The 56185-nt window shown below is 72.6% G+C and carries 51 protein-coding genes (1 of these 51 cut by a window edge); 21 read left to right on the top strand and 30 right to left on the bottom strand.

The window, feature by feature from the left end:
* The first annotated feature begins 103 nt into the window (after positions 1–103).
* On the top strand, positions 104–1618 hold the full coding sequence (locus tag ACFYU9_RS20255; protein WP_389207687.1) for an amino acid permease: 1515 nt from the start codon (positions 104–106) through the stop codon (positions 1616–1618).
* Positions 1619–1706: 88 nt separating this feature from the next.
* Here ACFYU9_RS20255 and ACFYU9_RS20250 read toward each other — a convergent pair whose 3' ends face one another.
* Positions 1707–2783, bottom strand: a complete 1077-nt coding sequence (locus tag ACFYU9_RS20250; RefSeq protein ID WP_389207685.1) for an LCP family protein — start codon at positions 2781–2783, stop codon at positions 1707–1709.
* A 235-nt stretch (positions 2784–3018) separates the two neighbouring features.
* On the opposite strand from ACFYU9_RS20250, the gene ACFYU9_RS20245 reads away from it, so the two are divergent.
* Positions 3019–4119: a hypothetical protein gene (locus tag ACFYU9_RS20245; RefSeq protein ID WP_389345588.1), complete on the top strand. Its 1101-nt coding sequence runs from the start codon at positions 3019–3021 to the stop codon at positions 4117–4119.
* On the opposite strand, the gene ACFYU9_RS20240 is transcribed toward ACFYU9_RS20245, so the two are convergent.
* From ACFYU9_RS20240 to ACFYU9_RS20205, 8 genes are all read right to left on the bottom strand, one after another.
* Positions 4096–5700, bottom strand: coding sequence for a glycosyltransferase (locus tag ACFYU9_RS20240; protein ID WP_389345587.1), 1605 nt, complete (start codon positions 5698–5700; stop codon positions 4096–4098). The two genes, ACFYU9_RS20245 and ACFYU9_RS20240, sit on opposite strands and share 24 nt — an antisense overlap.
* Before the next feature lie 9 nt (positions 5701–5709).
* Positions 5710–6522, bottom strand: a complete 813-nt coding sequence (locus ACFYU9_RS20235; protein ID WP_389207679.1) for an Ig-like domain-containing protein — start codon at positions 6520–6522, stop codon at positions 5710–5712.
* A gap of 9 nt (positions 6523–6531) precedes the next feature.
* The gene (locus ACFYU9_RS20230) at positions 6532–7350 is read right to left on the bottom strand and encodes a rhamnogalacturonan acetylesterase (protein ID WP_389345586.1); all 819 of its coding nucleotides are present in this window, start codon (positions 7348–7350) and stop codon (positions 6532–6534) included.
* Positions 7351–7387: 37 nt separating this feature from the next.
* Complete coding sequence (locus ACFYU9_RS20225; protein ID WP_389207675.1) at positions 7388–8890, bottom strand: SDR family NAD(P)-dependent oxidoreductase; 1503 nt, start codon at positions 8888–8890, stop codon at positions 7388–7390.
* Between the two features lie 82 nt (positions 8891–8972).
* Positions 8973–10967, bottom strand: coding sequence for a hypothetical protein (locus tag ACFYU9_RS20220; protein ID WP_389207673.1), 1995 nt, complete (start codon positions 10965–10967; stop codon positions 8973–8975).
* A gap of 252 nt (positions 10968–11219) precedes the next feature.
* Complete coding sequence (locus ACFYU9_RS20215) at positions 11220–12296, bottom strand: signaling protein (RefSeq protein ID WP_389345585.1); 1077 nt, start codon at positions 12294–12296, stop codon at positions 11220–11222.
* Between the two features lie 192 nt (positions 12297–12488).
* Positions 12489–14627: a 3-hydroxyacyl-CoA dehydrogenase NAD-binding domain-containing protein gene (locus ACFYU9_RS20210; protein ID WP_389207669.1), complete on the bottom strand. Its 2139-nt coding sequence runs from the start codon at positions 14625–14627 to the stop codon at positions 12489–12491.
* Positions 14624–15838: a thiolase family protein gene (locus ACFYU9_RS20205; protein WP_389345584.1), complete on the bottom strand. Its 1215-nt coding sequence runs from the start codon at positions 15836–15838 to the stop codon at positions 14624–14626. The genes ACFYU9_RS20210 and ACFYU9_RS20205 overlap by 4 nt, the downstream gene beginning before the upstream one ends.
* Positions 15839–16142: 304 nt before the next feature.
* Here ACFYU9_RS20205 and ACFYU9_RS20200 point away from each other — a divergent pair, with 304 nt between their 5' ends.
* A complete protein-coding gene (locus ACFYU9_RS20200) occupies positions 16143–17351 on the top strand; it encodes an alpha/beta fold hydrolase (RefSeq protein ID WP_389345583.1) in 1209 nt (402 codons plus the stop codon).
* Positions 17352–17400: 49 nt separating this feature from the next.
* On the opposite strand, the gene ACFYU9_RS20195 is transcribed toward ACFYU9_RS20200, so the two are convergent.
* The 3 genes from ACFYU9_RS20195 to ACFYU9_RS20185 all read right to left on the bottom strand — a co-directional run bounded on the left by ACFYU9_RS20195 (position 17401) and on the right by ACFYU9_RS20185 (position 20474).
* The gene (locus tag ACFYU9_RS20195; protein WP_389345582.1) at positions 17401–18684 is read right to left on the bottom strand and encodes an HRDC domain-containing protein; all 1284 of its coding nucleotides are present in this window, start codon (positions 18682–18684) and stop codon (positions 17401–17403) included.
* 144 nt (positions 18685–18828) lie between these two features.
* Positions 18829–19494: a response regulator transcription factor gene (locus ACFYU9_RS20190; RefSeq protein WP_017242457.1), complete on the bottom strand. Its 666-nt coding sequence runs from the start codon at positions 19492–19494 to the stop codon at positions 18829–18831.
* A 263-nt stretch (positions 19495–19757) separates the two neighbouring features.
* Entirely contained in the window at positions 19758–20474 is a 717-nt protein-coding gene (locus ACFYU9_RS20185) for a DUF3000 domain-containing protein (protein ID WP_389345581.1), read from the bottom strand.
* Positions 20475–20565: 91 nt separating this feature from the next.
* Here ACFYU9_RS20185 and hemE point away from each other — a divergent pair, with 91 nt between their 5' ends.
* Positions 20566–21645, top strand: coding sequence for a uroporphyrinogen decarboxylase (hemE, locus tag ACFYU9_RS20180; RefSeq protein ID WP_389207659.1), 1080 nt, complete (start codon positions 20566–20568; stop codon positions 21643–21645).
* Positions 21646–21681: 36 nt separating this feature from the next.
* Here hemE and ACFYU9_RS20175 read toward each other — a convergent pair whose 3' ends face one another.
* The 3 genes from ACFYU9_RS20175 to ACFYU9_RS20165 form a co-directional block, all read right to left on the bottom strand.
* The gene (locus ACFYU9_RS20175) at positions 21682–22173 is read right to left on the bottom strand and encodes a hypothetical protein (protein WP_389207657.1); all 492 of its coding nucleotides are present in this window, start codon (positions 22171–22173) and stop codon (positions 21682–21684) included.
* 66 nt (positions 22174–22239) lie between these two features.
* Entirely contained in the window at positions 22240–23613 is a 1374-nt protein-coding gene (locus tag ACFYU9_RS20170; RefSeq protein WP_389207655.1) for an FAD-dependent oxidoreductase, read from the bottom strand.
* 40 nt (positions 23614–23653) lie between these two features.
* Positions 23654–24673 carry a DUF4349 domain-containing protein gene (locus ACFYU9_RS20165; protein ID WP_389207653.1) on the bottom strand — a complete coding sequence of 340 codons (1020 nt, stop codon included), beginning with the start codon at positions 24671–24673 and terminating at the stop codon, positions 23654–23656.
* A gap of 155 nt (positions 24674–24828) precedes the next feature.
* Between ACFYU9_RS20165 and hemG the strand changes: the two genes are divergently transcribed.
* Complete coding sequence (hemG, locus tag ACFYU9_RS20160; protein ID WP_389345580.1) at positions 24829–26310, top strand: protoporphyrinogen oxidase; 1482 nt, start codon at positions 24829–24831, stop codon at positions 26308–26310.
* 17 nt (positions 26311–26327) lie between these two features.
* Entirely contained in the window at positions 26328–27041 is a 714-nt protein-coding gene (hemQ, locus tag ACFYU9_RS20155; RefSeq protein WP_389345579.1) for a hydrogen peroxide-dependent heme synthase, read from the top strand.
* Between the two features lie 25 nt (positions 27042–27066).
* Here hemQ and ACFYU9_RS20150 read toward each other — a convergent pair whose 3' ends face one another.
* The 5 genes from ACFYU9_RS20150 to ACFYU9_RS20130 form a co-directional block, all read right to left on the bottom strand.
* Positions 27067–28815 (bottom strand): alpha/beta hydrolase, encoded by a 1749-nt coding sequence (locus ACFYU9_RS20150; protein ID WP_389345578.1) that lies wholly within the window; start codon positions 28813–28815, stop codon positions 27067–27069.
* 39 nt (positions 28816–28854) lie between these two features.
* Positions 28855–29601 (bottom strand): TIGR04222 domain-containing membrane protein, encoded by a 747-nt coding sequence (locus ACFYU9_RS20145; RefSeq protein WP_389207648.1) that lies wholly within the window; start codon positions 29599–29601, stop codon positions 28855–28857.
* Positions 29602–29650: 49 nt separating this feature from the next.
* Positions 29651–30694, bottom strand: a complete 1044-nt coding sequence (locus ACFYU9_RS20140; RefSeq protein WP_389345577.1) for a TIGR04222 domain-containing membrane protein — start codon at positions 30692–30694, stop codon at positions 29651–29653.
* Positions 30691–32247 (bottom strand): DUF692 family multinuclear iron-containing protein, encoded by a 1557-nt coding sequence (locus ACFYU9_RS20135; protein ID WP_389345576.1) that lies wholly within the window; start codon positions 32245–32247, stop codon positions 30691–30693. Before ACFYU9_RS20135 ends, ACFYU9_RS20140 begins: the two co-directional genes overlap by 4 nt.
* Before the next feature lie 181 nt (positions 32248–32428).
* Entirely contained in the window at positions 32429–33139 is a 711-nt protein-coding gene (locus ACFYU9_RS20130) for a peptidyl-tRNA hydrolase (protein WP_389207642.1), read from the bottom strand.
* Positions 33140–33220: 81 nt separating this feature from the next.
* On the opposite strand from ACFYU9_RS20130, the gene ACFYU9_RS20125 reads away from it, so the two are divergent.
* The 5 genes from ACFYU9_RS20125 (at position 33221) to ACFYU9_RS20105 (ending at position 38911) form a co-directional block, all read left to right on the top strand.
* Positions 33221–33895 (top strand): AIM24 family protein, encoded by a 675-nt coding sequence (locus ACFYU9_RS20125; protein ID WP_389207640.1) that lies wholly within the window; start codon positions 33221–33223, stop codon positions 33893–33895.
* Positions 33896–33899: 4 nt separating this feature from the next.
* On the top strand, positions 33900–34724 hold the full coding sequence (locus ACFYU9_RS20120) for an ATP-binding cassette domain-containing protein (RefSeq protein WP_389345575.1): 825 nt from the start codon (positions 33900–33902) through the stop codon (positions 34722–34724).
* Positions 34725–34729: 5 nt separating this feature from the next.
* A complete protein-coding gene (locus ACFYU9_RS20115) occupies positions 34730–35368 on the top strand; it encodes an ABC transporter (RefSeq protein WP_389345663.1) in 639 nt (212 codons plus the stop codon).
* Between the two features lie 131 nt (positions 35369–35499).
* Positions 35500–37140, top strand: a complete 1641-nt coding sequence (locus ACFYU9_RS20110) for a glycosyltransferase family 2 protein (RefSeq protein WP_389345574.1) — start codon at positions 35500–35502, stop codon at positions 37138–37140.
* 166 nt (positions 37141–37306) lie between these two features.
* Complete coding sequence (locus ACFYU9_RS20105) at positions 37307–38911, top strand: hypothetical protein (protein WP_389345573.1); 1605 nt, start codon at positions 37307–37309, stop codon at positions 38909–38911.
* Between the two features lie 12 nt (positions 38912–38923).
* Here the strand turns inward: ACFYU9_RS20105 and ACFYU9_RS20100 are convergent, their stop codons facing one another.
* A complete protein-coding gene (locus ACFYU9_RS20100) occupies positions 38924–39802 on the bottom strand; it encodes a polysaccharide deacetylase family protein (protein WP_389345572.1) in 879 nt (292 codons plus the stop codon).
* Between the two features lie 27 nt (positions 39803–39829).
* The gene (locus tag ACFYU9_RS20095) at positions 39830–40027 is read right to left on the bottom strand and encodes a hypothetical protein (protein WP_389207631.1); all 198 of its coding nucleotides are present in this window, start codon (positions 40025–40027) and stop codon (positions 39830–39832) included.
* 86 nt (positions 40028–40113) lie between these two features.
* Here ACFYU9_RS20095 and ACFYU9_RS20090 point away from each other — a divergent pair, with 86 nt between their 5' ends.
* Positions 40114–41613, top strand: a complete 1500-nt coding sequence (locus tag ACFYU9_RS20090; protein ID WP_389345571.1) for a helix-turn-helix domain-containing protein — start codon at positions 40114–40116, stop codon at positions 41611–41613.
* Here the strand turns inward: ACFYU9_RS20090 and ACFYU9_RS20085 are convergent.
* Together ACFYU9_RS20085 and ACFYU9_RS20080 are read right to left on the bottom strand one after the other, a co-directional pair.
* Positions 41599–42489, bottom strand: a complete 891-nt coding sequence (locus ACFYU9_RS20085) for a PPK2 family polyphosphate kinase (protein ID WP_389345570.1) — start codon at positions 42487–42489, stop codon at positions 41599–41601. The two genes, ACFYU9_RS20090 and ACFYU9_RS20085, sit on opposite strands and share 15 nt — an antisense overlap.
* 28 nt (positions 42490–42517) lie before the next feature.
* Positions 42518–43138, bottom strand: a complete 621-nt coding sequence (locus ACFYU9_RS20080) for a TetR family transcriptional regulator (protein ID WP_389207625.1) — start codon at positions 43136–43138, stop codon at positions 42518–42520.
* A 76-nt stretch (positions 43139–43214) separates the two neighbouring features.
* Here ACFYU9_RS20080 and ACFYU9_RS20075 point away from each other — a divergent pair, with 76 nt between their 5' ends.
* Complete coding sequence (locus ACFYU9_RS20075; RefSeq protein WP_389207623.1) at positions 43215–44150, top strand: oxidoreductase; 936 nt, start codon at positions 43215–43217, stop codon at positions 44148–44150.
* A 65-nt stretch (positions 44151–44215) separates the two neighbouring features.
* On the opposite strand, the gene ACFYU9_RS20070 is transcribed toward ACFYU9_RS20075, so the two are convergent.
* Both ACFYU9_RS20070 and zapE read right to left on the bottom strand, forming a co-directional pair.
* The gene (locus tag ACFYU9_RS20070; protein ID WP_389207621.1) at positions 44216–44641 is read right to left on the bottom strand and encodes an OsmC family protein; all 426 of its coding nucleotides are present in this window, start codon (positions 44639–44641) and stop codon (positions 44216–44218) included.
* Positions 44642–44683: 42 nt separating this feature from the next.
* Positions 44684–45790, bottom strand: coding sequence for a cell division protein ZapE (gene zapE / locus ACFYU9_RS20065; RefSeq protein WP_389345569.1), 1107 nt, complete (start codon positions 45788–45790; stop codon positions 44684–44686).
* A 36-nt stretch (positions 45791–45826) separates the two neighbouring features.
* On the opposite strand from zapE, the gene ACFYU9_RS20060 reads away from it, so the two are divergent.
* From ACFYU9_RS20060 to msrB, 4 genes are all read left to right on the top strand, one after another.
* Positions 45827–46597, top strand: coding sequence for a pyrimidine reductase family protein (locus tag ACFYU9_RS20060; protein WP_389345568.1), 771 nt, complete (start codon positions 45827–45829; stop codon positions 46595–46597).
* A 126-nt stretch (positions 46598–46723) separates the two neighbouring features.
* Positions 46724–47194, top strand: a complete 471-nt coding sequence (locus tag ACFYU9_RS20055; protein WP_389207615.1) for an indole-3-glycerol phosphate synthase — start codon at positions 46724–46726, stop codon at positions 47192–47194.
* A gap of 104 nt (positions 47195–47298) precedes the next feature.
* Positions 47299–48690 (top strand): UDP-N-acetylmuramate--L-alanine ligase, encoded by a 1392-nt coding sequence (gene murC, locus ACFYU9_RS20050; protein WP_389345567.1) that lies wholly within the window; start codon positions 47299–47301, stop codon positions 48688–48690.
* 11 nt (positions 48691–48701) lie between these two features.
* Positions 48702–49109 (top strand): peptide-methionine (R)-S-oxide reductase MsrB, encoded by a 408-nt coding sequence (gene msrB, locus ACFYU9_RS20045; protein WP_389207611.1) that lies wholly within the window; start codon positions 48702–48704, stop codon positions 49107–49109.
* 65 nt (positions 49110–49174) lie between these two features.
* On the opposite strand, the gene ACFYU9_RS20040 is transcribed toward msrB, so the two are convergent.
* Positions 49175–49624, bottom strand: a complete 450-nt coding sequence (locus tag ACFYU9_RS20040) for a Fur family transcriptional regulator (protein WP_389207609.1) — start codon at positions 49622–49624, stop codon at positions 49175–49177.
* A 131-nt stretch (positions 49625–49755) separates the two neighbouring features.
* On the opposite strand from ACFYU9_RS20040, the gene katG reads away from it, so the two are divergent.
* Positions 49756–51954, top strand: a complete 2199-nt coding sequence (gene katG, locus ACFYU9_RS20035; RefSeq protein ID WP_389207607.1) for a catalase/peroxidase HPI — start codon at positions 49756–49758, stop codon at positions 51952–51954.
* A gap of 144 nt (positions 51955–52098) precedes the next feature.
* Here katG and ACFYU9_RS20030 read toward each other — a convergent pair whose 3' ends face one another.
* Positions 52099–53022 carry an NADP-dependent oxidoreductase gene (locus ACFYU9_RS20030; protein ID WP_389345566.1) on the bottom strand — a complete coding sequence of 308 codons (924 nt, stop codon included), beginning with the start codon at positions 53020–53022 and terminating at the stop codon, positions 52099–52101.
* 146 nt (positions 53023–53168) lie between these two features.
* Here ACFYU9_RS20030 and ACFYU9_RS20025 point away from each other — a divergent pair, with 146 nt between their 5' ends.
* From ACFYU9_RS20025 to ACFYU9_RS20015, 3 genes are all read left to right on the top strand, one after another.
* Entirely contained in the window at positions 53169–54176 is a 1008-nt protein-coding gene (locus tag ACFYU9_RS20025) for a GlxA family transcriptional regulator (RefSeq protein WP_389345565.1), read from the top strand.
* Positions 54177–54351: 175 nt separating this feature from the next.
* Positions 54352–55113 carry a hyaluronoglucosaminidase gene (locus tag ACFYU9_RS20020; RefSeq protein WP_389345564.1) on the top strand — a complete coding sequence of 254 codons (762 nt, stop codon included), beginning with the start codon at positions 54352–54354 and terminating at the stop codon, positions 55111–55113.
* Positions 55114–55128: 15 nt separating this feature from the next.
* Positions 55129–55305, top strand: coding sequence for a hypothetical protein (locus ACFYU9_RS20015; RefSeq protein WP_389345563.1), 177 nt, complete (start codon positions 55129–55131; stop codon positions 55303–55305).
* 77 nt (positions 55306–55382) lie between these two features.
* Here ACFYU9_RS20015 and ACFYU9_RS20010 read toward each other — a convergent pair whose 3' ends face one another.
* Both ACFYU9_RS20010 and ACFYU9_RS20005 read right to left on the bottom strand, forming a co-directional pair.
* Entirely contained in the window at positions 55383–56159 is a 777-nt protein-coding gene (locus ACFYU9_RS20010; RefSeq protein ID WP_389345562.1) for an SDR family NAD(P)-dependent oxidoreductase, read from the bottom strand.
* Positions 56159–56185: the 3' portion of a DUF397 domain-containing protein gene (locus tag ACFYU9_RS20005; protein ID WP_389207595.1), read on the bottom strand. It continues 219 nt past the right edge of the window; 27 of the gene's 246 nt are visible here — the last part of the coding sequence; its start codon lies off the right edge, out of view — the gene reads right to left on this strand; the stop codon is at positions 56159–56161. The genes ACFYU9_RS20010 and ACFYU9_RS20005 overlap by 1 nt, the downstream gene beginning before the upstream one ends.

Here is a 56185-nt window from a genome sequence, read left to right as displayed (position 1 = left end):
CCTTGGGCCGGTCGGCTCACTCCTCGGAGTGCCGACCGGCCCTTCCGCGTGCATGCTGGCCTCAAGGCGGGCAGCCCTCAAGGGCGAGCCAGGGAGGTAGACCGTGACCACGGACCAGCAATCCCCGCGGAACTCGGGCCTGTTCCGGACCAAGTCGGTGGAACAGTCCATCCGCGACACCGAGGAACCCGAGCACGCCCTGAAGAAGTCCCTCTCCGCCTGGGACCTCACCGTGTTCGGCGTCGGCGTCATCATCGGCACCGGCATCTTCGTCCTCACCGGCAAGGTCGCCAAGGAGAACGCTGGCCCGGCCACCGCACTCGCGTTCGTCGCCGCCGGCATCGTCTGCGCGCTGGCCGCCCTGTGCTACGCGGAGTTCGCCTCCACGGTCCCGGTCGCCGGTTCGGCCTACACCTTCGCGTACGCCTCCATCGGCGAACTGCCCGCCTGGATCATCGGCTGGGACCTCGTCCTGGAGTTCGCGCTCGGCACCGCCGTCGTCGCCGTCGGCTGGTCCGGCTACGTCCGCTCGCTCATGGACAACATCGGCTGGCACCTGCCGGCCGCGCTCGAAGGCCCCGACGTGCCCGGCGGCACGTTCGACATCCTGGCCTTCCTGCTCGTCCTGGTGCTCACCGCGGTCCTCGTGCTCGGCATGAAGCTGTCCGCGCGGATCACCGCCGTGGTCGTGGCCATCAAGGTGACCGTCGTGATGATCGTGATCATCGCGGGCCTGTTCTTCATCGTCGGCGACAACTACCACCCGTTCATCCCGCCGGCCGTCACCCCGCCCGGCGGCGGCAGCGACTGGACCGCGCCGCTGGTCCAGCTGATGTTCGGCTACCAGCCGACCAACTTCGGCGTCATGGGCATCTTCACCGCCGCCTCCGTCGTCTTCTTCGCCTTCATCGGCTTCGACGTGGTCGCCACCGCCGCCGAGGAGACCAGGCTGCCGCAGCGCGACATGCCCCGGGGCATCCTCGGCTCGCTGCTCATCTGCACGGTGCTCTACGTGGCGGTCGCCCTCGTCGTCACCGGCATGCAGCACTACACCGAACTCTCCGTCAGCGCCCCGCTCGCCGACGCCTTCAAGGCCGTCGGCCACCCGTTCTACGCGGGCGTCATCAGCTTCGGCGCCGCCATCGGCCTCACCACGGTCTGCCTCATCCTGCTGCTCGGCCAGACCCGCGTCTTCTTCGCGATGAGCCGCGACGGACTGCTGCCGCGCTTCTTCTCCATCACCCACCCGCGCTTCAGGACCCCGTACCGGCCGACCATCCTGCTCGGCGGCATCATCTCCATCGTCGCGGGCTTCACCAGCATCAACGAGCTCGCGACCCTGGTGAACATCGGCACGCTCTTCGCCTTCGTCGTGGTCGCCGTCGGCGTCATGGTCCTGCGCCGCACCCGCCCCGACCTCCACCGCGCCTTCCGCACCCCGTGGGTGCCGGTGCTCCCGATCGTCTCGATCGCGGCCTCGCTCTGGCTGATGCTCAACCTGCCCGCCGAGACCTGGTTCCGCTTCGCGGTCTGGATGGTGATCGGCTTCGTCGTCTACGCCCTGTACGGGCGCAAGCACAGCCGGCTGGGGAAGGTGGGGCGGGAGGCGGAGTACTGACGGACCGGCGGAGTGCCGGCGGAGTCACGCAGAGGGCGCGCGGTGCCACGCACCGGGCGCCCTCGTGATGTCGGTGGTGCCGCCGGGCTCAGCCGCCGGTCGCCGGCGACTTCTTCGCCGACTCCGGGATGTCGGTGTCCTCGCGTATCGCCGTCCACAGCTTCTTGGCGTTCGGCTCGTACGCGACGACCCGGTTCTTGTCGATCTTGTCGTAGGCCACCGGCAGCATGATCGTCTCCATGTCGGCCGGGTCCACGCCGTTGAGGCTGCGGGCGTAGTCGCTGAGCGAGGTCAGCGAGGCCAGGTCGGAGTCGGTGGTGAGGGCCTTGGTCGCGGAGTCCGCGATCTTGTAGGTCTTGCTGGGGCTGCCGAGCAGGTCCTGCTTCTTCACCTCGGTGAGCAGCGCGTTGAGGAACTTCTGCTGGTTGCCGATGCGGCCCAGGTCGCTGCCGTCACCGACGGCGTACCGGGTGCGCACGAAGGCGAGCGACTGCGTGCCGTCCAGGCGCTGCGGGCCCGCGGCGAGGTCCAGGCCCGTGTGCTTGTCCTTGATCGGCTTGTCGACGTCGACGGTCACGCCGCCGATCGCGTCGACCAGGTCCTTGAACCCGGCGAAGTCGATCTCCATGTAGTGGTCGAGCCGGACACCGGACATCTTCTCGACCGTCTTGACCACGCACGCCGGGCCGAAGCCCGAGTACACCGAGTTGAACATGACCCGCTTCGCCTCGGGCGCCGTCCCGCCGCCGCGCCGCGTGCACTCCGGGCGCGTCACCAGCGTGTCGCGGGGGATGCTCACCGCCACCGCCTTCTGCCGCCCCTCCGGCACGTGCACCACGAGCGCCGTGTCCGACCGCGCCCCGCTCACCGACGCGCCGTCGAGCGCCGCGTTGGCCCCGGCCCGCGAGTCCGAGCCGAGCACCAGCAGGTTCTGGCCGGACGTCGGCAGCTTCGGCGGCCGGTTGTCGCCGAGTTCCTTGGTGATGTCGACGGCCTTGATGTTCCCGTCGATGCTCGAGTACATCCAGTACACGGTCCCGCCGGCGGCGAGGACGAGCACGAGCAGGGTCAGCAGGACGATGCGGCCGGTCCTGCGCTTGCGGGGGCGTCCCTGGGACGCGCCCCGGCGGCGCGAGCCGCCCGCCGTCGTGTTGTGGTCGGTCATGGCTGGGTCGAGTCTCTTCCTATGTGACGAAACAGAGCGAAGTGCGTGGATGGCGTTATGTCGGGGATCGGGCGTCGCCGACCGCCCGTGAACGCGCGGTGAAGCGTGTGACAAACTTCGGGGCGACGGACAGGCGGAGAGACGGATGGTGATCGTGATCCGTGGCAGGAACAGGGGCCGGAACACGGATTCCGGAGTGGTCACCCACCCCGATACCGACGCTCCGGGGCCGCAGATGGTTCAGCCGCCCGCCGGCCGCTGGCTCTTCACCGGCGGCGACGGCCGGCTGACGGCGTACGCGGCCACCGCCACCGGCCTGCTCCGCTGGACCGAGACCGCGCACGGCGCCTTCGAGGGTCCCCGGCCGATCGAGGTCCCGGGCTGGGCGGGTGGGCTGAGCCTCGCGAGGAGCAGTCAGGGATACGTCTGCTTCGCCGGTCTGCGCCGCGCGCCGCAGGGCGACGCCCTGCACGTGATCGTCAGCACCCAGTACCAGACCGGCCGTCCGCTGATCGACTGGTCCGACCTCGGGGTCCCGGTGGGCGCGGGCGGCGGGGGCGACGACCCGGTCGTCGCCGGACCCCTGGTCGTGGTCAACCAGAACTCCGGGTCGGTGCACGTCCTGGTCTCCCTGCGGCACGGCGGGATCGTGCGGCGCAGCCGCACGCCCGAGGGCCGCTGGGGCCAGTGGAAGAACGTCACCGACCGGCCGTACGCCGGGGAGTTCACCGCCGCCATGGCCGCGGGCGGCCCGCTGGAGGTGCTGGCGGTGAGCGCCGACGGCTCCGTGGACCGCTGGGCGGGTGCGGGCGGCGGCCGCTTCGAGCTGCGGGATCGTTTCGGCATCGCTGTGGCCGACGGCACGCTGACCGTCCTGGAGACGGGCAAGAAGCGCAGCACGTATCTGTGGCGCTACCCCGGGGACGACTCGCTGGTCGCCTGGCGCGCCGCGACGGGCACCGCCCAGTCCGCCGGCGTCATGGCGCTGGGCGGCCCGGGCGGCCGGGGCCGACCCGGCGCGGTGCGCACCGTCATCGGCGAGTACGACTGCACCGTGCTCGCCCAGTGCGGCGCCCACGGCGGGATCGAGGTCACCGCCTACGTCACCGAGAACGAGGGTTACGGCACCTGGTGGGCGCCCATCGGCGATCCCGCGGTCGCCGCGACGGCCCCGCAGCCCGGCGTCGACGGCGCCGGCCGGCTGGTCGTCGCCGCGCTCGACCGGACGGGCGCCCTGCTGCTGTCCCGTCAGGACCTGACGCAGGACGGCCTCGTCTTCGGACCGTGGGAGCGGATGGGTGACCATGCGCCCTCAGTTGCTGCCGGGCAGCGGTAGCCGCTCGGACACCTCGAGGGAGAGGTCGCCCTCCGGGGTGTAGAACGGCGCCGCCGCCAGCTCGTGCCCGGGCGTCGTCGCCGAGGGCGCGAAGACCACCGGCGCCCGGCCGGTGACGTCGACCTCGGCGGAACGCTTGCGGCCGAGCCGGACCTCCTGCGTGACGCCCTCGAAGCTCACCGCCAGGTGGACGTCCCAGACCCCGGTGCGCAGCGGCCAGCCGTCGGACATCTGGCGCAGGTTGATCCGGGTGGAGAAACGGCCCATGGCCCGGGTCTTGCCCTTGGAGTTCAGCAGCGTGTCATCGCGCCGGGCGGTCACCGAGAAGCGCTCCTCCGCCCCGGTGAGCCGGTGCCGCAGCACGACCTTGGTGTTCCGTTCGCGGGTGCTGAGCTGCTCGAAGAACGCGTGGCCGTCGAGCAGCAGCAGCGGACCGTTCCACTTCATGCCCGTCAGCTGCTGGTTGACCGTCATCTGGCCGGTGATGTCGAAGAGCGCGTCGGGAAGGTTCACCGCCGGGTCGCGGAAGTACGGCAGCAGCGAGTAGACCCGGCCGTTCTCGACCGTCTTCTTCGGCGCCGGACGGGTCTTGTCCGCCTCGTACGCGGCCATCTGCTGGGCCTCCTGGTGGAAGCCGGCCGCGATCAGCGCGAACCGCACGGCGAGGGGACGCGGCAGCAGCGCGAAGGCGCTCGCCGGGACCTGGCCGCGCAGCAGCTCGGCCGCCGCCCACAGGGTGCGCTCGCGTTCGGCGGGCTGGTCCGAGGCGAGCAGCAGGGGCCCGGTCGCCTTGCCCAGGTCCGCCTCCAGATGGCGGGAGATCAGCAGGTCCTGCCGTGGCCCGGGCGGCAGCATCGCGGTGAGCAGCGCGATCATCCGCGAGACCATGGTGATCCGCTGGGACAGCGGCACCTGGCCGTTCCCGGACGGGCCCTTGACCACGCACGGCTCGTCGGCGACCACCGCGATGTCGTCCGCGCGGACGAGCGCGGCGGCCGTGAACGCCTGGTCGTCGCCGATGGCCATGTCCGTGGGGAACTCCAGGCCGCAGCGCCGCACCAGGCTCGTCCGGAACAGCTTGTCCGGGGTCAGCGACCAGTAGACGCGCGACGCGTAGAGGTCCACCGACCCCTGGGTCTTGCGGAACATCGACGTCGCGACCGTGTGCTTGCCGGAGCTCTCCAGCTTGCCCAGCACCACGTCGGCCTCGTTGGCGTCGGCCGAACCGACCATCAGCTCCAGCGCCTTCGGCGTGAGCCGGTCGGCGCCGGTCAGGAAGAGGACGTAGCGGCCGGTGGCCTGGCTCATGCCCCAGTTGCGGGCCTCGGCGGGGGACAGGCCGCGCCGGAACTGCCCTGCGCGCAGCCAGCCGGCGTAGTGCCGCTCGGCCTCGGCGAGCAGCGAGGCGCTGCTGTCGGTGGAGCCGTCGTCGACGGCGATGACCTCGACGCGCTCGGCGCCGATCGTCTGGCCGAGCAGGGAGTCGAGGCAGGCGCGCAGCGTACGGGCGTGGTCCTGGACGTACAGGACCACGGTGACGTCCCGGATGTCGCCGGGGTACACGGGTGTGGAGGTGGTCATGGCCGACGGCTATCCGTTCTGCGGGGTGGCGGTCCGGTGCGGCCACGGCATCTCGCCGGTGAGCTCCGGCCACTGCCAGGACCGGAAGTCGGTGGTGAGCGGCTGCTCGGGGAAGGCCCCCGGGCGGTCCTCCAGGCTGCCGACGAACACGTTCACGGGTGCGGTGACCTTCTCGCCGTCCGGGGTCGCGACGGTGTACTCGAAGCGGTCGTAGCCGCTGAACCCCTGGTGCGGGAGGTAGCCGAGCCGGCCGTCCGGGCCGAGCCGGGCGGCGCCGGAGCGGGGCTGGGACACCGCGACGGGCGCGCTGCCCGGCGGGACGGCGGCGAGCACGTCGAGCGAGGCCTCCGCGCCGGGGGCGGTGACCAGGCGCAGCCCGGGGGCGAACATGGTGCGGATGAGGAGGGAGCGGTCGCGCAGCGAAGCGGTGCGGACGACCTTGCGGGAGTCCCGGCCGGGCACGGCGACCGCGATCTGCGGGCGCAGCCGCGGCTCCTGCTTCTTCGGCCGCTTCACCCGGACGGAGAAGAAGCCGACGCCGTTGCGGCCGGGTTCGGCCCGCACCCGGTAGGAGCGCTGTTGCGGGAAGTACTCCACGTCCTGGACGGCCAGGATCTCCGCCGCGTCGGCGAAGTACTTCTCCTGGAGATAGGCGTACCCGAACGGCGCGTTCTCCACGGCGACGGAGAGCGCGAACTGGACGACGTCCCCGGGGGCCACACCGCTGAAGGGCGGTACGGAGGAGTAGAGCGCGGCGTGCGCCACACCGGGGGATTCCGCTTCGGTGCCGACGGCCTTGCCGGCGCACAGCAGGTGGTTCATGGACCGGCCTTACAGATCGCGGGCGGGAGTGACACGGGACTTCGTGCGGTGCTGGAACGTGGCGTCGTCGAGCCAGCCCATCTCCTCGTACGAGAACGTCCGCCGGTCGAGGTCCTTCACCCAGTGGGCCGGGATCACCTGCTGCGTCAGCAGGGCGCGGGCCGTGAACCGGGCCACCTCGATGGCACCCTCCGGGCGCACGTGCACGTTGTCGGCGTCCTGCACGACGGGCAGCAGGGGCTCCCCGGGCCGCAGATAGGTGAAGACGTGCTTGGTGTCCTCGGGCCCCAGCTCCTCCCACCACTGCAGGCTCTGCCCGTACATGTCGACGAGCGGTACGAACTCCTCCTGGGCCAGCTGCCGCATGGCCACCGGGTAGTCCCCGAGGAAGCGGCTCACGTTGCCGTGGCGGTCGATGCGGCGCCGCTCGAACGGGATCATGAGGATGGGGTGCCCGCCGCGTTCGCGGGCACCGGTGACGTACGCCCGCAGGTGCTCGATGAAGTCCTCGAACGGCTCGGTGTGCAGGCCCGGGTCGGGCTTCCAGTCGATCTGGCCCCACGCGACGACCAGGTAGTCACCGGGCGCCATGGCGTCGAGGATCCACTGGAGCCGGCCGCGCTCGCGGAAGCTCTTGCTGCTCGCCCGCCCGCGGGCGCAGTTGACGACCTCCACGTCGTCGGTGAGGAACAGGTCGAGCGCCTGTCCCCACCCCATCATCGGCAGATGGCTCGCCGGCCGGCTGACCGTGCCCGAGCCGCCGGCCAGGAAGATCCTGGTCCGGTGCCGCTCCTGCCCCTGCCCGGGCGCTTCGTGCGTGTACGTCATGTCCCCTCCCACGTCCCCCTTCGGGCGGACCGGTCCCTCAGAGCTCCTGGACTTCCTGGCTGCTGAGCACCGAGGCGATCGCCCGCTCGAAGCCGGACTGCGCCGCGGAGCCGCCGGTCGGGTCCTGCTGGCGCACGTCGACGACATGGCCCGTCATCCGGGACACCAGGACGTCGAGCGCGCTGCGGGCCACCGTCTCGGAGGAGAGCAGGGTGCCGGCGGGCTCCTGGCCGAACGCCTTGGTGCGCATCGGGGTCGCGGTGCGCTCGGGGTTCACGCAGTTGACGCGGATGCCGTCCTCGGCCCACTCCTCGGCGAGCGCCTGGGTCAGGTTGACCACGGCGGCCTTGGTGGAGGAGTAGAGGCTGTACTCGGAGCGGCCGCGGGTGTAGCTGCTGGAGGTGAAGAGCAGCAGCTGGCCGTGGGTCTCCGCCAGGTACTTGTAGGAGAAGCGGGCGATGTTCACCGGGGCGAGGTAGTTGACCTCGGTCGCCTCGCGGATGGTGTCGCTGTCGGTGTCGGCGAGCCGGCCGGTGCGCAGCACACCGGCGGTGTTCACCACGTAGTCGACGCGGCCGGTCTCGGCGTACGCCTTCGCCAGCGCCTCCTCGACGTGCTGCGGGTTCTCCACGTGCGTGCCGGTGCTGGACCGGCCCAGGGCGTAGACCGTCGCGCCGTACCCCTCGGCGAGCGCGGCGATGTCCGCGCCGATGCCGTACGAGCCGCCGAAGACCAGCATGGTGCGGCCGTGCAGCGCCTCACGGTAGGAGTCCTCGCCGGCGGCGGCGGGCGCCGCCGAGGAGGCCAGCTGGAACAGCTTGTCGGCGATGAAGACGTCGACCGGCTGGGTGACCTTCATGTTGTACTCGTCGCCCATGACGACGTGGACCGGGACGTCCGGCAGGTACTTGATGACGACCGAGCAGTCGTCGGTGGCCTCGAAGGACGGGTCCGCGAGCGCCAGCTCGTAGGCCCGCCGGATGGTCGACAGGTGGAAGCCCTGCGGGGTCTGGCCGCGGCGCAGCCGCGAGCGGTCCGGGACCTCGGTGATGAACTCGCCGTCGTCGCCGTGGGTGCGGGTCACGATGATGGTGTCCGAGGACGGGATCGCCACGTCCACGGCCTGGTAGCGCTCCAGCGCCTCGACGCACTCCCGGACCACGCGCTCAGAGAGCAGCGGGCGCACGGCGTCGTGGAACAGCAGGCTCGCGTCCTCGCCCTCGCCCAGGCCCGCGGTGACGTGGCTGATGGCGATGCTCGTGGTCTCGCTGCGGGTCGATCCGCCCGGCAGCACCCGCGAGACCTTGGTCAGACCGGCCTTGGCGACGATCTTCTCCGCCTCCGCCGTGTGGTCGGCGGCCATCAGGACGATGATCTCGTCGATGTCGGCGGAGTTCTCGAAGACGCACAGGGTGTGCTCGAGTATCGACTTCCCCGCGATCTTCAGGAGCTGCTTGGGGATCGACAGTCCGACACGCTGGCCCGTGCCGCCGGCGAGGACGACAGCGACAGTTCGACGACGGGTGGCGGGGCTGGTCACGGTCTTTCGGTCTCCTGGGTGAAGGGGTGGGGCCGACTGCGAAACGAGAAGGGGGGAATCCCGGACGGGGCCGGGGGCCGGGCTACGCGTGGATGTGGGACGGGTCCGGATACTCGATCGGGAAATCCGCGAGGCCGCGGGCGTAGAGGTCGTTCGCCGCCGCGCCGAAGCGGACGACGGACGGCGGATAGTCCGGGCCGAGCAGGTAGTCCTTCAGCTGCTCGCGGTACGCCGCCATCTTGTCCCGCTCGGGATTGAGCATCGCGTCCAGCGCCTCGTCCAGACCGTTGCAGTCCAGATCCAGCAGATAGGACGCGTACGCCGTCCGCTGCTCGTTGCGGAACTGGTGGTCCGGCAGACCCTCCAGATTGAAGATCGCGTACGGCTTGCGGGTCGCGACGAAGTCCGAGACCACACTGGACATGTCGCCGATGAGCAGGTCCGAGTGGTTGAAGCAGTCGTTGAGCGCCGGAATGCGGTCGAGGACGACATGGTGCGCCGCGTCCGGCACGGCGCTCCAGTAGAGCTCGCCGGCCTGGTTGCGGCTGCGCCGGATGCGGGCGGTGCGCTCGGCCTCGGTGAGGTCGGGGAACGGGGAGCGGACGCCGCGCTCGGACAGCTCGGCGATGCGCTTGTCGATCCGCGCGAGCTTCTTCGCCGCGCTCTTGGAGTCGGTCATCCTGCGGCCGAAGCGGCGGGCGTTGTCCTCCTGCAGGAGGGCGATGATCCGCCGGTGGGCGGCGCCGGCCGCGGCGGACCGGGAGCCGGTGAGGGGGTGCGGCTTGTAGATGACGCGCAGTTCCCGCTCGTGCGAGAGCAGCGCCTTGATGAGCTTCTCGCCGGCCGGGATCACCGAGGTGTAGCAGGCGTCGTCGGTCCAGCCCTCCCACGTCGGCGCGTAGACGACGGTCGGGACGGGCTGGCTGACCTGGCCGGTCCAGCGGTGCAGCGACATCAGCTGGGGGCGGCCGACCTCGACGATCTGTTCGGGGCGGACGGCGTGCTTGATGCGCTCGTAGCGGTCGCGGCCGGCCCGGCCGGCCACCCAGATCTCGTCGAAGACCTTGCTGACGCGGTTGCTGCTGGCGGCCTTGTCGCTGTCGCCGTGGCCGATGAAGACGTGCTTGACGTCGTGGCGCTGGAGCATGTGCACGTTCTTGCCGGCGTTGCCGGGATAGAGGCACACGCGCAGTTCGGCCATCTCGACCCGGGCCAGGTACTCGGCCTTGGGGACGCAGACGACGGGCACGGCGGTGGCGTCCAGGTAGCGCAGGGTGGCCCGCTCGCGCAGCACGATGATCGGCCGCAGCTCCATCGCCTCCAGCGACTCCAGCCACATGTTCACCTGGTACATGAAGTCCTTGGAGATCGCCGCGAACGTGAAGTACAGGGCGACCTGGGGACGGTACCGGGCCAGTTCCTCGTTGAGGAGGTCGATGGCCTCGTCGGTGTCGGGCAGGAGCAGCGCGTTGCGGGCGCCGGGCAGCAGCACGAGCAGGGCCAGATAGGCGACGGAGACGGAGAGGATGCCGCCGTAGGTGACGTACCGCCAGTTGTCGGTGGCCATGGTGCCGAGCGCGCCGGCGAAGAGCGGGATGTCCAGGTGCAGCGTCTTGCGGACGTGCTTGTTCATCAGGAACGGGTGCGGCATGCGCCGGATGCCCAGGACCTCCATGTCGAGGCCGCGGGTGGTGTACGGCAGTTCCGCGCGCTTCTTGCGGACGTGCTTGAGCACCGCGCCGTAGGCGAGCTGGAGCACGAAGAGCAGGAGCAGCCCGACCGAGGTCATCTGGACGACGAAGGAGTCGATGTCCGCGATGGCGCCGCACAGGGCGAGCAGCAGGAACTGGCGGATGATGAAGCGGATCGTCAGGCCGAAGCGGGAGTCGCGCAGCCGGTCCAGGGTGGTGGACTGGGCGCTGTGCAGCAGCAGGTCGGCGAGGTAGCTGACGGCGGCGGAGGCGGCGAAGACCTTGAGGGAGGGAATCACCACCGCGGCCATCATGCCGAGGAAGCCCAGCACCAGTGCGCTCGATATGAGGACACCGAGCAGAGCTTGACGTCGCTGCTTGTTCATGGCCGTGCGGCCCCTCCTGCCGTTGCCGTGACGCGTGTCACCTCGCGTCGGAACCGCGCCACGGTGGGGGCGTGACCTCGGGTTGTGAAGACGCCATAAAAGCGTTCGCAAAGTATAGGCAGCGGTGGCCGGGGAACGTACGCGGGATGGCCGTCAGGTGAAGTCGGTGTAGTCGTTCACCGAATAGTTATCGGAGCATGACGCAAGCGTGTCCTTCAGGGGTACAACCGCTGACTCAAAGTGCTCGCACGGTCACGTGTGGCGACGGCCGGTGGCCGGCTCGAACCCGAAGAGGGCGATGTTCCTGCGGCCCGTCGTCTTCACCGAGAAGCCCATGCAGAGAAGGGGGTCGGGGGCCATGCGCACGGCAATTCCCTCCGGCTCCCGGAAACGCAGCGAAGGAGCGACCGAAACGTGCTGATGGCCCGCGGCCTGGCCCGTACGGATATCGATCGCGGAAACGAAGGTGTTTCCCCCGGAATCCCGGGGATTCCGGCCGTCCGATGTGCTGTACGGATTTCCGGTGAGCTGGTAGATGAAATCGCCGTGCAGCGCGCACCCCTGGAAGGTCTCGCTCTCCAGGAAAGCGGCGCTGTCGATTCGGTGGAGCGGCGTGCCGTCACCGGCGACGACCTTCTTCAGCGAATGCACGGAATAGCCGTGCTTTCCGTCGGTGCCCACATAGCTGACCAGAAGCCGTTCGGTCGTCATGTCCACGGCCGGATGGACCCGGGTGCTGCCCCGGGGCGCGATCCGGTGGTGCCGCACCGCGCGGTCGTGGCTGTCGAGCACCGCGCCGTCCTCGAAGCGGATCCGGGCGACCGCCCGGCCGAAGCCGTTCCTCGGATGCGCCTCGGACTCCATCCACAGCCACACCGCGTCGCTCCGGGGCTCCACGCCCATCGAGATGCCGTGCCCGAAACCCCGCAGGTACATCCGGCCCAGCTGCTCCCCGGAGCGGGAGAATCGGGTGACGCACAGGTCGCCGGCCCGCTTCCGCCCCGCCGCGCCCACCGGGCCGTCCTCGCCGTCCAGCCGCAGCCCGCCCTGGGCCAGCTGGACCACGTACACATGCCGGTTGACGTCGTCGAAGGCCAGCGACTGCGGGCCGGTGACGTTGCCCAGCGGGGTCGGCTGCCACAGCCGGGTCGACCGGGCGATGTCGAACGCGCCCGCTATCGCGGGGCCCGCCGGGGCCTTCCCGTCCCTGCTTTTGCCGGTCCCGTCGTCCCCCCACAGCGCGATCCCCGCGAGGCCGCCCACGGCCAGGGCGGCGGTGCCCGCCACCAGGAGCGTGCGGCGGCCGGGGCCGGGACCGTGGTTCGACATGGTGCGAAAGCCGTTCTGCCGAGGACAAGACGCGCCATTCTGCCACCCGGTGATCGCTTCTCGAACGGAGGGGCGAACGCCGGGTGAAGCGGGGATGGCGCGTCGTGTCCTGGTGCGTCGTGTCCTCGGCGGAACGGACGGATGCCCGCCCCTCACCGAGGGACGGGCATCCGCCTGGAGAACACCGCTCCGTTACGCCGGGACGCTCGCCACGCCCTGCGCCAGGAAACGCTTGCCGTTGACGCGCTCGGAGACGCCCTCGCGGTCCAGGTACGGCGTGATGCCGCCCAGGTGGAAGGGCCAGCCCGCGCCGGTGATGAGGCAGAGGTCGATGTCCTGCGCCTCGGCGACGACACCCTCCTCCAGCATCAGGCCGATCTCCTGGGCCACCGCGTCCAGGACGCGGTCGCGGACCTGCTCCTCCGTCAGGACGACGTCGCCCTGCTTGAGGAGCGCGGCGACCTCGGGGTCGAGCTCCGGCTTGAAGCCGTTCTCCGCGTTGTAGACGTAGAAGCCGCGCTTGCCGGCCTCGACGACGGCCTTCAGGTTGGGGGAGACCTTGAAGCGCTCCGGGAAGGCGCGGTTCAGGGTCTCGGAGACGTGCAGACCGATCGCCGGGCCGACGAGCTCGAGCAGCACCAGCGGGGACATCGGCAGGCCGAGCGGCTCGACGCCCTTCTCGGCGACGGCGACCGGGGTGCCCTCGTCGATGACGTTCTGGATCTCGCCCATGAAGCGGGTCAGGATGCGGTTCACGACGAACGCCGGGGCGTCCTTCGTCAGGACCGCGGTCTTCTTCAGCTTCTTCGCCACGCCGAAGGCGGTGGCGAGCGAGGCGTCGTCCGTCTGCTCGCCGCGCACGATCTCCAGGAGCGGGAGGATCGCGACCGGGTTGAAGAAGTGGAAGCCGACCACGCGCTCGGGGTGCTTCAGCTTCGACGCCATCTCGCTGACGGACAGCGAGGAGGTGTTCGTGGCGAGGATCGCGTGCGCCGGGGCGACGGCCTCGACCTCGGCGAACACCGTCTGCTTGACCGACATCTCCTCGAACACGGCCTCGATGATGAAGTCCGCGTCCGCGAAGCCCTCGGCCTTGTCCAGGACACCGGAGACCAGGCCCTTGAGGCGGTTGGCCTTGTCCTGGTTGATCCGGCCCTTGCCGAGCAGCTTCTCGATCTCGCCGTGGACGTAGCCCACGCCCTTGTCGACGCGCTCCTGGTCGATGTCGGTCAGGACGACCGGCACCTCCAGGCGGCGCAGGAAGAGCAGGGCCAGCTGGGAGGCCATCAGACCGGCGCCGACGACACCGACCTTGGTGACCGGGCGGGCCAGCGACTTGTCCGGCGCGCCGGCCGGGCGCTTGCCGCGCTTCTGCACCAGGTTGAAGGCGTAGATGCCGGAGCGCAGCTCGCCGCCCATGATCAGGTCCGCGAGGGCCTGGTCCTCGGCGTCGAAGCCCTTCTGCAGGTCGCCGTCCTTGGCGGCCTCGATGATGTCGAGGGCGCGGTAGGCGGCCGGGGCGGCGCCGTGCACCTTGGAGTCGGCGATCGCGCGGCCCTTGGCGACGGCCTGGTCCCAGCCCTCGCCGCGGTCGATCTCCGGGCGCTCGACGGCGACCGAGCCGTTGAGGACGCCGGCGGTCCAGACGAGGGACTGCTCCAGGAAGTCGGCGCCCTCGAAGATCGCGTCGGCGATGCCGAGCTCGAAGACCTGCTTGCCCTTGAGCTGACGGTTCTGGTTGAGGCTGTTCTCGATGACGACCGAGACGGCCTTCTCCGCGCCGATCAGGTTCGGCAGGATCGTGCAGCCGCCCCAGCCGGGCACCAGACCGAGGAAGACCTCGGGCAGCGAGAAGGCCGGCAGGGCCTTCGAGACGGTGCGGTAGGTGCAGTGCAGACCGACCTCGACGCCGCCGCCCATGGCCGCGCCGTTGTAGTACGCGAAGGTCGGCACGGCGAGGCCCGAAAGACGCTTGAAGACGTCGTGGCCGCCCTTGCCGATGGCGAGCGCGTCGGAGTGCTGCTTGAGCAGCTCGACGCCCTTGAGGTCGGCGCCGACGGCGAAGATGAACGGCTTGCCGGTGATGCCGACGCCGACGATCTCACCGTTCGCGGCCTCGGCCTCGACCTGGTCGATGGCCGTGTTCAGGTTGGCCAGCGACTGCGGGCCGAACGTGGTCGGCTTGGTGTGGTCGAAGCCGTTGTCCAGCGTGATCAGCGCGAACCGGCCCGCACCCGCGGGGAGTTCGAAGTGACGCACGTGGGCCGAGGTGACGACCTCGTCCGGGAAGAGCTCGGCGGCGCCCTTCAGAAGCTCAGCGGTGGTGCTCACTTGCCCTCCCAGTGGGGGTTCTCCCAGATGACCGTCGCGCCCATGCCGAAGCCGACGCACATCGTGTTGAGGCCGTAACGGACCTGCGGGTTCTCCTCGAACTGGCGGGCCAGCTGCGTCATCAGACGGACGCCGGAGGAGGCGAGCGGGTGGCCGTAGGCGATGGCGCCGCCGTACTGGTTGACGCGCGCGTCGTCGTCGGCGATGCCGTAGTGCTCCAGGAACGCGAGGACCTGGACGGCGAACGCCTCGTTGATCTCGAAGAGACCGATGTCCGAGATGGACAGGCCGGCCTGGGCCAGCGCCTTCTCGGTGGCCGGGATCGGGCCGTAGCCCATCACCTCGGGCTCGACGCCGGCGAAGGCGTACGAGACCAGGCGCATCTTCACCGGGAGGTTGTTCTCGCGGGCGAAGTCCTCGGAGGCGATGATCGAGGCGGTGGCGCCGTCGTTCAGGCCGGCCGCGTTGCCCGCGGTGACGTTGCCGTGGACGCGGAACGGCGTCTTCAGGTTCGCCAGCGACTCGAGCGTGGTGCCCGGGCGCATCGGCTCGTCGGCGGTGACCAGGCCCCAGCCCGTCTCGCCGCCGGCCGGGTCGGTGCGGCGGACCGAGATCGGCACCAGGTCCTGCTGGATCTTGCCGTCGGCGTACGCCTTGGCGGCCTTCTCCTGCGAACGCACGGCGTACTCGTCGGCGCGCAGCTTGGTGATCGTCGGGTAGCGGTCGTGCAGGTTCTCGGCGGTCATGCCCATGAAGAGGGCGGACTCGTCGACCAGCTTCTCGCTGACGAAGCGCGGGTTCGGGTCCACGCCCTCGCCCATGGGGTGGCGGCCCATGTGCTCGACGCCACCGGCGATGACGGCGTCGTACGCGCCGAAGGCGATCGAACCGGCCGTCGACGTCACCGCGGTCAGCGCGCCGGCGCACATGCGGTCGATCGAGTAGCCGGGCACGGACTGCGGCAGACCGGCCAGGATGCCGGCGGTGCGGCCGAGGGTCAGGCCCTGGTCGCCGATCTGCGTGGTCGCGGCGATGGCGACCTCGTCGATCTTCGCCGGGTCGAGGGCCGGGTTGCGGCGCAGCAGCTCCCGGATGGCCTTGACGACGAGGTCGTCGGCGCGGGTCTCGTGGTAGATGCCCTTCGGGCCCGCCTTGCCGAACGGGGTACGGACGCCGTCGACGAAGACGACGTCCCTGACGGTACGAGGCACGATGGCTCTCCTCCAGGTGCGGGATGGCACTGCTGCTGCGTGGGCGCGCGGCGCCCGGCACGCGGCTAAGCGCGCGCTTGCTACCCCCATGCTACTTACGAGTAACCAAGCTGCCCAGTCCCCGGGCCGGGAGCGGCGAACGTCACACCCGGCACGAGCCCGCGCGCCCCCTCCGTACGCCCGTCCGATCGGGTCGAACTGCCGTCCGTCCCGGTCGTGTCGTCGGAGCCGACGCCCTCCTCGTGCCGACGCTGGACATCGCCCCGACGAGCGGGCCCACCCGACACGGAAACGGAGCAGCACCATGACATCGACCCTCACCACCCACGCCGCCCCCGTGGTCACCGACCACTACGTGGACCACACCTCCACCATCCCGGCCAACTACGGAGAGCCGGTCAAGCTCTTCGTCCGGGAACGCGACGGCACCAAGAACGGCCCGCGCCGACCCGTCCTCATGCTGCACGGCCGCAGCGTGCCCGCCCTGGCCGGCTTCGACCTCCAGTACAACAACAAGAAGTACAGCTGGGCCGAGGAGCTCGCGCAGGCCCAATTCGACGTGTTCGTGATGGAGCTGCAGGGCTCCGGCCTGTCCACTCGGCCCACGATGGGCGACCACCGCAACGTCAGCCCCGCGCCCAGCCAGCGGGCGCTGCTCAGCCCGAACCCGAACGCGTCGCCGTACACCGGCCCGGTGGACTACCCGCACCAGCTGAACCACTCCCAGAGCGACTGGGACGAGGTCGGCAGGGTCGTCGACTGGATCATCGCCCGCACCGGCGTCTCCGAGATCGACCTCGTCGGCTGGTCCGCGGCGGCCCAGCAGCTCGGCCCCTACACCATCCAGAACCCGGGCAAGGTGCGCAGCCTGTTCCTGGTCGCGCCGATCTTCCCGCCCGAGGGCCGCCAGAGCGCGCCCGGGACCGATTTCGGCGCCCCCGTGGCGCTGCCGGTGTCCACGCCGGCGGGTGCCTTCGGCTACCCGATGACCGTCGGCACCAAGAACGGGCTCGACCTCGCGTGGCGCAAGGACCTGAGCTGTCCGGACCAGCGCGAGGACGGGATGGTCGACATCGTCTGGAAGGCGATGATGGACGCCGATCCGGTCGGCGCCTCCTGGGGAGGCACGACGCCCGGCTCCCCGGAGGGACTCAACCGGATCAGGAACTCGTACTGGTGGGGCTGGAACAAGACCACCGTGAAGCTCCACAACGTCCTCGGCCACCAGGTGCCCGTGTGCATCGTGTACGGCGAGAACGACAGCATCGTCAACACCGCCTCGGACCTCGGCCTGCTGTACTTCTCCACCCCCGAGCTCTACCGGGGTATTCCCGGCCACCAGAAGCTGATGTTCCGCGTCTCCTGCGCGGGCCACCAGATCGTCTGGGAGAAGAAGGCGAAGCTGCTGCACACCATGTCCAAGCAGTGGCTCAAGGACGGCAAGGTCGAGGGCGCGGAGACCGGCAGCTACGACCGGGACGAGGACGGGGCCCTCACCCTCCTGGAGGAATGAGGACCCCGTGAGCCGGTGAGCCCGTGCCGCGCCGGTGAGCCCGCGGGCCTCAGCCGTTCGCGGCCAGCGCCCCCACGAGCAGCGGCGCCACCAGGCGCACCTGCCAGGCCCGCGCGCCGTAGCCCGCCAGGGCCGCCGCGACCGTGTCCGGGTTCACCGTGGCCGGCGGCTCCCAGCAGACCCGGCGCACCGTGTCGGGCGTGATCAGGTTCTCCTGCGGCAGGTGCAGCTCGTCCGCGAGCGCCGACACCGCCGCGCGGGCCGCGGCGAGCCGGGCGGCCGCGGCCGGGTCCTTGTCGGCCCAGGCGCGCGGCGGGGGCGGCCCCGCCACGGGCTGGCCCGGCTGCGGCAGCTCGGCGTCCGGCAGGGCCTTCGCCCGGTCCACGGCCGCCTGCCACTGCTCCAGCTGGCGCCGGCCCATCCGCTGCCCGAAGCCGGGCAGCGCCGACAGCGCGCCCACGTTCGGCGGCAGCGCGAGCGCCGCCTCCACGATCGCCGCGTCGCTCAGCACCTTGCCGGGGGAGACGTCGCGGCGCTGGGCCACCCGGTCACGGGCCGTCCACAGCTCCCGGACCACGGCCATCTGGCGGCGCCGGCGCACCTTGTGCATCCCGGACGTACGGCGCCAGGGGTCCTTGCGCGGCGGGGCGGGCGGCGCCGAGGCGATGGCGTCGAACTCCTCCAGCGCCCACTCCAGCTTGCCCTGCCGGTCCAGCTCCTTCTCCAGCTCGTCGCGCAGGTCGACGAGGAGCTCCACGTCGAGCGCCGCGTACCGCAGCCAGGGCTCGGGCAGCGGCCGGGTGGACCAGTCGACGGCGGAGTGGCCCTTCTCCAGGGCGTACCCGAGCACCGACTCGACCATCGCGCCCAGGCCCACCCGGGGGAAGCCGGCCAGCCGGCCGGCCAGTTCGGTGTCGAAGATCCGCGTCGGCACCATGCCTATGTCCCGCAGGCACGGCAGGTCCTGGGTGGCGGCGTGCAGGATCCACTCGGTCCCGTCGAGCGCCTCGCCGAGCCCGGACAGATCGGGGCAGCCCACCGGGTCGATCAGCGCGGAGCCCGCGCCCTCGCGGCGCAGCTGGACGAGATAGGCGCGCTGCCCGTAGCGGTAGCCGGACGCGCGCTCGGCGTCGACGGCGACGGGCCCGCGCCCGGCGGCGAAGGCGGCGATCACCTCGGCGAGCGCGTCCTCCGTCGCGACGACGGGCGGGATCCCCTCGCGGGGTTCGAGCAGCGGGATCGGCAGCCCATGCGCAGGGACGTCGTCGTCCGAGGGGGCGCCCCCGGTGGTTCGCAGTGCGGTGTCACTCGCGGTGTCTTGGGCGTCGGTCACCTGTCAAGGGTATCCGTGAATGGCAAGCGCCCATCGAAGGAACGGTCGGAACGGCCGGGTGGCCGGACACAGAGGGAACGTTCCGTCGACAGGCGCTCGACAGTCGTCACACCGCGCGGACGCGGCGCGGGCGGATCAGGCGGCTCAGTGGATGATCCCGGTGCGCAGCGCCACCGCGACCATGCCGGCCCGGTCGCCGGTGCCCAGCTTGCGGGCGATGCGGGCGAGGTGGGACTTCACGGTGAGTGCCGACAGGCCCATGGAGACGCCGATGGCCTTGTTGGACTGGCCCTCCGCGACGAGGCGGAGCACCTCGACCTCGCGGCCGGAGAGCTCGCGGTAGCCGCCCGGGTGGCTCGGGGCACCCGGGGGGCGGCGGTGGCCGAGGCGGGCGGCCGCGGAGCCGATGGGGGCGGCGCCGGGGCGGGTGGGGTGGCCGATGTTCGTACGGGTGCCGGTGACGACGTAACCCTTGACGCCTCCGGCCAGGGCGTTGCGTACCGCGCCGATGTCGTCGGCGGCCGAGAGGGCGAGGCCGTTGGGCCAGCCCGCGGCGCGGGTCTCGGACAGCAGGGTCAGGCCGCTGCCGTCGGGGAGGTGGACGTCGGCCACGCAGATGTCGCGCGGGTTGCCGACGCGGGGACGGGCCTCCGCGATGGACGACGCCTCGATGACATCGCGCACCCCGAGCGCCCACAGGTGGCGGGTGACGGTGGAGCGGACGCGTGGGTCGGCCACGACGACCATGGCCGTCGGCTTGTTCGGGCGGTAGGCGACCAGGCTTGCGGGCTGCTCGAGGAGAACGGACACCAGGCCTCCTGGGGAAGGTGCGGGACGGAGCCGGCTCGGGGAAGAAGCCGGGGGCGAACCCGTTGCTTTGAAGGGGTCACTGACTCCTTCGGCAGCAGGGCCGCCCGCCTTTAGAGAAAGATCACGATTTGGTGAGTAACAATTGGGGCAATTCGGACGCGTGATCGATCATCGTACGAGCCTCATGCGAACCGGTCCCTCGCCCCACCCGAAAGTGTCCGGAAATCGACCCTCGCCGAGCCCTCCGAACGGCAAGGCGGCTCCTAGGGCTGCTGCGGACCCCGGCGCTGCGGCAGCGACACCACACCCGCGCCCGACGTCGTCCCGGCCCCCGGCCCCGCGGCCGGATCGGCCGGCGACGGCGGCAGCCCCGCGACCTGGCACAGCAGGTCGCACCAGGCCGCCAGGTGCGCCCCGGTGTCCGGGACCCCCGCCGGCCCCTCCCGCGGCGTCCACGACGCCCGGATCTCGATCTGCGTCGCCGGCCGCCGCTCCGCGAGTCCGCCGAAGTAGTGGGAGCCCGCCATCGTGACGGTCCCGCTCGCCTCCTCGTACGCCAGCCCGCGCGCCTCGAACGCCCCGGTCAGCCACGACCAGCAGACCTCCGGCAGCAGCGGGTCCGCCGCCATCTCCGGCTCCAGCTCCGCGCGTACCAGCGTGACCAGACGGAAGGTGCCCTTCCAGGCATCGTGCCCGGCCGGGTCGTGCAGCAGCACGAGACGCCCGTCCGCCAGGTCCTCCTCGCCCGCCACGACCGCCGCCTCCAGGGCGTACGCGTACGGGGCGAGCCGCTGCGGCGGCCGGGTCGGGTCGACCTCGATCTCCGGCCGCAGCCGGACCGAGCGCAGCCCCTCGACCGCCCGCCGGAACGCGGGCGGCAGCGGGTTCGTCTCCGTGGGGTCCACCCTGTCGCCCGCCGTCTTCTCCGTCCCTCGTTTGCCGTCGGAATGATCGGAAAAATGTCCCTGAGCCGCAGCCATGCGGGGAAGAGTAGGCGGAACGGGGCCCGCGCGCAGGGAGGGACACCCGGGCCGGGCGAGCGGCTTCTCGCCACATGCGAAGATTCTGGGCGTGAGCGCCAACGACCGCCCTGAGGGCCAGCAGCAGACGAAGCACCAGCCGCAGACCTACGACTCCGCGTTCCTGAAGGCGTGCCGGCGCGAGGCCGTGCCGCACACGCCCGTCTGGTTCATGCGGCAGGCCGGGCGGTCCCTGCCCGAGTACCTCAAGGTCCGCGAGGGCATCCCCATGCTCGAGTCGTGCATGCGGCCCGAGCTGGTCACCGAGATCACGCTGCAGCCGGTCCGCCGGCACAAGGTCGACGCCGCCATCTACTTCAGCGACATCGTCGTCCCGCTCAAGGCCATCGGCATCGACCTCGACATCAAGCCCGGCGTCGGCCCGGTCGTCGCCGAGCCCATCCGCACCCGCGCCGACCTGGCCCGGCTGCGCGACCTGACCCCCGAGGACGTCCACTACGTCACCGAGGCGATCGGGATGCTCACCTCCGAACTGGGGTCCACCCCGCTCATCGGTTTCGCCGGCGCCCCCTTCACCCTCGCGAGCTACCTCGTCGAGGGCGGCCCGTCCCGCAACCACGAGCACACCAAGGCGCTCATGTACGGCGACCCGCAGCTGTGGGCCGACCTGCTCGACCGCCTCGCCGAGATCACCTCGGCCTTCCTCAAGGTGCAGATCGAGGCCGGCGCCTCCGCCGTCCAGCTCTTCGACTCCTGGGTCGGCGCCCTGGCCCCGGCCGACTACCGCCGCTCCGTGATGCCGGCCTCCGTCAAGGTCTTCGACGCGGTCGCCTCGTACGGCGTGCCGCGCATCCACTTCGGCGTCGGCACGGGCGAGCTGCTCGGCCTCATGGGCGAGGCGGGCGCGGACGTGGTCGGCGTCGACTGGCGCGTCCCGCTCGACGAGGCCGCCCGCCGCGTCGGCCCGGGCAAGGCGCTCCAGGGCAACCTCGACCCGGCCGTCCTCTTCTCCTCGCGGGAGGCCGTGGAGGCCAAGACGGACGAGGTCCTGGCCGCCGCGAAGGGCCTGGAGGGCCATGTCTTCAACCTCGGTCACGGGGTGCTGCCGACGACCGACCCGGACGCGCTGACCCGCCTCGTCGACTACGTGCACACGCGGACGGCCCGCTGACCCACGGGCCGCCCGGGCGCGCCCGGGCGGCCGGGATCAGCCCTCGCAGTTGATCGGCGGGTTGCCCTTGGCGACCCGGCAGAAGTCGACGCCGGTGCCGCCGTCCACGACGTTGTTGTTCGTGCCCACTTCCAGGTAGTCGTTGCCGGCGCCGCCGGAGACGAGGCCGTTCAGTGTCCCGGGGGCCCTGATGAAGTCGGAGCCGTCGCCGCCGTCGAGGATCCCGTTCACCGTGACGCCCGACCGCACGGTGATGGTGTCGCTGCCGTCGCCGGCGATCACGAAACCGTTCATCAGGCCGGTGAGGGTGATGGAGTCGCTGCCGCCGAGGCCGTGGACGAGGTCACCGGCCTCGAGGCGGGAGCAGACGATGAAGTCCGGGCCGGCCGTGCCCTCCACGGTCGGGCCGGAGACGGGTCTGCCGTTGACCGTGCACGAGGCCACGGCGTACGCCGGGGTCGTGGCCAGGGCGAGCGGGGCGAGGGCGAGCGAGGCGGCGCAGAGCGCGCGCACGGTGTGTCCGATCATGCGCTCAGTGACCCATGGTGACGGCGGTCCCGCAATCCGTCACCACGGGTCGCTGTGCCGCCCGGGTCAGCCCGCCGCCCGGACGGCCGCCACCGCCTTGCGCGCCGCCACCAGCACCGGATCCCACACCGGCGAGAACGGCGGCGCGTAGCCCAGGTCCAGGGCGACCATCTGCTGCACCGTCATCCCCGCCGTCAGCGCCACCGCCGCGATGTCCACCCGCTTGCCCGCGCCCTCACGGCCCACGATCTGCACGCCGAGCAGCCGCCCGGTCCGCCGCTCCGCCAGCATCTTCACCGTCATCGGCGCCGCCCCCGGGTAGTAGCCCGCCCGGCTCGTCGACTCGATCCGCGCCGTCACGTACCGCAGGCCCACCTCCCGGGCGTCCTTCTCCCGCAGCCCGGTCCGCGCGATCTCCAGATCGCACACCTTCGACACCGCCGTCCCCACCACGCCCGGGAACGTCGCGTAGTCGCCGCCCACGTTGGAGCCGATCACCTGGCCGTGCTTGTTCGCGTGCGTCCCGAGCGGCACGTGCCGCTCCCGCCCCGACACCAGGTCGAGGACCTCCACGCAGTCCCCGCCGGCCCAGATGTTCTCCTGGCCGCGCACCCGCATCGACAGGTCGGTCAGCAGGCCCCCGTACGTGCCGAGCGGCAGCCCCGCCGCCCGTGCGAGGGAGGTCTCCGGCACCACGCCCATGCCGAGCACCACCACGTCCGCCGGAAACTCGCCCGCCTCCGTGGCCACCGCCCGCACTCCGCCGTCCGCGCCGGTGAGGATCTTCGTCACCGGCGACGAGCCGACCGTCGTGATGCCGAGCCCGTCCATCGCCTCGTGCACCAGCCGGCCCATGTCCGGATCGAGCGTCGCCATCGGCTGCTCGCTCCGGTTGAGCACCGTCACCTCGAAGCCGCGGCCGAGCAGCGCCTCCGCCATCTCCACGCCGATGTACCCGGCGCCCACCACCACGGCCCGCCGCCCCCGCGCCCGGGACAGCGAGTCGAGCAGCGCCTGGCCGTCGTCCAGGGTCTGCACCCCGTGCACGCCCGCGGCGTCGATCCCCGGCAGCGGCGGCCGCGACGGGCGCGCGCCCGTCGCGATCACCAGCTTGTCGAACCCGGTCCAGGCCTCCGCGCCCGACTCCAGGTCCCGGGTCCGCACCCGCTGCCCGGGCACGTCGAGCTCGGTCACCTCGGTCCGCATCCGCAGATCGATCTCCCGGGCCCGGTGCTCCTCGGGGCCGCGGGCGATCAGCTCGTCCCGGGCGGCGACGTCGCCGCCGACCCAGTACGGGATCCCGCAGGCCGAGTACGAACTGAAGTGCCCCCGCTCGAAGGCGACGATCTCCAGCTCCCCGGGCCCCTTGAGCCTGCGCGCCTGCGACGCGGCGGACATGCCCGCCGCGTCACCACCGATCACGACCAGTCGTTCGCTCATGGAAGCCATTCTCCGGGGCCCGGTGCCGCGGGGTGCGTTTTCAGTCCTGCGCCTCGGCCGGGGGCTCGCCCACGGGCCCGGCCCCGGGCGCCACGGGCTGCGCCGGGACGCCCGCCGCGTTGACCGGCGCCCGCCCGTCGCGGGGCGCCGACGGGCGCGGCTCCGGCACCCGTCGCGTGCGCCGCCGCAGCCGCGGCCGGACCAGCCGGCGCCACAGCGCGTACGCGAGTGCCGCCGCCGCCAGCCAGGGCGCGAGCGCGGCGAGGACGACGAGCAGCCAGGCGGCTGCGGAGAGCAGGGCGTGCCAGCCGCCGGCCAGCGCGTCGAGGAAGCCCGGGCGGCCGCTGCCGTCGTCGGCCGGCGCGGACTCCGGCTCGGTCAGTCCGAGGGTGATCGTCGCGAGCGTCGTCCGGTCCTTCAGCGACGCCTGCTGGGCGAGCAGCGCCTCCAGGTCGGCCTGACGGCGGCTCAGCTCGCCCTCCAGGGTGACCACGTCGCCCAGCTTCGTCGCCCGGTCCATCAGCGCCCGCACCCGCGCCACGCTCGCCCGCTGGGTCGCGACACGGCTGTCGACGTCCACGACCTGGTCGGTGACGTCCTTAGCGTCCGCCTTGCGCGACAGCAGCCGGCCCGCGCCCGCGAGTTCGGCGAGGACGGAGTCGTAGCGCTCCTGCGGGACGCGCAGGACGATCCGGGAGGCGAGATGCGTGTCGTCGATCCGCTCGGTGGACTCGCTCTCCACGCGCCCGCCCGCGTCCGTGGCCACCCGCCGGGCCGCGGCCGCCGCCTTCGCCGCGTCCCTGACCTCGACCGACAGCTCGGCGGTGCGGATGACGTGCGGGGCGGCAGCAGGGGTACGGGCGCCCGGCGACGCCTGCGCCTTCGAGCCGTTCGAGGGGCCGGACGCCCCGTCCGCCGCCTCCCTCCCGCCGTACGCCGGCTCCGCCGCGCTCCTGCCCTCCTTGCTGTCGCCCGCGCCCTCGCCCGCGCCGCAGCCCGTCAGGACCAGCGACGCCGTGAGCAGCGCGGCCGCCGCCATGACCGCGCGTCTTGCGCGCATCCGGGTTCCTCGCATCCGTACCGCCCCCAAGGTGATCGTGTCGTGGTGCCGGTTGGACGACCCGGCCCGCCGGCGGGTTGCCGTCCCGCGATCGCGAAGCGGTCACGGTCCGGCCTCGGATCGGGCGCGCCGGGGCGATTTGAGAGAGTGGTCCCATGAACGCGAACGCGCCCACGTCCGGCCCGCACGTCGTCGTCATCGGCGGCGGCATCGCGGGTCTCGCCGCCGCCCACCGCCTGGTCACGGCCGGTGCGCGGGTCACCCTCCTGGAGGGCGGCGACCGGCTCGGCGGCAAGCTGCTCGCCGGGGAGATCGCCGGGGCCCCCGTCGACCTCGGGGCCGAGTCGCTGCTCGCCCGCCGCCCCGAGGCCGTCGCGCTCGCCGAACGGGTCGGCCTCGCCGACCGCCTCCAGGCCCCCGCCACCACCACCGCGTCCGTGTGGTCGCGCGGCGAGCTCGTCCCCATGCCCAAGGGCCACGTCATGGGCGTCCCCGGCGACGGCCGCGCCGTCGAGGGCCTGCTGTCCGCCGGGGCCGTGGCGCGGATCGGCCGCGACCTCGGCCTTCCGCCGACCGAGATCGGCGAGGACATCGCCATCGGCGCGTACGTCGCCGAGCGCATGGGCCACGAGGTCGTCGACCGGCTCGTGGAGCCCCTCCTCGGCGGGGTCTACGCGGGCGACGCGTACCGCATCTCGATGAAGGCCGCCGTGCCCGCGCTCTTCGCCGCCGCGCGCCGCCACCCCACGCTCACCGAGGCCGTCCGCGCCGTCCAGCAGGCCGGCGCCGCCGCCCCGGCCGACGCGGCGGGCGCCGGTACCGGTCTCGGCGGCACCGGGCTCGGCGGGGCCGTGTTCGCCGGCATCCGCGGCGGCGTCGGCACGCTGCCCGCCGCGGTCGCCGACGCCGTCCGCGCCGCGGGCGGCACGATCCTGACCCGTACCCCGGTCACCGCGCTGCGCCGCACCGGCCCGGACGGCTGGCAGGTGATCACCCCGGAGGGTGCCCACGCCGCCGACGGCGTCGTCCTCGCCACCCCCGCCGGGCCCGCCGCAGCGCTCCTCGCCGCCCACGCGCCGGCCGCCGCGACCGAGCTGGCCGCCGTCGAGTACGCCTCCATGGCCCTCGTCACCCTCGCCTTCCGCCGGGCCGACGTCCTCGGCGGCCCTGGCCTCCCCGGCTCCGGCTTCCTCGTCCCGCCCGTCGACGGCCACACCATCAAGGCGTCCACCTTCTCCAGCCAGAAGTGGCGCTGGGTGACCGACGCCGCCCCCGACCTCTTCGTGCTGCGCACCTCCGTCGGCCGCCACGGCGAGGAGGAGCAGGTGCACCGCGAGGACACCGACCTGGTCGACGTCTCCCTCAAGGACCTGGCCGCCGCCACCGGCCTCGCCGCCCGGCCCGTCGCCACCACCGTGACCCGCTGGATCGGCGGCCTGCCCCAGTACCCGGTCGGCCACCTGGCCCGCATGGAGCGCGCCCGCGCGGCCGTCGCCGGCCTGCCCGGGATCGCCCTCGCGGGCGCGGCGTACGAGGGCGTCGGCATCCCGGCGTGCATCGCCTCGGGCGGCCGCGCCGCCGACGAGATCATCGCCACGTCGAAAACCGCCCACCCTGGTGCAGGGCACTCTTCGTGACGGGCGAGAATAGGCGTATGAGTGCGCCCGAAAAGATCCCGAACGCCGGTAAGAAGGCGAAGGACCTCAACGAGGTCATCCGCTACACCCTGTGGTCTGTCTTCAAGCTGCGCGACGTTCTGCCCGAGGACCGGGCCGGCTACGCCGACGAGGTCCAGGAGCTCTTCGACCAGCTCGCCGCCAAGGACATCACGATCCGCGGCACGTACGACCTCTCCGGTCTGCGCGCCGACGCCGACATGATGATCTGGTGGCACGCCGAGACGAGCGACGAGCTCCAGGAGGCGTACAACCTCTTCCGCCGCACGAGGCTGGGCCGCGCCCTGGAGCCGGTCTGGTCGAACATGGCGCTGCACCGCCCGGCCGAGTTCAACAAGTCGCACATCCCGGCCTTCCTGGCCGACGAGAACCCGCGCGACTACGTCTCGGTCTACCCGTTCGTCCGCTCCTACGACTGGTACCTGCTGCCGGACGAGGACCGCCGCCGGATGCTCGCCGACCACGGCAAGATGGCCCGCGGCTACCCGGACGTGCGCGCCAACACGGTCGCCTCCTTCTCGCTCGGCGACTACGAGTGGCTCCTCGCCTTCGAGGCCGACGAGCTGCACCGCATCGTCGACCTCATGCGTCACCTGCGGGCCTCCGAGGCGCGGATGCACGTCCGCGAGGAGGTGCCGTTCTACACCGGCCGCCGCAAGAGCGTCGCCGACCTGGTGGCCGGACTGGCCTGACGGCCCCCCGGCACTCCCGACCCGGTCACCGCCCGGCGCCCAGCCGGGCGGCGACCCCTTGACCCGGAAGATCAGACGGCTCGCGGAAATCCGCCAGCCGCTCCAGCGACACCGGGTCCGGCTCCGGGTGCGGCGCGCATGACGCGCGCCGCACCGGCGTCTTCTCTCCCTGATTCCCCGCGGCACCGGTGGTGCCGGCCGGCACGGCGCCGGTGAGCAGATAGCGCTCCAGATAGCCGTTCACGCAGGCGTTCGGGCCGCCCCCGATCCCGTGCGTCCCCGCGCCCCGCTCGGTCACCAGCGCCGCGCCTCCCAGCCTGCGCTGCAGCTCCAGGGCCCCCGCGTACGGCGCGGCCGCGTCCCGCTCGGCCGCCAGGATCAGCACCGGCGGCAGCACTCCCGGCCCGGTGCGCACGTCCAGCGGCTTCTGGTGCGGCGCCTGCCAGTACGCGCAGGGCAGGTTCGCCCACACGTTGTCCCAGGTCTCGAACGGGGCGAGCCGCGCGAGCCGGGTGTTGTCCCGGTCCCACACGGCGAAGTCCCGCGGCCAGGGCGCGTCGTTGCACTCCACGGCGGTGTAGACGGCGGCGGCGTTCCCCGGGTCGTCCTTCGGCCCGTTCTTCGTGCCGTTCTTCGATGCGTCCTTCGGGTCGTTCTTCGTGCCGGCGGTCTGCGCCGCCCTCACCGGGGCCGCCTGCGCGACCAGCGGCCTCACGTCGCCCTTCAGATACGCCCCGAGCGCGCCCGCCCGCGCCGCCCAGAACCGGTCGTCGTACAGCGCCTGGAGCATCGCCCCGTGCAGCTGCCCCGGCCCGACCCGGCCGCCCGCCGGCGCGGCGGCCAGCTCCGCGCGCACCCGCTCGTAGTTCTCCGCCACCTCGGCGGCCGTCGTGCCGAGCCCGTACACCCGGTCGTGCTTCGCCGCCCAGGTGCGGAAGTCCGCCCAGCGCCGCTCGAAGGCCGCCGACTGGTCGAGGTTGTTGACGTACCAGACCTGCTCCGGCGCCGGGTTCACTGGCGCGTCGAAGACCATCCGGCGCACCCGGTGCGGGAACAGGGTCGCGTAGAGGGCGCCGAAGTACGTGCCGTAGGACGCGCCCATGAACGTCAGCCGCCGCTGGCCGAGCGCCGCCCGCAGCACCTCCAGGTCGCGGGCGTTGTCGAGCGAGGTGTAGTGGCGCAGGGCCGCGCCCGTGCGGCGGGCGCAGCCCTGGGCGTACGTACGGGCGCGGGCGATCCGCTCCTGCTTGAAGACCTCCGAGGGCACGGTCGGCGCGAGCGTCGGCCCCTGGGTGCGGTCGGCCGGGTCCTGGCAGGACACGGGCGCGGACCGGCCGACGCCGCGCGGCGCGTAGCCGACCAGGTCGTACGCGGCGGAGATCCGCTGCCAGGCGGGCAGCCGGGCCGCGAGCGGGAAGTACGTGGACGAGGCGCCCGGCCCGCCCGGGTTGTAGACCAGCGCGCCCTGCCGCCCGGACGCCGGTCCCGACGCCTTCACCCGGCTCACGGTGAGCGGGATCAGGGTGCCCCGCGGGGCGGCGTAGTCGAGCGGGACGCGGACGGTGCCGCACTCCACCGGCGCCGGCAGCTTCTCCACCGCCGGGCACGGCCCGAACCGGATCCCCTGCGCCGCGGCGGCCCGCGCGGCGACCGCGACGCCGCTCCTCGCGGCGGGCGGGGCGTCGGCGGCGGAGGCGCGGGGGAGGGGATGGGCGGTGGGGACGACGGCGGTGGGCGCGAGGAGGGCGGTCAGCAGCAGCGCGACGGACTTCACCAGCGCATCGTGGGCAGCGCGGTGGACCTTGTACAGGATCTACGTCAGGTGTTCGCTGTCATGTACCCGAAAGGCGGCACGCAGCTCGGGTTCGAGCACCTCAGTGCCGCGCCGGGCGAGCGCCGTCAGCGGATCGTCGGGCGCGAGCTCGGCGAGCAGCCGGCGGCCGGCGGGCGAGGCCCAGAAGCCGTAACCGGGGCCGTCGGAGCGGGCGATGAGCAGACACAGCCCGGTCGCGACCAGCGGCAGCGTGAACCAGGCGACCACCGCGGTCCGATCCGCCGCCGGCACGAGCAGCACGGCCGCGGCTCCCAGGGCCGCCGTCAGCAGCAGCGCGCCCCGCAGCGCCCGCACCCCGGCCGCCGACGTGCGCCGCGCCGGCTCGGGCAGCGCGAGCCCGCGCGCCACCAGACCGTCGCCGAGCGCCCGTACGCACGCCGTGTCCGCCGCCAGCGGACGCACCGCCGGGATCGGCGACTGCCCCGCCGGCCCGATCGCCCCGAGCACGGCCCGCTCCAGCTCGTCCCGCCCGGCCGCCGGGTCCACGGCGGTCGCCCAGCCGGTGTGCGCGAGCAGCACGAGCCGCGAGCGGTGCAGCCCGACCAGCGTGAGGTCGACCACCCGCAGCGGCCCGCCCGCCAGATACGCCGCCTCGGGCACGGTGAGCCCGCCGCCCCGCGCACGCCGCCGCTCGGCCGTGTCGACGGCGACGGCGTCCCGGCACACCCGCGCGCACGCGAGACCGGACACCACGAAGGCGACGAGAAGGAGGGGGACCCAGACCATGCCCCGGTTGTACGGGACGGGCGCCGGGCCCGCCACCGGAATGCGCGGCTCAGCCCGACGAGGACGAACAAGAACTGCTGCTGGAGGAACAGGAGCTGGACGAGGACGAGCACGAACTCGGCGAGGAGGAACAGGAACTCGACGAGGACGAACAGGAGCTCCCGCCGGAGCACGAACTCCCGCTGCTCCCGCACGAGCTGCCGCTCCCGCCGCCGCACCCGCCCCCGTCGCCCCCGGCCGCCGCCGCGCACCACATCACCGGCAGGAAGGCGTCGTCGGAGGAGGACGAAAGGCGGGAGGACGAGTGGCGGAAGGACGAGCGGCCCGCCTGTGCCGTCGGCCCCGGCCGCACCACCCGGGTCCGGGCCGCCGTGATCAGATGCGCCCGCAGTACCGGATCGGGCAGCGCGCCGAGCCCGTGGAGCGCGACGAGCAGCCCGGGGTCGGCGGTGATGTGCGCGAGCTCCCGCCCGTACGCGAGGACCGCGGCCCGGCCCGCCGGCGTGAGCCGGCTCCCGGCCGCCACCAGGCACACCACCGCCATGGCGGGCACGCCGACCAACGTGGGCAGCACCTTCACCACGAACGGTACGGAGTCGTCCGTACCGACCAGCGCGGCCACGGTCACGAGCAGGACGAACGGCACCGACAGGAGCACCGCCCCGCCCAGCGCCCAACTCCAGACCAGCAGGGACCGGCGGACCCGGGGCGCGGTGATCAGGCCCCGGGCCGCGAGCCCGTCGCCGATCTCCTGCACCGCCGGGTGCCGCATCACGTCGAGCCGCAGCGGCGCGAGCGCGCCCTGCCCGGCGACGTGCGTCCCCAGCAGCGCGCGCTCCACCTCGTCGTGCGCCCGGGCGTCCGACCGGGTCAGCCACACGATCCCCGGGTCGCTCACATTGAGCCGCCCGTCCCCGTGCAGCGAGGCGAGCGCCGAGTCGACGACCCGCGCCGGGCCGCCGTTGAGGAACGCGGCCTCGTACCGGTCGTGCACCGCCCCGCCGGACCCGCGCCGGGCCCGGCGCACCTTGACGAGCAGCAGCGCGACGGCGGCCGCGCCGAACAGGTCGTAGACGATCGCGAGCGTGTTCACGGCCCCGCCACCTCCGCCCCGCCCCGCCCGAGCGCCGTCCGCACCCGGTGCGCGAACCGCGCCGCCGGCCCCGGCGGCCGGATGCCCGCCCGGTCACGCCACCACGCCGTGAGCCGCCGGTGCGCCGCCGGATCCTCCGGCCGCCCGGCGACGAGCAGCGCCTCGACGAAGTCGAGGGCGTCGTGCCGGTAGCCGTCCGTCATGGGCCGCGTCCGCGCGTACGCGAGGAACGCCGGCCGGTAGCCCGCGCCCAGGATCTCGGGCAGCTCGGGCGCCACCTTCGCCACCACGTCCGCCCGCTTGGCCGCGAGCGCCCGGCTCTGCACCCCGAGCCGCCGCACGTCGAACCCCTCGGGCGCGGGCGTCCCGGCGACGAGCGCGGAGAGCAGCGCGGCCTGCGCGAGCCCGACACGCTGCCGGGCACGGTCGGAGGCGGTGATGCCGGAAGGGTTACGGGCCGGGGTGACGGGTGAGACCTCCGGGGCGCTGGTTGCCGTACGAGTCCGGGGGAGGGGCGGGACCTCCGGCGCGACGGCCGGCATCGGGCCGCCCGAGGTCCGCGCGCCCGCGCCGATCAGGAGCGGCCGGGACGGGGCGGCCGTCACCGTACCCGCACGGGCCTCCGTCGCACCCGCTGTCCCACGGGCCTGCGCCGTCTTCACCATTCCCGCCGTCTCTTCAGACTTGGCCGTCTTGGCCGGCTTCGTCAGCTTCGCCGTCTCCACCGTCGTACGGATCGCCGTCAGCTCGGCGGCGAGTTCCCGCGGCTGCGGGAAGTGGTCGTCGCGTTCGAGCAGCACGCCCGGCGGGGAGATCCGCGAGGCCAGGTCGGCGAGGATGTCGAGGACGGGCCGCGGCACCGGGTGGGCGTGGGTGTCGTGCCAGACGCCGTCCCGTTCCAGACCGCCCGCCACGTGCACGTACGCGATCGCCTCGACCGGCAGCGAGGCCAGCGCCTCGGCCGGGTCCTCGCCGCGGTTGACGTGGTTGGTGTGCAGGTTCGCGACGTCGATGAGGAGCCGCACCCCCGTGCGCTCCACCAGTTCCGTCAGGAACTGGCCCTCGGTCAGCTCCTCGCCCGGCCAGGAGATCAGCGCCGCGATGTTCTCCAGGGCCAGCGGCACCGGCAGCGCGTCCTGGGCGATCCGCACGTTCTCGCAGAGGACGTCGAGCGCGTCACGGGTGCGCGGCACGGGCAGCAGGTGCCCGGCCTCAAGCAGTGGCGTCGCGGTCAGCGGCCCCCCGGCCCTGACGAACGCGACGTGCTCCGTCACCAGCGGCGCCCCGAGCGCCTCCGCCTTCCGCGCGAGCGAGGCGAGCCGTCCCGCGTCGGGCCGGTCGGCGCCGCCGAGCCCCAGCGACACCCCGTGCGGCACGACGGTCACCCCGCGCGCCCGCAGCCGCGCCAGCGAGTCCGGCAGATGATCGGCGCACAGGTTCTCGGCGACGACCTCCACCCAGTCGACCCCGGCCAGCGTCTCCACCGCGTCCGCTATCTCCGGACGCCAGCCGATGCCGACCCCGAGCGCGCCACGATTCTTCAGGTCCCCCATGTCCCCCTCCTTCGGTCCCTGAGCTGATGGCCCGGAAGCGACGGTTCGAATCCGCCAGGGGGGACGTTCAGAGGTTGATTTGAGGTTGGGATCGGCGGGGGACCGGTCGAAGACTCGGCGCGCATAGCCCGACGCTCAGCGCACGCGGAGAGCGACGCTCAGCGCGCGCGGAGACCGACGTTCAGCGCGCGCGCAGACCGAGGGCCGGGAACTCCGACACCACGGTGCACGAGCCGGGCGCGATCTCCGTGAACCCGGCGTCCCGCACCACCGGCAGCCCGCCGGACGTCAGCCGGGCCCAGCGCTCCGGGTCGGCGGTGCGGACCGAGAGCGGGAAACCGGCCTCGCGCCAGGCCTTGCGGTCGGCGTCGGACAGCTCCCACCACAGCAGCTGGGCGCCGTGTCCGGCCTGTGCCATCGTCTTGCCGGCGGACATGTCGAGCTCCGGGTTGAGCCACAGCACGGCGCCGTCCTCCGGAGCCGGCCCGGGCGCGGCCGGGTCGTCCAGGTCGGTGCCGGACACCTGGAGGCGGGCGAGGTCCTTGGGCCAGCCGTCGAGCGGGACGGGCGGGAAGACCCGGACCTCGGCGCCGTGCGGACTCGCGAGCGTGATGCCCGGCAGCGCCTCGGCGCGGTGCCACTCGGCGCGGCGGGCCCGGCGTACCACCTTGCGGATGCGGGCGTCCTGCCAGTCCGTCATGGCCTGCGCCCACTCGCCGTCGCCGAGCGAGCGCTCGTCGGCCAGGATCGTGAGGACCGCGCGGGCGGCCGTCTCCAGGGCGTCGGTGCGGGCCGGGGGCGCGTCGCGCTCGATGCGTACGACGAGGGGGAGGACGAACTGCGGCTTGTCGTCCCGGGCGTTGCCGGGCAGGACGGTGTCGTGGCTGCTCACCCGGCAAGTCTGCCACCGCGCTCGCCGGCTCCGAACACACGTTTCTTGTAGGAATGAGAGGTTCCGGGACAGGATGCCGCCATGAAGAGTGATCTTTTCGCCAGTGAGCACCTCGCCGAGGCGGCGACGTTTCCGGGGATGACCCTCCAGAACGCCAAGTCGGTCAAGTACGCCGTCAACGGGGAGATGCACGCCCGACAGGGCTCGATGATCGCCTTCCGGGGGAACCTCCAGTTCGAGCACAAGAGCCAGGGCCTGGGCGGCCTGCTCAAGCGGGCGGTCACCGGGGAGGGCCTGGCGCTGATGGCCGTGCGCGGCCAGGGCGAGGCGTGGTTCGCGCACGAGGCGCAGAACTGTTTCATCGTGGAGGTCGAGCAGGGCGACGCCCTGACCGTCAACGGCCGCAACGTGCTGTGCTTCGACGCCTCGCTGCACTACGAGATCCGGACGGTGAAGGGCGCCGGGATGACCGGAGGCGGCCTGTTCAACAGCGTCTTCACCGGCTACGGCAAGATCGCCCTGATGTGCGAGGGCAACCCGATCGTCATCCCCGTCACCCCCGACGCCCCGGTGTTCGTGGACACCGACGCCGTCGTCGGCTGGAGCGAGCAGCTGCACACCTCGCTGCACCGCTCGCAGTCCTTCGGCTCGATGATCCGCGGCGGCTCGGGCGAGGCGGTCCAGCTCAAGCTGGAGGGCCAGGGCTTCGTCATCGTCCGCCCGAGCGAGGCGGTCCCGCAGAAGGTCGCCAACTGACGGCATGAGGCTCGAAGGCGTCGGACGGCGCTACGGAGCACGCGGGCCCTGGGTGCTGCGCGAGGTGGGCCTCGCCCTGCCCGCCGGCACCCTGGCCCGGGTCACCGGCACCAACGGCACGGGCAAGTCGACACTGCTGCGGCTCGTCGCGGGCATCGACGCGCCCAGCGAGGGCCGCGTCACCGGCCGGCCGGCCCGTACCGCGTACGTCCCCGAGCGCTTCCCCGCCGCCCTGCCGCTCACCGCGGCCGGCTATCTGATCCACCTCGGCCGCATCCAGGGCCTCGGCGGCGCGGTGGCCCGGGCACGGGCGGGGGAGTGGCTGGACCGCTTCGGCGCCGCCGCGTACGGCGACACCCCGCTCGGCGAACTCTCCAAGGGCACCAGCCAGAAGGTGGCCGTCGCCCAGGCGCTGCTCGCCGAGCCGGGCCTGCTCGTCCTCGACGAGGCATGGACCGGCCTCGACGCCGCCGCCCGCGCCGAACTCGACCGCGCGGTGCGCGAACGGGTCGCGGCGGGCGGCCGGGTCGTCTTCGTCGACCACGACCCGCGACGGCTCGCGGGGGAGGCGGAGGCGGTGTACGAGGTGGCGTCGGGCCGGGTGCGACGGGCGGAAGCGAACGCGGTCGCAACGGTGCCGTCGGTCCGGATCACCGCCTCGGGCGGCACGGAACCGCCCACGGGGATCGCGGGGGCACAAGTGGACGGCGGTCGCCTCACCCTCACCATCGACGCCGACCGCTCCGACGCCGTCCTGCGCGCCCTGCTCGACGCCGGCTGGCACATCGACCACCTGAGCACCGAAGGCGTACGGGTTCCACGGCCATGACGACACTGACGCCGCTCCTCCGCTACCAGGCGGCCCTGCTCCTGCGCTCACAGCGCTGGCTCGCCCCCTTCCTCCTCTACGCGGCCTACGTCGGCGTCGGCGTCCGCCCCGGCGAACCGCTGCCCGGCTCGCTCGGCTACGCGGCGACCGCCCTGGTCCCCGTGGCGGCCTGGGCGGTACGGATCTGCCTCAACCAGGAGCCGCCCGCCGCCCGCACGGTCGTCGCCGCGGCCGCCGGCCCGGCCCGCGCGCATCTGGCCGCGATCGTCACCGCCTCCACGGCCGTCCTCCTCGTGGCCGTCGTCACGGTCCTCGCCGTCACTGCCATCAGCCGCCCGCACCCGGGCGGAGCCGCCGCGGGCCTGCTCGCCGCGGCCGCCTGCACCTTCACGGGCGCGACCGTCGGCACCCTCACCACCCGCCCCCTGATCCCCTCCCGCGGCTGGTCCCTCGCCACCCTCCTCCTCGGCTCCCTCCTGGCCCTGGTCACCACGGGCTCCCCGGCCAAGTCCGCCCTCACGGCCCTGCTCACCACCGCCCACACGGGAACCCTGCCCCTTCCCTGGCCGGCCCTCGCCACCGCCCTCGTGCTCATGACGACGGCAACGGCCCTGGCCTGCCGGCTCACGGCCCGCTCGGGCTGAACCGGCGCCGAAACCGCACCTGCACAACCCGCTGAACGTGCCGTACCGTTGGCACGCTCTTCACGATCTCCTCACCTCTGCCCATTCGTACATCCGTACCTCCACACCGTCGGCACGGGAGCCACCCCACCATGACCACACCCTCCACGCCCACCGTCTCCGTGGTCATCCCCGTCTACAACGCGATGCCGTACCTGGAGCAGACCCTCGCCTCGGTCGAGCGGCAGAGCATCGGGACGGACGCCATCGAGATCGTCGCCGTCGACGACGGCAGCACGGACGGGAGCGGGGAGTTCCTGGACGCGTGGGCGGCGCGGTACGCCGGGGCGATGACGGTCGTGCACCAGGAGGCGTCCGGCGGGCCGAGCCGGCCGCGGAACGTGGGGCTCGACCACGCCACCGGGACGTACGTCTTCTTCCTCGACGGGGACGACTGCCTCGGGCCGCGGGCGCTGGAGCGCCTCGTGGCGATGGCCGAGAAGAACGGTGCGGACACCGTGCTCGCCAAGCTCGTCGGCGCCGGGCGGACCATCTCCCCGACGGCCAGGGACGTCTTCGCGAAGAACGTCGACCGGGCGGACCCGGCGGTCGTGTACTGGACGCTCATGCCGTTCAAGCTGTTCCGCCGCGCGATGCTGGAGGAGCACGGGCTCCGCTTCCCCGAGCACATGCGGATCAGCGAGGACCAGCACTTCGTCGCCCGCGCCTATCTGCACAGCGGAGTCATATCCGTCGTCGGCGACTACGACTGCTACTACCTCGTGGGCCGCGGCGACCAGGGCAACATCACCCACGGCGGCCTCGACTACGCGACGATGGTGGCGCAGGCCGACGAGCTGGTCGGCATCGTCGAGGAGCTCACCGAACCCGGCGACCTGCGCGACCGGCTGATCACCCGGCACGTCAAGGTCGAGCTGCTGCGCCGCTTCGGCCGCCGCTTCCTCGACGACTCCGACACCGACCGCAAGGCGGTCGCCGAACTCGCCCGCCCCTACGCCGAGCGCTGGGTGACCCCCGGCGTCCTGGCCCGCCTCGACGTGGCCGAGCGGCTGCGCGTCCACTGCATCAAGGAAGGCCTGCTCGACGAGCTGGCCGCCGTCGTCGAGTGGGACGTCGCGGGCCGGCCCGGCAAGACGGTCGTCCGCGACGGCCGCCTGTACGCGGCAGCGCCGTACACGGGGGCGCCGGAGCTGTGCGACGTCACCGACGCGGCCCTCGGCGCCAGCCCGCGCCGCCGCGTCGAGGAGCTGACCTGGGACGGCACCGTCGTCGAACTCGCCGGCTACGCCTACCTCGACCAGATCGACACCGACGCGCTGACCATCGAGACCGTGCTGCGCCACCGCGACAGCGGGCGAGAGACGGTGCTGCCGGTGACGTACGAGACGACCCCGCACCTCACGGTGAGCCGGGGCCGCGAGACGTACGACTTCGGGCGGGCCGGCTTCCGGATCCGCCTCGACCTGAAAGACGTGAGGACCCTCTCCGAGGGTGCCTGGGACATCAGCCTGCGCTGCTCCGCCCACGGCCTGACGGCCGAGGGCCGCCTCGGCGGCCCGCTCGCCGCCGACATCCCGCGCCGAGTCGAACGGCGCACGCTCGCTCTCGGCCCCGAGGGCAGCCGCCCGTACGACGTGAGCCTGGGGCCCGAGGGTCCTCAGCTGACGGTTCACCTGAAGCAGCGGCCGGCCCCGCCCGCGCCGCCCTCGACGCTCACCCGGTTGAAGCGCAAGCTTCGCCGTCTGTCCCGCCTGTCCCGCCAGGGTCGCTGAGCAACTCCCGTACGCTGCGGGATCATCCGGTCTTCGTTTCCGCTTTCCGGGAGACAGACAGTTGACGACAGCAGCGGCCTCCCCTCCGACGGACGGGCCGAAAGGGCTCCGCGCACTCCTCCGGAGGGCGTCGCGCCGCTGGTCCCCGGCCGGCGGGGAAATCCTCGTGTCCGTGGTGGCGGCGCTCGGTTTCACCCTGTGGGGCCTGAGTGTCGACAACAGCCCCATCACCCGGGTCGGCCAGATCAGCGGCCTGTCGAACCTCCAGCTCCGCTTCGCCGTCCTGACGCTGATCGTCCTCGCCGTGGTCGGCTGGGCGACCGTTCGCGGCAGCGAGCGGGTACGGCGTCTGACGACGCGGCTCGCGACCGCGGCCGTCGCCGGCCTGTGCACCGGATTCCTCGGCGCGGGCCAGGTCTTCGCGCTGCGCGGCACGCCGTGGACGCTGAACGGCCCGTACGGCGACAACAACCGCATCATCGGCTGGGGCGAGGAGGTGCTGCACACCGGGGCGATGGACGCCTTCTATCCGCCGGCCGTGCCGTACACCCTGGGATACCTGGCCAAGCTGGGTCTCTACGGCGGCGAGCCCGCGCTCGCCATCAAGTGGGTGTTCATCGCGTTCGTGGCGCTGACCGGGCCCGCGGCCTATCTGTTCTGGCGGATGTGTCTGCGGCCGCTGCCCGCGCTCGCCGTCGGTCTGCTGCCCGCGCTCCAGCAGACGCTGCCGCACAAGCCGTACAGCCCCTTCGTCCTCGTCCTCATCCTGCCGCTGATCGCCAAGCTGTTGATGTGGCTGCGTGCTTCGCCGCACTTCAGCACGCGCGGCACGGTGCTGCGCGGCGGTTTCCTGGGACTGCTCTTCGGGCTGCTCTTCCTCATTTACTCGGGCTGGCACCTGTGGTCGCTGCCCGGCGTGCTCGTCGCCGTCCTCTTCTTCTACCCGTGGCGTACCGGGCGTACGGGACGGCTGCGCGGCCTGCTCTACCTGGGCAGCTCGCTGTTCGGCTTCCTGCTGGTGGCGGGGGTGTACCTGCGGGTGCTGCTCGGCGCGACCGGCACCCGTGACCAGTGGTGCTCGGGCTACACGCTCACCGAGCCCGCGTACATCGGCACCACCCCGCTGACCGGGCTGGCCTGGGACGAGCCGGGCGAGTACCCGGGCGTCGGCGAGTTCTCCGGACTGCACGTGTACGCGGTCGTGGTGCTCATCGGCCTCGGCTTCGCCGTGGCGCTCGGCCTGCGCAAGGCGATCGTCGTCGCCCCGCTCGCGGCCTTCGGCAGCGCGTGGCTGGTCCGCTTCTACCTGGCCGGCCGCATGGAGGCCGACCAGCAGGTGCAGCTCTTCCCGCGCACCATGATCCAGATCCAGGTCACGCTCACCGCGCTCACCGTCCTCGCCTGCGTGATCGCCGCGCAGCGGCTCGCCCCGCTGCTGAAGCGGCTCGGCGACGGGCAGCGGCAGCAGCGCTTCACGGCGCTGGGCGTGCTGCTCGCCATGGCCCTGGCGGGCGGCATGATCGGCTCGTTCTTCAGCAACCAGTACCTGCCGACCCACCCCGCCGAGAAGCTCGCCGGCACGCTGGCCTGGCGCGCCCAGCAGATCACCAAGCCGGACGGCCGGTGCCCCGAGTTCGCCGACCGCGGGCGGTGCAAGCCGTTCTCGGCGTGGATGCACGTCGAGCGGCCGGTCGAGGTGGACCGCATGGTCTGTGAGTACCCGTGGCGCACGGTCCGCCGCGACGGTTCGATCGCCGTGAAGCTCTCATGACGATCCGGCGCTCTACCGGCTCATCAGCTCCGACACCTTCACGAAGCGGTAGCCCTTCGCCCGCAGCTCCGGCACGATCCGGCGGACCGCCCGCTCGGTCACCGGAGCCGCGCTGCGCGTGCAGTGCATGACGACCAGTGAGCCCGGCTTCACCCCCGTCAGCACCTGCTCGGCGACGGCGTCGGCGTCCTTGGCGAAGGCGTCGCCGCTGACGACGTCCCACTGGATGGCGGTGACGCCGAGCGGGGCGAGGGCGCGGCGGGCGTCGTCGTCGTAGCAGCCGCCGGGGAAGCGGAAGTACGGGACGACGTTGGTGACGCCGGCATCGCGGAAGGCGTCGAAGGCGCGCTGGACGTCGGAGGCCATGTCGGGCCCGGCGACGGTGGGCAGGCCGTAGCAGGGGCTCGCGAAGGCGTAGTGGCTGAAGGAGTGGTTGGCGATCTCGAAGCGCGGGTCGTTGCCGATCGACTTCGCCTCCTGCGGGTACTGCTCGGCCCAGCGCCCCGTCATGAACACGGTCGCGTCCACCTTGAGCCGGCGCAGCGTCGCGATCAGCTGCGGGTTGTCGAAGTGCTCGCCCCGCGCGGCGCGCGGCCCCTGGTCGGCCGTCATGTCGGCGTCGAAGGTGAGCGCGACGACCTTCTCGGCGCTCTTCGCCCGGTGCGTGTACACGGGCGTGAGCCCGCCGGCGTCCGGGGCGAGCGTGGGCGGTGCCGTGTGGCCCGAGGGCCGGCCGGGGGCACCCTTGGTGCTGGGTGAGGGGGACGCGGCGGGCGTCGTGGGCGCGGGGCGCGCCGGGTGCGCGGGGGAGTCGGCGGCGCCCCCGCCGCAGCCGACGAGTACGGCACCCAGGAGAGCAAGCGCCGACAGTTTTCGTACAGAAATGGTCACTCACGGAAATTAACCGATCGGATCGGTTCATCGCTCGCGGCTCGACAGCAACAGGGCCCGAGTCCACGCGCTGAGCTGACCCACGAGGGCCTGCGCGTGCGCGGCCCGCTCGCGCCGGAACGGCAGTACGAGGAGTGCGGGGACGAGGGCGAGGGTCACGAGGAGGAGGGGGAGGGTGGACACGAGGACGACGAGGGCGCGCTGGGCCAAGCGGATGGTCTGCATGGGAGACACGGTCGGGTGAACGGGGAACGGTGCGGAAGCGGCAACCGTTGCCGATGCGGGGTCAACACCACGGGGGAGCGCACCGCATGACCGAAGTCGCCCGTACGCAGGGCACCTCGTCCGAGATCGAGCGTGGAGTCGTGCCGGAAGTTGCGGCGCTCGGCAACGTGTTGAAGGAGCTGTTCAACAAGCTCGGCATCAGCCAGAACCAGTACGCCCACCGCATCCACGTGGACAAGTCCGTGGTCTCCCGCTTCCTCGGTGGCCGGCGGGTCGCCTCCGAGGAGTTCGTCGAACGGCTGATCGCCGAGGTCGGGATCCACGTCGGCGCCCCGGTGAAGCCGGCGGCCAAGGCCGCGATCCGTGCCCGGCGACTGGAGGCGTTGAGCGTCACCGACCCGGAGGAGTTCCGGCTGGAGAGCCTTCGTGCCGAGCTCGAACGCTCGCGCCGCGACACCGACCGGGCCCACCGCAATGTCGAGGCCTTGCACGACCTGCTCCAGAAGCGCGAGGCCCAGGCCCGGGCCGCCGCCGACGAGCTCGACCAGCTGCGTCTGGACTGGGGCGCGGAGATCGCCCGGCTCCGGCAGGACCTGCGGGACGCCGAGCATCTGCGCGTGGACGCGGAACGCCGCGGCGCGGAGTTGCGGGACGAGGTGCTGCGCCTGGAGGAGGAGCTGTCCCGGCGGCGTCCGGCGGCCACCGGGGAGCTTCCGCTCGGGGCGTTCAAGGGCCAGCTGGCGGCGATGTGGGAGGCGGAGGACTTCTCGGAGTCGGCGCGGGAGCTGACGGAGGCGGCGTGGTCCCGCCCGGTGGGAGAGGCGGGGGAGCTGCTCAGGTGGCTCGCGGCCGGATGGCCACAGGCAGTGGCCGAACAGTTCGTGGCGGACGTCGCGCGGTTGCGGCCGGTGGGAGAACTGCCCCTGTTCGCGCGGGAGGTGAGGGGCGTGGGTGAGACCTTGGTCCACGAGGCATGGGCCCAGGGCCTCTCGGCACGGATGACCGAGCGCGACGCGGGCGATCTCTACGAGGGCCTGAGGGATCGCGGCGGCCCCTGGGGCGCGCACCAGGCGGACCACATGCTCGCCCTCGCGATCGCGAGCGTGCGGGACGACCCCGCCCGCGTGGTCGGCCTCGCCGTGGCCGCCCTGGGCCCGAGGCCCGGGCCGTACCCCTCCCGTACGGCGCGGGTGCTGTCCCGCGAGCTGCCACAGGCCGTCGCCCTCCACGTCCTGGTGGGTCTGGTCGGCGCGGGAAGGCCGGACCTGGCTCGGCACGTCGCCGGCGGGTACTGCGACGACCTTCCCCGCTACGGGCACTTCGAGGGGTCCGGTCCCCTCCACCTCCAGCTTCAGCGTCTCGGCGAGGACGGAACCGGCGTCTTTCTCGACGTCATGGGCGGGCTGGAGCAGGAGACCAGGACGACCCGGCTCGCGGAGAACCTCGCCGCCGGCGGCGACCGGAGTCTGCTCGACCGCTTCCTCGCCGTCCTCGACGCGCACGGCCGGCTCGGCGGGATGTACCCGTCGGCCTCGGCCTATCTCAAGGGGCACATCGACGACTGGCGTGCCTCACGACTCCAGTAGCCTCCTGCGGCACTCCGCCACGTCGAAGTCGCCCTTCGGGTAGCGCGGATCCAGCGCCTCCAGGTGTTCCAGGAGCAGCGTGCTGATCGCCCAGTTGCGGTACCACTTGCGGTCCGCCGGGACCAGGAACCACGGTGTGCGGTCGGTCGCGCACCGCTCGATCGCGACCTCGTACGCCTCCTGGTAGGCGGGCCACAGGGCGCGGTCCTCGATGTCGCCGGCGCTGAACTTCCAGTGCTTGGCGGGGTTGTCGAGGCGGGCGAGGAGGCGGGCGCGCTGTTCTTCGTAGGAGATGTGGAGGAAGACCTTGACGACGGTGACGTGGTTGTCGGCGAGGGACTTCTCGAAGCCGGCGATGTCGGCGTAGCGGTCGTCGATCTCGGGCGGCGGGGCCAGGCCGCGGACGCGGGCGACGAGGACGTCCTCGTAGTGGGAGCGGTCGAAGATGCCGATCTCGCCGGGGCGGGGGAGGGCGCGGGCGACGCGCCAGAGGAAGGGGTGGGCGCGTTCCTCGGGGGTGGGCGCCTTGAAGGCCTGGATGCGGCAGCCGGCCGGGTTGAAGTGGCGGATGACGTGCTTGACCGTGCCGCCCTTGCCGCTGGTGTCCATGCCCTGGAGGACGAGGAGGAGGCGGCGCGGGTCGCCGGCGGTGCTGGCCGCGTAGAGGCGCTCCTGGAGCTCGGCGAGGCGCGGGGCGAGGGCGGCGGTGGCGGCCAGCCCGGCGGACTTGTCCGCCGGGGCGCTCGCCGTGGCGCCCGCCGGGCCGGCGCCCGGTGTCGCCCGCGCGTCGTACGAGGAGAGGGTGATCCGTTCGCCCACCGGGAGCCTCAGTGCGTCACGCAGGTTCGCCGGGCCCGCTTCGTTCTTCTTGTGCACCTCGTCCGCCCTTTCCGCCGACGCCGTCCTACCGATCCTGCGCGTCCAGCGCCGGTGCCACCACCCCGAACGCCCGGTCGAGCAGGGCCAGCGGGTCCGCCGCCGCCTCGCTGTCGCTCCACCGCTCGAGCGAGGTGTGGAAGGCGACGAGCGCGGTGCCGGCGGCGAGGCGCGGGTAGAGGTCGGCGGCCGGGTCCACGTCCCGGCGCCGCGCCAGTTCCGCCGCGAGCGCCTCGCGCCACTCGGCCTGCCGCTCCAGGAAGCGGGCGAGCAGGGCGGGCGTGCGAAGGATCAGCTGGACCACGCGCAGGGCGCGGGCCGCGTGGTCGGGGTGCTGGTCGGTGCAGGCGGCGAGCGGGACGGCGACGGCGTGGCGGAGCGAGACGGACGCGGGTTCGCCGGCCGGGCGGGCGGCGAGGGCCGTGGCGATGTCGGTGCCCATGCCGGAGAGGAACTGGACGACCACGTCCTCCTTGGACGCGAAGTAGCGGAAGAAGGTCCTCTTCGACACGCCGGCGGCGGCCGCGATCTCGTCGACGGTGACCGCGTCGAAGCCCTTCGACGCGAGGAGCTGGAGCGCCGATTCGGTGAGTTCGGTGGCGACGAGGAGGCGTTTGCGGTCGGCGAGGCTCAAGGGGTCGGTCGTCATGCCCCGATCGTAGACCGCCGAATGACACCGAGAGAAAAACTTGACACCGAGTGACACGCGCGGCAGCGTGTGCCGTATGGAGATCAAGGACATCAAGGACTGGAACGCCGACCACATCCCCGACCTGACCGGGCGCGTCTTCGTCGTCACCGGCGCCAACAGCGGCCTCGGCCTCGCCACCACCCGCGCCCTCGCCCGCCACGGCGCCCACGTCGTCCTCGCCGTCCGCGACGAGCGCAAGGGCGAGGGTGCCGCGCGCGACATCGCCGCCCAGGTGCCGGGCGCCCGGCTCGACGTGCGCCGGATCGACCTGGCCGACCTCGATTCCGTACGCGAGTTCGCCGCCAAGCTCCGCGCGGACCACCCGCACCTCGACGTGCTCGTCAACAACGCGGGCGTGATGGCGCCGCCGCGCACCCTCAGCGCCCAGGGCCACGAGCTCCAGTTCGCCGCCAACCACCTCGGCCACTTCGCGCTCACCGGGCTGCTGCTCGACCGCCTGGCCGCCGGGCGCGAGCCCCGGGTCGTCACGGTCAGCTCGCTCCAGCACCGCAAGGGGAGCATCCACTTCGGCGACATCGACGGGGCCCGCGGCTACGCGCCCATGGGCTTCTACAACCAGTCCAAGCTCGCCAACGCCGTCTTCGGCCACGAGCTGCACCGCCGTCTGACCGCCGCCGGCAGCCCCGTGCGCAGCGTGCTCGCCCACCCCGGCTACACCGCCACCAACCTCCAGAACGACACCCCGGTGGCCCTCGTACGCCTGGTCTTCGGCCGGATCCTCGGCCCGCTGCTCGCCCAGTCGCCCGAGACCGGCGCCTTGCCGCAGCTCTGCGCGGCGACCGCGCCCGGTGTCGAGGGCGGCGCGTTCATCGGGCCGGACGGGCCGGGGGAGCTGCGCGGCGCGCCCAAGCGGGTCGCGCTCGCGCCGACGGCGACCGATCCGGAGACCGGCCGCCGTCTGTGGGAGCTGTCGGAGCGCCTCACCGAGGTGCGCTACCCGCTGATCTGACCGGCGGTCACCCCGGCTCGGCCGTCGGCGTGATCGTCGTACCCGTCAGCTGATCCGACCGGCGGTCACGCCAGCTCGGCCGTCAGTGTGATCGTCGTGCCCGTCAGCGCCTGGCTCACCGGGCAGTTCTTCTTCGCGTCCTCGGCCAGCGCCTGGAACTCGTCCGCGTCCAGGCCCGGCACCTCGCCGCGCACGGTGAGGTGGATGCCCGTGATGCCCTCGCCGGGCTGGAAGGTGACGTCCGCCTTGGTCTCCAGGCGGGTCGGCGGGTTGCCGGCCTTGGCCAGGCCGTTGGAGAAGGCCATCGAGAAGCAGGAGGAGTGCGCGGCGGCGATCAGCTCCTCGGGGCTGGTCCGGCCCTCCGGCTGCTCGGCCCGCGACGCCCAGGTGACGTCGTACGAGCCGAGGTGGGAGGAGTCGAGGGTGACGACACCGGAACCCTTGAGGAGGTCGCCCTGCCAGACGGTGTGGGCGTGACGCACGGTGGCCATGTGTATCCCTTTCGCTGCGGATGGCTCGGGTATGGCCCCAAGCTACTGCGCCACGAGCCCCTTCGCGTCCCGCGCGAGGGCGGTGAGCCGGGAGATCGCCCGGAAGTACTTCTTCTTGTATCCGCCGTTCAGCATCTCGTCGCTGAACAGCCGGTCGAAGGGGAGGCCGGAGGCGAGCACGGGTATCTCGCGGTCGTAGAGCCGGTCGGCCAGGACGACGAGCCGCAGCGCGGTCGACTGGTCGGGGACCGGCTGGACGTCGGTGAGGCAGACGGCCGTGAGGTCGTCGGTGAGCGCGCCGTACCGGCTCGGGTGAACCCTGGCCAGGTGTTCGAGCAGCTGCGGGAAGTCGTCGAGCGAGGCGCCCGGGGTGGCGTACGCGGCCTTGGTGACGATCTCCTCGGCGTACGGCGCGGGGGCCTCCGGCAGGCCGCGGTGGCGGTAGTCCTCGCCGTCGATGCGCAGCGGGCGGAAGTGCGCGGACAGGCCCTGGATCTCGCGCAGGAAGTCGGCGGCGGCGAAGCGGCCCTCGCCGAGCTTGCCGGGCAGCGTGTTGGAGGTGGCGGCGAGCGCCACGCCGTGCTCCACCAGGCGGCTGAGCAGCGAGGAGACGAGGACCGTGTCGCCCGGGTCGTCCAGCTCGAACTCGTCGATGCACAGCAGCCGGTGTCCGCTGAGCGTCTGCACGGTCTGCTGGAAGCCGAGCGCGCCCACCAGGTTCGTCAGCTCGACGAAGGTGCCGAAGGCCTTGAGCGAGGGCTCGGCCGGGGTGGCGTGCCAGAGGGAGGCGAGGAGGTGGGTCTTGCCGACGCCGTAGCCGCCGTCCAGGTAGACGCCGCGCGGGCCGGCCGGGGCGGCGGCCTTCTTCGGGGACCTGGAGAACCAGCGGCGCTTGCCCTCGCCCGTGGCGTGGGCGCCGCCGAGTCCTTCGGCGAAGTCGCCGAGGATCTTGACCGCCTCGATCTGGCTGGGCTGGTTCGGGTCCGGTATGTACGTGTCGAAGCGCACCGAGTCGAAGCGCGGCGGCGGCACCATCTCCGCCACCAGGCGGTCGGCGGGGACATGCGGCTCTCGTGAGCAGAGCGAGAGCGGTGCGGCGGCAGTGGCTGCCGCGGTGGCTGCTGCTTCGGTTATGGCACGGGTCGACACAGTTCCCCACTGTAAGCGCCATGTCAGACTGCGAGGATGCGACGCCTGTTCCCTGTGACGGACATGACAGCCAGCGATGCGGACAGGGAGTGGTCCCTCGACGAGCTCGCCGACGCCTACGCGTACCCGGAGGAGGCCTCCGGCCGCTCCTGGCTGCGGGCCAACATGGTCTCCTCGCTCGACGGGGCCGGCCAGCACGACGGCCGCTCCCAGCCGCTCTCCTCCGAGACCGACATGCGGATCTTCGGCACCCTGCGGGGCCTGGCGGACGTGGTGATCGCCGGCGCCGAGACCGTACGGTCCGAGGGCTACCGGCCGGCCCGGGCCCGGGACGCCTTCGCGGCCCGCCGGGCGGCGGCGGGGCAGGGTCCGGCCCCGGTGATCGCGGTCGTGACGGCCTCGCTCGACCTGGATTTCTCGCTTCCGCTTTTCACCGAGCCGCTCGTCCCGACGATCGTGCTGACCGGCGCCCTGTCCGACCGGGAGCGCCGGGCCGAGGCCGAGCGGGCGGGCGCCGAGGTGGTGATCGCGGGCGACGGGCGCGGGGTGGAGCCGGAGCGGGTGGTCGCGGCGCTCGCGGAGCGCGGGCTGCGGCGCCAGCTGACCGAGGGCGGGCCGCGGCTGCTCGGCCAGTTCGTGGCCGCCGGGGTGCTCGACGAGCTGTGCCTGGCGCTCTCGCCGACCATGACGGCGGGAGGTGCCCAGCGGATCGCCGGAGGCCCCCCGGTCGCCCTTCCGAAGCGCTTCGCCGTGGCGTCGGTGCTGGAGCAGGACGGCTTCCTGTTCACCCGCTACCTTCGGATCTGACAATCGCGGAATTTGTCGTTCCGCTTAGCGTTCGCTGGGCACAATCACTTCGCAGTCCCCGTGTCGCAGTCCCCTTGCGGTCGCGGGGAAGGATGGTTTCCGCAGTTCCGCAGAAGGGCTCCTGAGGTGTTCACAAGCGTTCTGATGATCGAGAAGCCCCTGACGTCCGTCGACGTGGAGTTCGTCACCACCCTGCACGGCGACGAGGGCGTGTCCTTCATCGTGCTGATGCAGCCGCGCGGTGACCAGGCCGATGTACTGCTGCGCGCCATCGACGACGTCGCCATGGGCGAACTCAAGGAAGCGACCAGGGAGGGCGCCGAACCGGAGGGCAAGGAGGCCCGGCCCGTCGCCGAGCAGGCGCTGGAGGTCTCGCTCAGGGCGCTGAGAGCGGCCGGCTGCGAGGCGGTCGGACAGGTGGTCGAGGACCACCCCCTGAACAAGATGAAGACCGTGGTCGAGGAGTCCGCGGCCGACGAGGTGATCGTGCTGACCGCCCCGCACTACGTGGAGGAGTTCTTCCACCGGGACTGGGCCTCCCGGGCCCGGCACAAGGTGGGCGTGCCCGTCCTCAAGCTCTTCGCGCACAGCGAGTAAGGGGCCCGGGCAGCCGGCCGGCCCGGGCGCCCCGCCCGGGCCGGCCGGCCCGAACCACTAGGCTGGGACCTCGCCACCCGATACATCAGCAAGGGGAGATCCGCATGGCACCCGCCATCCCTGCCGCCATGGAACGGCCGCACTTCATCGGCATCGGCGGTGCCGGAATGTCGGGCATCGCGAAGATCCTCGCCCAGCGGGGCGCCAAGGTCGCCGGCAGCGACGCCAAGGAGTCCCCGACCGCCGAGGCGCTGCGCGCCCTGGGTGCCACCGTGCACATCGGCCACGCCGCCGAGCACCTCGCCGACGACGCCTCCGCCGTCGTCGTCTCCAGCGCCATCCGCGCCGACAACCCCGAGCTGGCCCGCGCCGCCGAGCTCGGCATCCCGGTCGTGCACCGCTCCGACGCGCTCGCCTCCCTGATGGACGGCCTGAGCGCGATCGCCGTCGCCGGCACGCACGGCAAGACCACGACCACCTCGATGCTGGCCGTCGCCCTCACCGAGCTGGGCGCCGACCCCTCGTACGCGATCGGCGGCGACCTGGCGGGCCCCGGCACCAACGCCCGGCACGGCGAGGGCGAGGTCTTCGTCGCCGAGGCGGACGAAAGCGACCGCAGCTTCCAGAAGTACGACCCGACCGTGGCGATCGTCCTCAACGTCGAGCTGGACCACCACGCCAACTACGCCGACATGGACGAGATCTACGAGTCCTTCGAGGCGTTCGCCGCCAAGATCCGCCCCGGCGGCACGCTGGTCGTCGGCGAGCACCCGGGCGCGCGCGAGCTGGCCCGCCGGGCCGGCGGCCGCGAGGGCCTGACCGTGCTCACGGTCGGCGAGTCCGAGGACTCCGACGCCCACATCCTGAAGATCGTCCCGAGCGGGATGAAGAGCGAGGTCACCGTCGCCCTCGACGGCGCCGAGCACACCTTCACCGTCTCCGTCCCCGGCCGCCACTACGCCCACAACGCCGCCGCGGCCCTCGCCGCCGGTTCCCGCGTGGGCCTCGACCCGGCCGAGCTGGCCCAGGCGCTCACCGCCTACACCGGCGTGGGCCGCCGCCTCCAGCTCAAGGGCGAGTCGGCGGGCGTCCAGGTCATCGACTCGTACGCGCACCACCCCACCGAGATGACCGCCGACCTGGAGGCCATGCGCGGCGCCGCCGGCGCCTCCCGGCTGCTCGTCGTCTTCCAGCCGCACCTGTTCTCCCGCACCCAGGAGCTGGGCCGCGAGATGGGCGACGCGCTCGCGCTCGCCGACGCCTCCGTGGTCCTGGACATCTACCCGGCCCGCGAGGACCCGATCCCCGGCGTCACCAGCGAGCTGATCATCGACGCGGCCCGCGCGGCCGGCGCCGACGTCACGGCCGTCCACGACAAGGAGTCGGTCGCGGACGTGATCGCGGGAATGGCGAGGCCCGGCGATCTCGTTCTGACCATGGGCGCGGGCGATGTGACCGACCTGGGCCCGAAGATCCTGGACCGGCTTTCGCAGTAGGGAGCGAGCTCATGGCGTACGAGGTCGACAAGACCGACGAGGAGTGGCAGGCCCAGCTGACTCCGTCCGAGTACCAGGTGCTCCGGCTCGCCGGCACCGAGCCCGCGTTCCGCGGCGAGTACACGGACACCAAGACGAAGGGCGTCTATTCCTGCCGGGCCTGCGGCGCGGAGCTCTTCACCTCGACCGAGAAGTTCGAGTCGCACTGCGGCTGGCCGTCCTTCTACGACCCGAAGGACAGCGAGGCCGTCGAGCTGGTCGCCGACACCTCGCACGGCATGATCCGCACCGAGGTCCGCTGCGCCCGCTGCGGCTCCCACCTCGGCCATGTTTTCGAGGGTGAGGGGTATCCGACCCCGACCGACCAGCGGTACTGCATCAACTCGATCTCGCTCCGCCTGGAGCCGGAAGAGAGTTGAGCACGATGCTCCACCACCACCTGAGCCGATCGGCGCCCCGCGCGCCGGTCGGCTCAGGTGTTTCCTCAGATGTTTTCGGCCAATCTCCCGTCGGGTCCCCCGCCGCTCGCGCACTCGGGGCACAGCCCCCGGTAGGTGACCTCGACCTCCGTCACCGCGAAGCCGAAGCGCTCCGTCTCCGGCAGCCCGGCCAGCGGGTCGCCCGCCGGATGCACGTCCCGTACGGTCCCGCAGCCGCCGCAGACCAGGTGCTGGTGCGCGCGGTGGGCGTTGGGGTCGTAGCGCTTGGCGCGGCCGACCCCGGAGACCTCGATCACCTCGCCGAGCGCGACGAGTTCGCCCAGCGTGTTGTACACCGTCGCGCGCGAGATCTCGGGCAGTCTCGCGGTGGCGCGCGTGAGCACCTCGTCCGCGGTGAGGTGGATGTGTTCGCCGTCGAGGACCTCGGCGACCACGCGCCGCTGGGCGGAAATCCGCCAGCCGCGACGGCGGAGCCGTTCCAGCAGGTTGCTCATGGTCACCAGCCTTGACTTGGACTGTGTCCATATTAGGATCGACTCCAGCAGTAGCCAAGAGCAAGAGGCGCACGCCGGTTCCTGAGCAAACCCCGAGCTCCGCGATCCGAATGGTTCGGAAGGAAACACCGATGTCTGACCAGAAGAACGATCCGCAGGCCACCCCCGAAGGCACCGGCGGCTGCCCGGTCGCGCACGGCGGCCGCGCCGCGCACCCCACCCAGGGCGGTGGCAACCGCCAGTGGTGGCCGGAGCGGCTCAACCTCAAGATCCTCGCCAAGAACCCCGCCGTGGCGAACCCGCTCGGCGAGGAGTTCGACTACGCCGCCGCGTTCGAGGCCCTCGACCTCGCCGCCGTGAAGCGGGACATCGCCGAGGTGCTCACCACCTCGAAGGAGTGGTGGCCGGCCGACTTCGGCAACTACGGCCCCCTGATGATCCGCATGGCCTGGCACAGCGCCGGCACCTACCGCGTCAGCGACGGCCGCGGCGGTGCCGCCGGCGGCCAGCAGCGCTTCGCGCCGCTGAACAGCTGGCCGGACAACGCGAGCCTGGACAAGGCCCGCCGCCTGCTGTGGCCCGTGAAGAAGAAGTACGGCAAGTCCATCTCCTGGGCCGACCTGATGATCCTCACCGGCAACGTGGCCCTGGAGACCATGGGCTTCGACACCTTCGGCTTCGGCGGCGGCCGCGTCGACGAGTGGGAGCCGGACGAGGACGTCTACTGGGGCCCCGAGACCGAGTGGCTCGCCGACGAGCGCTACACCGGCGACCGCGAGCTGGAGAACCCGCTCGCCGCGGTCCAGATGGGCCTCATCTACGTCAACCCCGAGGGCCCCAACGGCAACCCGGACCCGATCGCCGCGGCCCGCGACATCCGCGAGACCTTCGGCCGCATGGCGATGAACGACGAGGAGACCGTCGCCCTCATCGCCGGTGGCCACACCTTCGGCAAGGCCCACGGTGCCGGCCCGGCCGACCACGTCGGCGCCGACCCGGAGGCCGCGCCGATCGAGCAGCTCGGCCTCGGCTGGAAGAGCTCGTACGGCACGGGTGCCGGCAAGGACGCCATCACGTCCGGCCTGGAGGTCACCTGGACCGAGACCCCGACCCAGTGGGGCAACGGGTTCTTCAAGAACCTCTTCGAGTACGACTACGAGCTCACCAAGAGCCCGGCCGGCGCCCACCAGTGGATCGCCAAGGACTCGCAGGAGATCATCCCGGACGCCTTCGACTCGTCGAAGAAGCACCGCCCGACGATGCTCACCACCGACCTGTCGCTGAAGTTCGACCCGATCTACGAGCCGATCTCGCGCCGCTTCTACGAGCATCCGGAGCAGTTCGCCGACGCGTTCGCCCGCGCCTGGTACAAGCTGACCCACCGTGACATGGGCCCCGTCGTCCGCTACCTGGGCCCCGAGGTCCCGAGCGAGGAGCTGCTCTGGCAGGACCCGCTGCCGGAGCGTACGGGTGAGGTCATCGGCGCCGCCGACATCGCCTCCCTCAAGGAGAAGATCCTCGACTCCGGCCTGACGGTCGCCCAGCTGGTCGGCGCGGCCTGGGCCGCCGCCTCCTCCTTCCGCGGCAGCGACAAGCGCGGTGGCGCCAACGGTGGCCGTATCCGTCTGGAGCCGCAGCGCAACTGGGAGGTCAACAACCCGGACGAGCTGGCGCAGGTCCTGCGGGTCCTGGAGGGCATCAAGGAGTCCTTCGGCAAGGACGTCTCGATCGCCGACCTCGTCGTCCTCGCGGGCACCGCGGCCGTCGAGAAGGCCGCCAAGGACGCCGGCATCGCCGTCGAGGTCCCGTTCTCGCCCGGCCGTGTCGACGCCTCCGCCGAGCAGACGGACGTCGAGTCCTTCGCCGCCATGGAGCCCAAGGCGGACGGCTTCCGCAACTACCTGGGCAAGGGCCAGCGCCTCCCCGCCGAGTACCTCCTCGTCGACAAGGCGAACCTGCTGACCCTCTCCGCCCCGGAGCTCACCGTCCTCGTCGGCGGCCTGCGCGTCCTCGGCGTGACCCAGCCGCAGACCCGGCACGGTGTCCTCACCGAGACGCCGGGCAAGCTGACGAACGACTTCTTCGTCAACCTGCTCGACCTCGACACCGTCTGGACGTCCACCGACGACCAGGTCACCTTCGAGGCCCGCGACGCCTCCGGCGCCGTCAAGTGGACCGGCACCCGCGCCGACCTGGTCTTCGGCGCCAACGCCGAGCTGCGCGCGGTGGCCGAGGTGTACGCCTCGGACGACGCGAAGGAGAAGTTCGTGCAGGACTTCGTCGCGGCGTGGAGCAAGGTCATGGACCTGGACCGGTTCGACCTGCGCTGATGAGCGCCTGCCGGTAGGCACATGAGAGGGCCCCGGGCGGAGATCCGCCCGGGGCCCTTCCCCGTGGGCGAGCTCCCGGCGGCCGCGGGCCCGGGCCGTCGCACCACGGCGAGGTCCCGGCGACCGCGGGCCCGGGGCGTCCGATCAGACGACCGTCAGGACGATCTTGCCGGTGGTACGGCCCCGCTCGCCGATCCGGTGCGCGTCCGCGGCCTCCGCCAGCGGAAGGACCGTCTCCACGACCGGCTTCAGCGCGCCCCGCTCCACCAGGCCGGCGATCTCGCGCAGCCCCAGGTGATCCGGCTCGACCATCACCCACAGCGCCCGCACCCCGTCCCGCGCGGCGGGCACGTCGTCCGGGCCGGGCAGGGTGATCAGCCGGCCGCCGTCCCGCAGGACCTTCAGCGAACGCTCGGCCGTCTCGCCGCCGAGCCCGTCCAGGACGACGTCGACGTCGGCCACGACGTCCTCGAACCGCACCGAGCGGTAGTCGACCACCTCGTCCGCGCCCAGCCGCCGCACCAGATCGTGCTTGGCGGCACTGGCCGTGCCGATGACGTACGCGCCCCGGGCCTTGGCGATCTGCACCGCGAAGTGGCCGACCCCGCCGGCCGCCGCGTGCACGAGCACCCGCTCGCCGGGGCGCACGTCCGCCGTGTCCACCAGGGCCTGCCAGGCGGTGAGCGCGGCGAGCGGCAGCGCCGCCGCCTCCACGTGCGTCAGGCCCGCCGGCTTCGGGGCGAGGTGCCGGGCCGGCGCCACCACGTACTCGGCGTAGCCGCCCGCCTGGCGCGGGAACAGCGGCATCCCGAAGACCTCGTCGCCGGGACGGAACACCCCCACACCGGGCCCGACGGCCTCGACGGTGCCGGACACGTCCCAGCCCACGGCCGGCACGGCGCCCCACTCGACGAGCGCTCCGCTCGCGCGGGTCTTCCAGTCGACCGGGTTCACCCCGGCCGCGTGCACCCGCACCAGGACCTCGTTCAGTCCCGGCTCCGGGCGCCCGACCTCGCGCTCGATGAGGTTCTCGGCTCCGCCCCACTGCTCCACGACCATCGCACGCATGCTGTCCGCCTCGTCCTTGCCTTCGTTTCGGCCTCTCGTCGCCGGGAGTTCCCGGCGCGACGCGGTCCACGTTCCGGCATCCGGGACGGCGACGGTGTTGGCCGTCCGGCCATGATGTGTCAGGATCTGGCCATGAGGATTCGGTCATGAGCGAAAGCCGGCGGTCGGCGAACGGAGCGGCCCGGCCGCACCGGATCGCCGTGCTCGCGCTGCCCGGCGTCCCGGCCTTCGAGCTCGGCATCCCCTCCCGTGTCTTCGGCAGCGCGGAGGACGCCGAAGGCCGTCCGCTCTACGACATCGCCGTCTGCACCGCGGACGGCGCCCCGGTGCCCAGCGACGCCGGCTTCACCGTGCAGCCCGCGGCCGGCCCCGAGGCCCTGGCCGCCGCCGACACGGTGATCATCCCGCCGACGCACGCCATGCCCGAGCTGGCCCGTGGCGGACCGCTGCCCCCCGAGGTCACCACGGCCATCGCCGGCATCCGGCCCGGCACCCGGCTCGTCTCCATCTGCTCCGGGTCCTATGTGCTCGCGGCCGCCGGACTGCTCGACGGCCGGCCGGCCACCACCCACTGGAACCTGGCCCCCGAGTTCCGCCGGGCCTTTCCCGGGGTCAAGGTCGACGAGGAGGTCCTCTTCGTCGACGACGGAGAGGTGCTGACCTCCGCGGGCGGGGCCGCCGGCGTCGATCTGTGCCTGCACCTGATCCGCCGCGACCACGGAGCGGCGGTCGCCAACCGGACCGCCCGCCTGTGCGTCGTACCGCCCTGGCGGGACGGCGGGCAGGCGCAGTACATCGACCGCCCGGTCCCCGACCCCACGGTGGCCGGCACCACGGCCACGCGCGCCTGGGCGCTGGAACACCTGGGCGAACCGCTCTCCCTCGCCCAGCTCGCCGAGCACGCCCGGATGAGCCTGCGGTCCTTCACCAGGCGATTCCGCGACGAGGTCGGCATGACGCCGGTGCAGTGGCTCACCGCACAACGCCTGGAGCTGGCCAAGCAGTTGCTGGAGACCACCGACCTGCCGATCGACCTGGTCGCGCACCGTGCCGGCTTCGGCTCCGCGAACTCCCTGCGCGCGCACATGAGAACGACCTTCGGCGTCTCACCCGCCGCCTACCGCCGCGCCTTCAGCGCCAACGCACGCGTCTGACGGTCGCGTCTGACGACCGCGTCCGACGGCCGTGCCGGGGCCCTGGCGGGGCCCTGGCACAATGACGCCGTCATCGGGATCGGTATCGGGATCGGTAGAGGGATCCGGTAGCGGGATCGATGGCGGTATCGGTCGAACGATCAAGCGAGCAAGAGGCTCAGGGGGGAGCGGCGTCGTGACCGTCACGCGCAGACTGTTCATGGGTGGTTTCACGGCGGGCGCCGTGACCGTCGCCGTCGGCGCGGCGGCGGAGGGCGAGGCCGCGGCGGCCGGGACGGCGACGTCGTTCCAGGGCGAGGTGCACGCCGACCGGTTCACCACCGACGCGGCCACCAACTCCGCGTTCTTCAAGACCACGTCCGTCAGCGAGCACACCGCCACGCTCTACCAGGCCGCCACCAGCGGCACCGGCGTCGCCCTCAACGTGGTCTCGGACAACCCCGGCACCTCGGCGATGTACCTGTCCGGCACGGAGACCGGCCGCGGCACTCTGAAGATCGCCCACCGCGGTTACACCGACGGCTCCGACGCCAACGCCGCCGCGCTCTCCATCGACCTCCAGACGCCCGGCGCGACCGATCCCAAGAAGCCCGGCACCGCGGCCCAGGGCATCTATGTCACCGCCACCCACGGCCCCACCGCCGGAGCCCTGCTCGTCCTGCGCAACAACGCGAACCTGGACGACCTCACCGTCAAGGGCACCGGCCTCATCGGCATCGGCATCGACCGCGGCGCGACCCCGCGCGCCCAGGTCCACATCGTGCAGCGCACGGACAAGCCGGGCCTCCTCGTCGACGGCACCGTCGAGATCGGCAACACCGCGACCCCGCCCACTGGCACCGTGTCGGCGTCCGGCGGCGGCACGCTCTACGCCCAGAACGGCGAGCTGTGGTGGCGCGGCGCGGCCGGTACGGTCACGCGCGTCGCGCCGGCGTAGGCGGGGGAGCGGGAGATGGTGCAGCTCACTCCGGAGCAGCTGATCGGCGAGTTCCAGGACGCCGTCGTCGAGCTCTACTTCGCGCGCAAGCGCATCCTCGCGCTGGAGGCGGAGAACGCCGACCTCAAGGCGCGGCTCGAAGGACTCGAAGCCGCGGACGCGGCGGGCCCGGGAGAGCCGCGGCCCGCGTAGCGCGCGGGCCGCGGCTCTCCCGGCCACCGGTGACGGCGGGTCAGTGTGTGGAGAACCCGCCGTCCGCCGGGTCAGGTTCAGTGGGTGGAGAACCCACCGTCCACGAAGATCGCCTGCCCGGTGACATACGCGGAGGCCCGGCTCGCCAGGAACACGGCGGCGCCCTCGAAGTCCTCGGCGAGGCCGTTGCGCCCGACCATCGTGCGGGCGGCCAGCGCCGCCACCTTGGCCGGATCGGAGGACAGCCGCTCGTTCAGCGGTGTCATCACGAAGCCCGGGACGAGCGTGTTGGCGGTCACGCCGTACGGCGACCACGCCTCCGCCTGCGACCGCGCCAGCGACTCCAGCGCGCCCTTCGACACCCCGTACGCACCGGAGTTCACGAACGCGCGGTGCGCCTGCTGGGACGTGACGTGGATGAGCCGCCCGAAGCCGCGCTCCGCCATGCCGGGCCCGAAACGCTGCCCGAGCAGGAACGGCGCCTCCAGGTTCACCGTCATCGTTTGGTCCCAGACGTCGTCGGAGAGCTCGGACATCGGCGGACGCAGGTTGATCCCGGCCGAGTTGACGACGATGTCCGGCTCGGCGCCGCCCAGCGCCCGTACGACATCCTCGGCGGCCGCGCGAATACCCTCGCGGGTGGCGAGGTCCCCGCTCACCCAGGAGGCCTCGGACCCGTCAGCGGTCAGCTCGTCGACCGTGCTCTTCAACTCGGCCTCGCGCCGGGCGACGATCACGACGTGCGCGCCGGCACCGGCGAGGGCGCGGGCTATGGCCGTCCCGATGCCCGAACTTCCGCCGGTGACGAGGGCGTTGCGTCCGGAGAGGGAGAACAGGTCGTCCAGGTAGGCCATCAGATCTGCTCGCAATGCGCGACGAA

Origin of the sequence: Streptomyces sp. NPDC004327 (genome assembly GCF_042873935.1) — a bacterium.
Classification (GTDB): Bacteria; Actinomycetota; Actinomycetes; order Streptomycetales; family Streptomycetaceae; genus Streptomyces.
The sequence above is the reverse complement of the archived record's forward strand: the minus strand, read 5'-3'. Positions and strand labels throughout refer to the sequence as shown.

What these genes read in the sequence shown, in the direction of transcription:
- ACFYU9_RS20040 (WP_389207609.1), bottom strand. Translation starts at nt 49,624, where the DNA reads ATGAGCAACCTGCTGGAACGGCTCCGCCGTCGCGGCTGGCGGATTTCC.
- ACFYU9_RS20185 (WP_389345581.1), bottom strand. Translation starts at nt 20,474, where the DNA reads ATGGCTGCGGCTCAGGGACATTTTTCCGATCATTCCGACGGCAAACGA.
- ACFYU9_RS20025 (WP_389345565.1), top strand. Translation starts at nt 53,169, where the DNA reads ATGAGCGAAAGCCGGCGGTCGGCGAACGGAGCGGCCCGGCCGCACCGG.
- ACFYU9_RS20175 (WP_389207657.1), bottom strand. Translation starts at nt 22,173, where the DNA reads ATGATCGGACACACCGTGCGCGCGCTCTGCGCCGCCTCGCTCGCCCTC.
- ACFYU9_RS20125 (WP_389207640.1), top strand. Translation starts at nt 33,221, where the DNA reads ATGAAGAGTGATCTTTTCGCCAGTGAGCACCTCGCCGAGGCGGCGACG.
- ACFYU9_RS20235 (WP_389207679.1), bottom strand. Translation starts at nt 6,522, where the DNA reads ATGAACCACCTGCTGTGCGCCGGCAAGGCCGTCGGCACCGAAGCGGAA.
- msrB (WP_389207611.1), top strand. Translation starts at nt 48,702, where the DNA reads ATGGCGTACGAGGTCGACAAGACCGACGAGGAGTGGCAGGCCCAGCTG.
- ACFYU9_RS20240 (WP_389345587.1), bottom strand. Translation starts at nt 5,700, where the DNA reads ATGACCACCTCCACACCCGTGTACCCCGGCGACATCCGGGACGTCACC.
- ACFYU9_RS20070 (WP_389207621.1), bottom strand. Translation starts at nt 44,641, where the DNA reads ATGGCCACCGTGCGTCACGCCCACACCGTCTGGCAGGGCGACCTCCTC.
- ACFYU9_RS20075 (WP_389207623.1), top strand. Translation starts at nt 43,215, where the DNA reads ATGGAGATCAAGGACATCAAGGACTGGAACGCCGACCACATCCCCGAC.
- ACFYU9_RS20110 (WP_389345574.1), top strand. Translation starts at nt 35,500, where the DNA reads ATGACCACACCCTCCACGCCCACCGTCTCCGTGGTCATCCCCGTCTAC.
- katG (WP_389207607.1), top strand. Translation starts at nt 49,756, where the DNA reads ATGTCTGACCAGAAGAACGATCCGCAGGCCACCCCCGAAGGCACCGGC.
- ACFYU9_RS20165 (WP_389207653.1), bottom strand. Translation starts at nt 24,673, where the DNA reads ATGCGCGCAAGACGCGCGGTCATGGCGGCGGCCGCGCTGCTCACGGCG.
- ACFYU9_RS20200 (WP_389345583.1), top strand. Translation starts at nt 16,143, where the DNA reads ATGACATCGACCCTCACCACCCACGCCGCCCCCGTGGTCACCGACCAC.
- ACFYU9_RS20030 (WP_389345566.1), bottom strand. Translation starts at nt 53,022, where the DNA reads ATGCGTGCGATGGTCGTGGAGCAGTGGGGCGGAGCCGAGAACCTCATC.
- ACFYU9_RS20010 (WP_389345562.1), bottom strand. Translation starts at nt 56,159, where the DNA reads ATGGCCTACCTGGACGACCTGTTCTCCCTCTCCGGACGCAACGCCCTC.
- ACFYU9_RS20170 (WP_389207655.1), bottom strand. Translation starts at nt 23,613, where the DNA reads ATGAGCGAACGACTGGTCGTGATCGGTGGTGACGCGGCGGGCATGTCC.
- ACFYU9_RS20095 (WP_389207631.1), bottom strand. Translation starts at nt 40,027, where the DNA reads ATGCAGACCATCCGCTTGGCCCAGCGCGCCCTCGTCGTCCTCGTGTCC.
- ACFYU9_RS20245 (WP_389345588.1), top strand. Translation starts at nt 3,019, where the DNA reads ATGGTTCAGCCGCCCGCCGGCCGCTGGCTCTTCACCGGCGGCGACGGC.
- ACFYU9_RS20080 (WP_389207625.1), bottom strand. Translation starts at nt 43,138, where the DNA reads ATGACGACCGACCCCTTGAGCCTCGCCGACCGCAAACGCCTCCTCGTC.
- ACFYU9_RS20090 (WP_389345571.1), top strand. Translation starts at nt 40,114, where the DNA reads ATGACCGAAGTCGCCCGTACGCAGGGCACCTCGTCCGAGATCGAGCGT.
- ACFYU9_RS20230 (WP_389345586.1), bottom strand. Translation starts at nt 7,350, where the DNA reads ATGACGTACACGCACGAAGCGCCCGGGCAGGGGCAGGAGCGGCACCGG.
- hemQ (WP_389345579.1), top strand. Translation starts at nt 26,328, where the DNA reads ATGAGTGCGCCCGAAAAGATCCCGAACGCCGGTAAGAAGGCGAAGGAC.
- ACFYU9_RS20060 (WP_389345568.1), top strand. Translation starts at nt 45,827, where the DNA reads ATGCGACGCCTGTTCCCTGTGACGGACATGACAGCCAGCGATGCGGAC.
- murC (WP_389345567.1), top strand. Translation starts at nt 47,299, where the DNA reads ATGGCACCCGCCATCCCTGCCGCCATGGAACGGCCGCACTTCATCGGC.
- ACFYU9_RS20120 (WP_389345575.1), top strand. Translation starts at nt 33,900, where the DNA reads ATGAGGCTCGAAGGCGTCGGACGGCGCTACGGAGCACGCGGGCCCTGG.
- ACFYU9_RS20145 (WP_389207648.1), bottom strand. Translation starts at nt 29,601, where the DNA reads ATGGTCTGGGTCCCCCTCCTTCTCGTCGCCTTCGTGGTGTCCGGTCTC.
- ACFYU9_RS20015 (WP_389345563.1), top strand. Translation starts at nt 55,129, where the DNA reads ATGGTGCAGCTCACTCCGGAGCAGCTGATCGGCGAGTTCCAGGACGCC.
- ACFYU9_RS20250 (WP_389207685.1), bottom strand. Translation starts at nt 2,783, where the DNA reads ATGACCGACCACAACACGACGGCGGGCGGCTCGCGCCGCCGGGGCGCG.
- hemG (WP_389345580.1), top strand. Translation starts at nt 24,829, where the DNA reads ATGAACGCGAACGCGCCCACGTCCGGCCCGCACGTCGTCGTCATCGGC.
- ACFYU9_RS20215 (WP_389345585.1), bottom strand. Translation starts at nt 12,296, where the DNA reads ATGTCGAACCACGGTCCCGGCCCCGGCCGCCGCACGCTCCTGGTGGCG.
- ACFYU9_RS20135 (WP_389345576.1), bottom strand. Translation starts at nt 32,247, where the DNA reads ATGGGGGACCTGAAGAATCGTGGCGCGCTCGGGGTCGGCATCGGCTGG.
- ACFYU9_RS20220 (WP_389207673.1), bottom strand. Translation starts at nt 10,967, where the DNA reads ATGAACAAGCAGCGACGTCAAGCTCTGCTCGGTGTCCTCATATCGAGC.